Origin of the sequence: Ruegeria sp. (assembly GCF_040830605.1) — a bacterium.
Lineage (GTDB): Bacteria > Pseudomonadota > Alphaproteobacteria > Rhodobacterales > Rhodobacteraceae > Ruegeria.
Map to the genome: position 1 here is coordinate 1 of NZ_JBFOMD010000016.1, position 57,671 is coordinate 57,671.

The window sequence follows — 57,671 nt, forward strand, 5'->3', positions numbered from 1 at the left end:
GGCGCGAGCGGCCATTCGTGTCGAACTCGAACTGCTTCGTGGTGCCGCCGATGAAATTCGCAACCGAAAGCTGCGAAGTCATGGAGGAATGCATCAAGGCCGGTATGCCGGTGTTGCTGCTCTCGGCCGGTATGGCGGGGGCCACCGCGCCCTCGACCGTCGCAGGTGCCATCGTTCAGGCCACCGCCGAATGTCTGGCCGGTCTGGTCTATGTGAACGCGGTCAAACCCGGTGCGCCGGCGGTTTTCGGCACCTGGCCCTTTGGCCTGGACTTGCGCACCGGCGCGATGACCGTGGGATCCGGCGAACAGGCGCTGCTGAGCGCGGGCTGTGCCCAGATGCACAAGTTCTACGGCCTGCCCGGCGGCGCCGCTGCGGGCGCATCCGACTCGAAACTGCCCGACATGCAAGCCGGGTGGGAGCAGATGTGCTCGAACGTCATGGCAGGCCTTGCAGGGCTCAACATGGTCTACGAGGCGGCTGGCATGCACTCGTCCCTGTTGGGTTTTTGTTTCGAGAGCCTCATCCTGAGCGACGACCTGATCGGTCAGGCCTTGCGCTGCGTGCGTGGGATCGAGGTGACGGATGAAACCCTGGCGCTGGACCAGATCGCCGAGGTCTGCCTGGGCGGCACCGGGCACTACCTTGGAACAGATCAGACTCTGGGCCGGATGCAGGCCGACTACGTGTATCCGGCACTAGGCGACCGCACCTCACCCAAGGAATGGGTGGAACTGGACAAGCCCGATCTGGTCAGGAAAGCCATCGCAAAGAAAGAAGAAATCCTGTCCAAACGCGCGGCAGCCCGGTTCGATCCGGCCCTGGATGCCGCCATCCGCGCCAAGTTCAACATTCACTTGTCGTCCTAACCCATTGAAAAAGCCGGGAGCGTACTCCCGGCTTTCACGAGGCATTTGCAATGGCGGCCATGCAAGACGATGGCCGCCATTGTTTTGAGAGGCGCCGATCAGCCGTCGGTCGCGGGCATCAGACCTGCTTCTTGAGCGGCTGTGACCTCTTCCTGATCCAGCGACCCGTCCCCGTTCACATCAATGTTGGCAAAGCCTTCCGCATCGATTTCGGGAAAGACAGCCTGCACTTCGTCAATGGTCAGTACACCATCACCGTTTGCGTCTGCCGTTTGGGCCGATGCCACTGCGGGAATGGCAAGGGCAAGGGCAGCCAGAAGAGGCAGGGTTTGCGGTTTCATTGCGGTGTCTCCTGTGTGAGTTTGAATGTCTTGTCCGGACAGACCCAGAAACACCTTTCCACATACCGGCGTCACGGCAAGAAATGCGTTTTGGGGGATTCGCGCCAATGCCCGCCTGATTCGCCCTTGGATTTACGCGGTCCCCCGCGCGGCCAAACGGCTTTGAGGCCGTTCGGCAATTCTTCCCCTGCTTGAAACCCGCGTTCCGGCAGACACCCGCCGCATGTGTGAAACGACTCACTTCATGCGGTTGAAATCGCATGTCCATACACATGTAGGTGAGATTCGGCATGTTCACCCGGAAACATCGCCTGATTCACATCGGCTATCCGATGAAAAAAGGGGGGCCAAGGCCCCCCTATGAGTTTCGCCGTCCAGGCTCCGTTCATTGACCGCCCGGTGTTTTTTGCCTGCGGCCTGGACGTCGCATGGGGCGAGCGCACCCGCCCCGTGAGAGAGTGGGAAGGACTGATATTCCGCCCCACCCTGTAGCCGGCGAAACACGGGCATGTTTCGCCGTGTGAGATGAGGCGCCTTTGGGTAAGTCTCGGGCCATGCCTCATCTCGGGTTTCGTCGGGACCGGGCCACCAAGGGAGGAACCCCGGTCCCTACACACCGTTGCCGGTGCGTTTCCGGTCAGGTCACGAGCAGCCGCTCGTCGCCCCGCAGGTGTTGCACTTCATGCAGGTGCCGTTGCGCACCAGCGTGTAGTTGCCGCATTCACCGCAGGGATCGCCTTCGTACCCCTGCATCTTGGCCTTGGTGCGGGCATCCATTCCGCTGACGGTTCCGGTGGAAAGCGCGGTTGCGCCCTCTGCCACTCCGCCGGTTTCCGGCACCAGCGTCTGGATTGCGGCCACGGGGTCGGCCGCGCCGTTCAGCGCCGTGGCACCGGCGCCCTGCCCGCCATTCAGAACCACCAGTTCCTGCGGCAGGCGCTTGCGCAGATACCCGGTCGAGGAAATCTGTTTCAGCACCTCCAGCGATTTCGACGCGGCGCTGTCGCTGACATCGGTGAAATTCGACACACCCTCTTCCTCGCCGCGGCCCAGATCGTCAAAGCTGGCGCCTTCGGGCTTCACATGGGCCAGATCGGTGCGGTCGAGATAGGACACCGCCAGTTCGCGGAAGATGTAGTCGAGGATCGAGGTGGCGTTCTTGATCGAGTCGTTGCCCTGCACCATTCCTGCCGGTTCGAACTTGGTGAAGGTGAAGGCGTCTACGAATTCCTCCAGCGGCACGCCATATTGCAGGCCGACCGACACCGCGATGGCAAAGTTGTTCATCATCGCCCGGAACCCGGCGCCCTCTTTGTGCATGTCGATGAAGATCTCGCCCAGCGAGCCGTCGGAATATTCACCGGTGCGCAGATAGACCTTGTGGCCGCCCACGATCGCCTTCTGGGTATAGCCCTTGCGGCGTTCCGGCATCTTCTCGCGATGCGAGCGGACGATTTCCTTGACCACCACCTTCTCGATGACCTTCTCGGCCAGCACGGCGGCCTTTTCGGCGGGCGTGCCGCTTTCCAGCACTTCCGCCGCCTCGTCGTCGTCCTCGACCAGCGCCGCCGCCAGCGGCTGGCTCAGTTTCGAGCCGTCGCGGTAGAGCGCATTGGCCTTGATGCCGAGCGACCAGGACAGTTCATAGGCCTTCTGGCAATCCTCGATGGTGGCATCGTTGGGCATGTTGATCGTCTTCGAGATCGCGCCCGAGATAAAGCTCTGCGCCGCCGCCATCATGGTGATGTGGCTGTCGACCGACAGGAAGCGCTTGCCCTTCTTGCCGCAGGGGTTGGCGCAGTCGAAGATCGAATAGTGCTCGGGCTTCAGATGCGGTGCGCCTTCCAGGGTCATGGTGCCACAAACATGGTCGTTGGCCGCGTCGATATCGGCGCGGGTAAAGCCCAGATGCCGCAGCAGATCGAAGGTCGGGTCGGCCAACTTGGGCGCCGGGATGCCCAGCACGCCGGTGCAGAACTCCTCACCCAGCGTCCACTGGTTGAAGACAAAGCGGATGTCAAAGGCCGATTCCAGCGCCTCGTCCACCTTGCGCAGTTCGTTGGGGCCAAAACCATGACCGGTCAGCGAGGTGTGGTTGATCCCCGGCGCGTTGCCGATGGTGCCGTGGCCCACCGCGTAGGACACGATTTCCTCAATCTGGCTGGAGCTGTAACCCAGATGTTCAAGTGCTGCGGGCACCGAGCGGTTGATGATCTTGAAGTAGCCGCCGCCTGCCAGCTTCTTGAACTTGACCAGCGCGAAATCCGGCTCGATCCCGGTGGTGTCGCAATCCATCACCAGACCGATGGTGCCGGTGGGCGCGATCACGGTGGCCTGCGCATTGCGGTAACCGTTCTTTTCGCCAAGGCTCAGCGCCTCGTCCCAGGCCGACATGGCCAGATCGACCAGACGCGCATCCGGGCAGTTGGCGTGATCCAGCGGCACCGGCTTGACCGCCAGTTTCTCGTATCCGTTGGCCGCGCCATAAGCGGCGTTGCGGTGGTTGCGCATGACGCGCAGCATGTGATCGGCGTTGCGCTCATAGCCTGCAAACGGGCCCAGCTCTCCGGCAATCTCGGCCGAGGTGGCATAGGCGACGCCGGTCATGATCGCCGTCAGCGCACCGCATAGCGCCCGGCCTTCATCCGAGTCGTAGCTGTAGCCCATGTTCATCAGCAGGCCGCCGATATTGGCATAGCCCAGACCGAGCGTGCGGAAATCATAGGAAAGTTTGGCGATTTCCTTGGACGGGAACTGCGCCATCATCACCGACACTTCCAGCGTCAGGGTCCACAGACGTGCCGCATGCATATAGTCGTCGGCCTGGAACACACCATCCTTGAGGAACGTCAGCAGGTTCATCGACGCAAGGTTGCAGGCGGTGTCATCGAGGAACATGTATTCCGAGCACGGGTTCGAGCCGCGGATCGGGCCATCCTCAGGGCAGGTATGCCACTCGTTCACGGTGTCATGGTACTGAATGCCAGGATCGGCACAGGCCCAGGCGGCGTGGCCGACCTTCTCCCACAGATCGCGCGCCTTGACGGTCTTGGCGACCTCGCCGTTTGTGCGGTTGACCAGTTCCCAATCGGCGTCCTTTTCGACCGCCTTCAGGAAGGCGTTAGTCACCCGGATCGAGTTGTTGGAATTCTGGCCCGAGACCGAGCTGTAGGCTTCGCTGTCCCAATCGGTGTCGTAGGTCGGGAATTCGATGCTGTCATGGCCCTGGCGGGCGTAATCCAGCACGCGCTTGATATAGGTTTCCGGGATCGCGACCTTCTTGGCCTCGCGGATCGCCTCTTTCAGCCCCTCATTGGTCTTGGGGTCATAAGCATCGTCCTGCGCCCCGTCCCAGCTGCGGATCGCGGCGAAGATGCCGTTTAGCATCTTTTCGTGCATTTTCGAACCGGCGACGATGCTTGCCACCTTCTGCTCTTCGAGCACTTTCCACTCGATGAACTGCTCGATATCCGGATGATCGGCATCCACGATCACCATCTTCGCTGCCCGACGGGTTGTCCCGCCCGATTTGATTGCTCCGGCGGCGCGGTCGCCGATTTTCAGAAAGCCCATGAGGCCCGAGGATTTGCCGCCACCTGAGAGCGCCTCGCCCTCGGCACGCAGGTGCGAGAAGTTGGTCCCGGTGCCCGAGCCATACTTGAACAACCGCGCCTCACGCACCCACAGGTCCATGATGCCGCCTTCATTGACGAGATCATCATCGACCGACTGGATGAAGCAGGCATGCGGCTGCGGATGCTCATAGGCTGATTTCGACTTGGTCAGCTTGCCGCTTTTATAGTCCACATAGTGATGCCCCTGCGCGGGACCGTCGATGCCATAGGCCCAGTGCAGGCCGGTGTTGAACCACTGCGGAGAGTTGGGCGCGGCACGCTGGGTCGCGAGCATGTACCGCATCTCGTCGAAATAGGCGCGTGCGTCCTCTTCGGTTGAGAAATAGCCGCCTTTCCAGCCCCAATAAGCCCAGGCACCGGCCAGACGGTCGAACACCTGCTTGGACGAGGTTTCACCGGTGAACTCGACATCCGCATCAGCCGGGGCTGAGCGCCACAGGAATTCGGGAACGTCCTTTTCCTTGACCTTCTTGAGGCGCGAGGGCACGCCGGCCTTGCGGAAATATTTCTGCGCGATCACGTCGCTGGCGACCTGGCTCCAGCGGGCGGGCACTTCGATCTCGTCGAGGCGAAAGACGATGGTGCCGTCAGGGTTGCGAATCTCGGAGGTCGCGGACACGAAATCCAGATCTGCATATGCGTCCTGACCTGCCTTGGTGAATTTTCTTTCAATCTTCATGACCGCTGTCCCAGCTTCAACTCAACTCAAAATGCGGCCCTCGGGCCACAGAAGATTCCAGGCGCGTGAAAACCGCGCCGAATGCCGGATGGATTAGAGACAGAAAAGACCTGCACGCCACAAACAGCAGCGTGAAACCGTCCTTCGGCAACACGAATTCTGGTTGTGCCTTTCCGTCCCTCGGTGCGTCGCTTTTCTGGTTATTGCCTACCAGATTTAGTGGCAACGCTTCCGGCCTACACAATCTGGCGTATCTTCCCATATCAGGTCAACGCAAATTTTACCTGTTGATTGCAATCTTTTCTGTTGACCGGATTCCGTGGATCTCGGCGCGGAGTGGCGATACCGATTCCTCCACAACTTGTCCCCAATGCGCGCAGCGGAGTATTTCGGGGCGGCGGTGGAAAATTCCTGTGATTTCCAGCACCTTTACGGAATTGGTTAACATCCCGGATGTGATTTTCGGTGATCGCGGACGCGACAGAATCACTGTCGCTTCCGCCCCGCCAATGACGTACAGTCAGTCATGCACCACATCTGATTTTTGGACAACCACGGCCATGCGCATCCCCCGGATCATCCCGTTTCTTGCCCTCACCGTGTCCTGCACACCACAAGATGTTGTGCCATTGTCGCGCAGTGCGCAGTTTCCCGAAAACCCCGTAGCGCTGTTTCGGGCCTTTGAAAACTCCTGCCAGGAGCCGGGTGAAACCCTGTCTCGGCCAGCGCCAACAACGCTGGAATGCAGGCAGTTGCTGTCGCCGGACGCCACCGCTTATCTGATTCTGACCTATGACGGATATCCGCAGGACCTGCCTGAGAGTGTCACGCGGCTGACCGCGACCGAGAATCCTGCGGGTTACCGCGTCGATGCAGAAATGTTTCTGGATGTGCCGCAGAAAGACGGCAGATCGCTGAATGTTCAGTTCGAAAGCCGCCGGCTCGATCGCATGCTCGCGCGCCTCTATCGCGCTGCGGGTGGCACGCCGATTTGAAGAAAGTGGTCGGGGCGGCGAGATTCGAACTCACGACCCCCTGTACCCAAAACAGGTGCGCTACCAGACTGCGCCACGCCCCGGACCGTGCGCCTTCCTAACGATGTGATTTCGATTTGAAAAGACCTAAAGCGCGTCGGTTTCCAGTCCGATCAGCAAGGCCAGGCGGCAGGTCCTTCGGAAAAAACCTCGTGCCGCATCACCGTGCCGGGCACGATTGCGTAACGGTCGGACAAACCCGCATTGATTTCGAGCACGGCATAGACCTTGTCACCCCCGTCGATCGGGGTTTCGTCGCCGGGAATGGCACCTTCATGCACATGTGTCACCGTACCGGTGCGGTCCACAAAGATCATGTCCAGAGGAATCAGCGTGTTCTTCATCCAGAACGCCACGCGCTGAGGCGGATCGAAGACAAAGAGCATTCCGGACCGCTGTGGCAGGTGCTCGCGAAACATGAGGCCGCGGGATCGCTCCTGTTGCGTCATCGCCAACTCAATGTTGAACCGGATTTCGGCTGCATCATTGCGCAGGTCCACGACATCACCACGACACGCGGCATACGCCGCTCCGGCGCTGATCCATCCGATCAAGGCAAGAACCGCAAACCGCATCATTGTTGTGATCCGCTCAAGGGTTCAGCGCGGCTTCCCATGCCAGCACCTGTGCCGCCATGCGGCCCCGCTTGCCGTCGATCACCCGCATGGCCAGCGCCTCGCCCGGCTGCAGATCGGCCAGCCCGGACCGGCGCAGAACTTCGATGTGCAGAAACACGTCCTCATCCCGGCCAAAGACATTGGCAAAGCCAAAGCCCTTCCCCTTGTCGAACCATTTGACTCGCGCAGCCTCCAGCGGCGCCTGTGCAATCACATCCGGATCCAGATCGGCGAAGTCGGACAGTTGCATCGCGTCGCTCCGCGACGGCGGCTCGATGCTGAGCACCTCGACCGCCTGCGCACCGCGGTCGGTCCGATGGGTCATGATTTCAATGCCCGCGCCATCTGCCACCGAGCTCTGACCAAAATTCCGCAACACGTTGACGTGCAGCAGAATATCCGGCCCGCCGGTGTCAGACACAACAAATCCGTATCCCTTAGCGGGATCGAACCATTTGACGTGTCCACGAACGCGATACATGCAACTCAGATCTTCAGGCACTTCGTTCCTAACGTGGATTTGGTCCAGTGTTTAAGCACTCGATGTGTAAGGTTTCGTGTCGCAAATTCAAGCTCAAAAACCTTTGGCTTATCAACGGACTGCATTTCACGATACGCAAGATTCATGGATTCAGCCTTTGTACATACCACTCTGAGTCTTGGTCTTCACGCCTCCAGACGAAGCGATCGTGAAGGCGAAAAGCGCCATCTGCCCAGAACTCGATCTCACAGGGCACCAGCCGATACCCTCCCCAAAACGGCGGGCGGGGCGGGTTCGTTCCCAGCTTTGCCGTCACCTTGGCCACCTCGGCCATCAATGCTGCCCGACTCGACAGCGGACGCGATTGCTTTGACGCCCACGCCCCAAGTCGGCTTTTGAGAGAGCGGGACGCGAAGTAGTCGTCGGCCTTGTCGCCCTCTTCTTTCAATATGTCGCCCCGCACTCGGATTTGGCGGCGTAATGACTTCCAGTGTAACACAAAAGCGGCCTTACCGGCGGTGTCCAGTTCTCCGGCCTTTGCACTTTCGTAATTCGTATAGAAAACAAAGGCATCAGGCTCGATATCTTTCAGAAGCACCATGCGTGCATTGGGCATACCCTCTGCATCCACGGTCGACAGAGCGATCGCGTTGGGATCATTCGGTTCGGTCTGCTCGGCCTCTTTTAGCCACCGATCCGCAATCACTAACGGATCGGCGCCGGCAAAGATGCCATCGCGTTCACTCATGTCCATCCCCTAGAACGTCTGAGGTTGACCCTACGGCGAGAACCCGCAACGGGCAAGAGTGCGTGGCCTTGAAGCACTGGGATCAATGGCATAAACCACATCAACACAACGCGACGACAGGCGGAGAACCGAACATGTCAAATCAGTTGATGGCCGGCAAGCGCGGCCTCATCATGGGACTGGCCAATGACAAGTCCATCGCGTGGGGCATAGCCCGCGCCTTGTCCGAAGCCGGGGCTGAGCTTGCCTTTTCCTATCAGGGCGACGCGCTGAAAAAGCGGGTCGATCCTTTGGCCGCGCAACTGGGCAGCGAAATCGTTCTTCCCTGCGACGTTAGCGACGAGGACTCGATCGACTCGCTTTTCTCTGCGCTTGAAGAGAAATGGGGCCGTCTCGATTTAGTCGTCCATGCTATCGGTTTCTCCGACAAGAACGAGCTGCGCGGTCGCTATGTCGATACCAGCCGTGCCAATTTCAAACTGACCATGGATGTCTCGGTCTACTCCTTCACCGCCGTGATGCAGCGCGCCGAGAAGCTGATGACCGAAGGCGGCAGCGCCATCACCCTCACCTATTACGGTGCCGAGCAGGTGATGCCGCATTATAATGTCATGGGTGTCGCCAAGGCCGCGCTTGAGGCCTCGGTAAAATACCTGGCAGAGGATCTGGGCAAGGACAGCATCCGCGTCAACGCGATCTCCGCCGGTCCGATCAAGACGCTTGCCGCATCGGGCATCGGCGATTTCCGCTACATCATGAAGTGGAACGAGTACAACTCGCCCCTGCGCCGCAACGTGACCATCGACGATGTGGGCAACTCGGCGCTCTATCTGCTCAGCGACCTCAGCGGCGGCGTGACCGGTGAAAACCTGCATGTGGATTCGGGCTATCACATCGTCGGCATGAAGGCCGTCGACGCGCCTGATGTGGAAAAAGGGTAATAGCCATGACCGGCAAGGACCGCCTGCCCCACGAAAAGGGGTTTCACATCAGTTGGGACCAAATCCACCGCGATTCGCGCGCACTGGCCTGGCGGCTTGACGGGCAAGGCCCCGATGAAGGTGCCTGGCGCGCCGTGGTGGCGATCACCCGTGGCGGCATGGCGCCTGCGATGATCGTCAGCCGCGAGTTGGACATCCGCACGGTCGATACCGTCAGCGTCAAATCCTACCACCATCAGGAGCAGGGTGAAGCTGAGGTGCTCAAGTCGCCAGATGCCGATCTGATGGGCGATGGGACCGGCGTGCTGATCATCGACGATCTGGTGGACAGCGGCAAAACCCTGGAACTGGTGCGCGAGATGTACCCCAAGGCGCATTTCGCCACTGTCTATGCCAAGCCCAAGGGCCGCCCGATGGTGGACACGTTCATCACCGAGGTCAGTCAGGACACCTGGATCTTCTTCCCCTGGGACATGGCCCTGCAATATGTCGAGCCCTATCGCGGCACCGACTGACCCCACCAAACGCGCCCAAACGGGCGCGTTTTTCGTTTCCGCCTCCCCATGCCAACGCTGCTGCTTTGGTGAGCCCGAGCCGACCCAAACAAAAAAACTAGCGCGCCGCAGGCGCACAATCTCACAACAGCCATCAACACGGACCCAACAGATGAGCACCACCCGTACGGCCACCACCTTCGCCCCTCCGGTCATGGAGGCACGCCGCTGGATCGAAGGCGTCTCCTTCCCGGCGGATCGCCCGCTCATCAATGTCAGTCAGGCCGCGCCGGTCGATCCACCGCCACCGCCTTTGCGACAGGCAATGGCCGATTTCGCACTGACCGAAGACAGCGCTCATCTTTACGGCCCCGTTCTCGGCAATCCCGACCTGCGCACAGAACTCGCGCATCAGATTTCGCAGCATTACAGCGCCGAGGTGCAGGCCGGACAAGTGGCCATCACCTCGGGCTGCAATCAGGCCTTCTCGGCCGCCATCGCCGCCATCACTGGCGAAGGGGATGAGGTCATCCTGCCGACGCCCTGGTATTTCAACCATAAAATGTGGCTCGATATGGCGGGCGTTACGGCCGTGGACCTGCCCACCGGGGATGACCTGCTGCCCGATCCGCAAGCCGCTGCGGCGCTCATCACCGACAAAACCCGCGCCATCGCGCTGGTGACACCCAACAATCCCGGCGGGGTTGAATATCCGGCGGAACTGGTCCGCGCCTTCTACGATCTGGCCCGCGAACACGGTCTTTATCTGATGGTGGACGAAACCTATCGCGATTTCGACAGTCGCAGCGGCGCTCCGCATGGCCTTTTCACCCTACCCGGCTGGGACCGGACGCTGATCCACCTCTATTCCTTCTCCAAAGCCTACCGACTGACCGGCCACCGCGTCGGCGCGCTGGCGACCAACGCGGAGTTGCTGGCCGAGATCGAAAAGTTCCTCGACACCGTGGCCATTTGCCCCGGCCAGATCGGCCAATATGCCGCCCTCTGGGGGATGCAGAATCTCAACCAATGGCTGGCCGGAGAGCGCCACGAGATCCTCGACCGCCGCGCCGCCATCGCCGAGGGGATGCCCCGGTTGGAGGCCAAAGGTTGGAAGCTGCTCGGCCTTGGTGCCTATTTCGCCTATCTGGAACATCCGTTCGACCTCACCTCGGACGATCTGGCCCGGCATCTGGTCACGGATGCCGGTGTATTGCTATTGCCCGGCACCATGTTCATGCCCGAAAGCGATCCGGCAGGAAAACGGCAGGTTCGCATCGCCTTTGCCAATCTCGATCGCGCCGGCATCGGGCAACTCTTCTCACGGTTGGAACAGGTGGCCTTCTGACCTTGCCCCCCGCCTGTGCCCGTCGTAGACAGGGCCGCAATCAACGGGGCAAGGCAAAAAGCCGAGACCGAACCGCGACAAGGGGGCGACATGGCCGCAGGCGTCAAGAGCTTTTCGAAAACCTTCATGTGGATCCTGATGGGCCTTCTCATGCTGGGCCTTGCAGGCTTTGGCGCGGTCAATCTCAGCGGCACGATCCGCACCGTGGCGCAGGTGGGCGATCAGAACATTTCCGTCGACGCCTATGCCCGCGCATTGCAAAGTGAGATCCGCGCCATCGAAGCCCAGACCGGCCAGCCCCTGCAAATGGCGCAGGCGCGTGAGCTGGGTCTCGACCAGCTGGCGCTCTCCCGCCTGGTTGCGCTTGCCGCGTTGGACAACGAAGTGGCACAGATGGGCGTCTCGATTGGAGACGAGAACCTACAGAAGGAGATTGTCGAAATCCCCGCCTTTCAAGGCGTCGATGGCAATTTCGACCGTGAAGGCTACCGCTTCTCGCTGGAACAGGCGGGCCTGAGCGAGTCCGAGTTCGAGGATGACCTGCGCCGCGAATCCGCCCGTACACTGGTGCAGGGCGCGGTGATCGCGGGCGTGACCATGCCCGCGACCATGGCGGAAACGCTGACCGAGTTCGTAGGCGCCCGCCGCAGTTTCACCGCCGCGACACTCGACGACGAGGCGCTGAACACCCCGGTCCCCGCCCCCACCGATGAGCAGGTGCAGGCCTATTACGACGAAAACACCGACCGGTTCACCCTGCCCCGCACCAAACGCCTGACCTACGCGATCCTGTCGCCAACGATGCTGCTGGATCAGATCGAACTGGACGACGCTTCGGTCCTCCGTCTTTTCGAGCAGCGTGAGGCTCAGTTCAACCAGCCCGAACGCCGTCTGGTCGAGCGTCTGGTGTTTGCAGATGAAGCTGCAGCACAGGACGCCATGGCGCAGATCGAAGTGGGCGGAACCACGTTCGAGCAACTGGTCGAGCAGCGCGGTCTGGCGCTGAGTGACGTGGATCTGGGCGACATGACCGCCACCGATCTGGGCGAAGCTGCCCAAGCGGTCTTTGGTGCCGAGGTCGGCGATGTTGTCGGCCCCCTGCCCTCGGATCTTGGTCCTGCGCTCTTTCGCGTGAACGGTACGCTGGCCGAACAGATCACCGCGTTCGAACAGGTCGAGGCCGAGTTGCGCGACGAACTGGCCGCCGAACGCGCCCGCCGCCAGATTGAGGCGCAGTCCGAAGACATCAATGACCTGCTCGCGGGCGGTGCCACGCTAGAGGAACTCGCCAGCGAGACGGAAATGGAACTGGGTCAGATCGACTGGACCGATCAAAGCTCGGACGGCGTCCCTGCCTATGCCGAGTTCCGCACCGCCGCCGAAGCGGTGCGCGCCGAGGATTTCCCCGAGATCGCCTTCCTTGAGGATGGTTCGATCTTCGCAATGCGCCTGGATGAGGAACTGGAGCCGCGCCCCGAACCGCTGGACAGCGCACGCGACCGCGTGGCCGCAGCCTGGACGCAGGATGAAACCTCCAGGGCGTTGCAGGAACAGGCCAACACCTTGCTGACGCAACTGGCCACAGATGGCGATTTCACCGCGACCGGCCTGCCCTTCCGGGTGGAAAACGGTCTGACCCGCACCGCGTTCATCGACGGCACTCCGATCGATTTCATGACCCAGGTCTTCGAGATGGAGCCGGGTGAGCTGCGCGTGATCCCCGGCGACGGCTCCGCGCTGATCGTGCGTCTGGACGAGGTACTGCCGCCTGCCGAGACCGAAGAGTTGACGCAGATGCAGAACGCGCTGGCCACCCAGTTGGATCAGGCGTTGGCGCAAAACATCTTTGACATCTATGTCCGCGCCGCCCAGACCCGCGCCCGTCCGACACTGGATCAGCGCGCGCTGAACGCCGTGCAGGCCAATTTCCAGTAAGAGACCAGACATGGCCCTGACCCCCGAGTTCGACAGCTTCGCCCGCGCCTATGAGGCGGGCGAGAATCAGGTTGTCTATGCAAGGCTCGCCGCCGATCTGGACACGCCGGTCTCGCTGATGCTCAAGCTGACGGGCGCGCAGAAAGACGCGTTCATGCTGGAATCGGTGACAGGTGGCGAAGTGCGCGGGCGCTATTCGATCATCGGGATGAAACCGGACCTTATCTGGCGCTGTCATGGCGAACAGTCCGCGCTCAACCGCTCGGCCCGGTTTGATGCCGAGGCGTTCGAGCCGCAGGACGGCAACCCGATGGACAATCTGCGCGCGCTGCTGGCCGAGAGCCGCATCGCCTTGCCCGATGACCTGCCGCAGGCAGCGGCGGGGCTGTTCGGTTATCTGGGCTATGACATGGTGCGGCTGGTGGAATACCTGCCGGACGTGAATCCCGACCCGCTCGGCCTGCCCGACGCGGTGATGCTGCGCCCTTCGGTCGTGGCGGTGCTCGATGGGGTCAAGGGCGAGGTCACCGTGGTTTCGCCTGCCTGGGTCAGCGACGGACAGTCGGCCAAGGCGGCTTATGCGCAGGCGGCTGAGCGGGTGATGGACGCGGTGCGCGATCTGGAACGCGCCATGCCCGCAGAAACCCGCGATCTGGGCGAGGCATATGAAGTCGCGCCGCCGGTGTCGAACTTCACCAAGTCGGGCTACATGGAGGCGGTCGAGAAGGCCAAGGAATACATCCGCGCGGGCGACATCTTTCAGGTAGTCCCCGCACAGCGCTGGACACAGGACTTCCCGCTGCCGCCCTTCGCGCTCTACCGCAGCCTGCGGCGCACCAACCCCTCGCCCTTCATGTTCTATTTCAACTTCGGCGGCTTTCAGGTGGTGGGGGCCTCCCCGGAAATCCTCGTCCGCGTCTTCGGGGACGAGGTCACCATCCGCCCCATCGCAGGCACTCGTCCGCGTGGGGCCACGCCGGAAGAGGATCGCGCGCTCGAGGCCGATCTGCTGGCCGATAAGAAGGAATTGGCCGAGCACCTCATGCTGCTCGATCTGGGCCGCAACGACACAGGACGCGTGGCGAAGATCGGCACCGTGCGCCCGACCGAGAAATTCATCATCGAGCGCTACAGTCACGTGATGCACATCGTGTCAAACGTGGTCGGCGAACTGTCCGGGGACAAGGACGCGCTGGACGCCTTCTTCGCGGGCATGCCCGCGGGCACCGTCTCGGGCGCGCCCAAGGTCCGTGCGATGGAGATCATCGACGAGCTGGAGCCCGAAAAACGCGGCATCTATGGTGGCGGCGTCGGCTATTTCTCCGCGGGCGGCGACATGGATATGTGTATCGCGCTGCGCACAGCGGTGGTGCAGGACCAGAAGCTTTACATCCAGGCCGGTGGCGGCGTCGTCTATGACAGCGATCCCGAAGCGGAATACATGGAGACGGTCCACAAATCCAACGCCATCCGCCGCGCGGCAGCCGATGCGGCGCGGTTCACCGGCAGCGGCAACCGCTGAACGATGCGTATCATCACGCCATCGGATTTCACGACAACCCGGTGGAAGAACGGCGGCGGCATCACCCATGAAATCGCCCGTGTGGACCGCAACGGTTCCCTGCTCTGGCGGCTGAGCCTCGCCGAGGTCTCCTCGGATGGGCCGTTCTCGGCGTTTGAAGGGCTTGCCCGAATTCTGACGGTTGTCGAGGGTCCCGGCATGAACCTGCATGGCCCCGACGCCGTTATTCGCGCTCGCCCCAATGCGCCGGTGGCCTTTTCAGGAAGCTTGCCTATTCACGGTGAGCTATTGGACGGTCCCGTCAAGAACCTGAACCTGATCTACGATCCGGCGCGGATCGAGGCCTCAGTCACGCGGCTAACAGGGCCAATAAAGCTGGCGCCGAATGCAGATCTGACAGCGCTCTATGTCACCGCAGGATCCGTTAGCTTTGACGGAACGGCAGCTTCGAAAGGGGACCTGGCGTTGGGCCAACCAGGTGAACTCGACCTGCCCGCGAACTGCGCCGCACTGAACTGCACACTTCACGACCGGGGCTGAGTCCCCGCCTTCTTCTGTTCAAAAATATCCCCGCCGGAGGCATCGCGCATCGCGCGATACCCCAACCCTACTGCTCGTCGTTCTGAAGCGCAGCGGATATCGGCGCCAGCGCCACACGGCTGGCACGATCCTGCAAGCCCCAGACCAGCAGGGCCGAGATGGTCTCGGGCCGCACCCGGCCCAGCATGACCACGGCCCCCTCCTGCCCGGCCCGGAACGCGGCCTGATCCAGGAAGCGCCGCATCACCTTCGCCTCTTGCCCGGCGCCATCGAAATCCCGGAACACAACAGCCGACGGCACCCCGTTGCGCGCGGCCAGCTTTTGCACCGTGTTCAGACCGTTGTCCTGCGTGACCAACCCGCGCCCGGTGCCGCCTGCAATGGCCGAGACCTGATCCGCCAGTTTGCGGTTGCCCTGAATGCCGGTTTGCGTGCCTTCCAGAATGGCCACCGTCTCGGGCAGGGTTTCCAGCCAGACCGACAGCGATACTTCGGCGTCTTGCGCGGTCGCGGCCTCGGGCATGTCGGTCAGCGCCAGAACCTCGAACCCGGCAGCCCGGTAACGGGCCATTTTCGCCGCGGCATCCGGATCGGTCGGGCTGACGGCAAAGCTCAGTGGATAGGGAAAGTCCTGCAGGGCTTCCGCGCCAAGCGAGTTCTCGTCATCGATCAGCACGATCGACATCAGCGGTTTGTCTTCCGGGTTCTCGAATTTGGAGGCATAGGCAATGATCGGATCGACCTGTGGGAGTTGCGGGGCAGCCGGCGCCTCGTCTCTTTCGGTCAGGGGTACGACCCGCGTGCCGACGCCCGTGCCCTCTCCGCCGGATTGATCCCCGCCAATCTGCGGTAAAGCAGCCAGACGCGGACGTTGAGTGGTGATGCCACTCTCGGCCGTGGGTTGCGCCTCAGGTTTCGATCCCGGAAGCTCTGCCACTTCCGGAGGTGCAGGTTGCGATGGCTGGTCATCCACCACGACGGGCTGAATGTCGTCGGTCGGAGATTCCGGCAGCGACGCAGGCGATGGCGGGGCGACAGGCGCGACCGATTCAACCTCGACATCCGTCTCGCTTCCGGCTGCGGGCTTGCCCAGTTCAGCGGTGGCGGAGCCAACATCGGGCTGCTCGGCCGGGGCGGTGTCCGCCTCTTCGATCGCTTCAAGGGTGTCGGGGCCATTCCGGCTGCTTTCGGGGGCATGCGGCGCAGCCTCGACCAGATCGGCATCGGTGCCGGGCTCATCGATCTCGCTGCTGCCGGGCTCGGCGCCGGTGGGCGTTGCCGCCGGCACATCGCTTGCCAGTTCAGGTCCCTGAGGCAGCGGTGCTGCCAGCGACAAAAGTACCGCGACAACAATCATCACGATTGCCCCGGTGATCAGTCCTCCGAGAAATCTGCCCATAACTGCTTGCCCTCTTGCTGGTCCTCTTGGCCCGGTCTGCAACACACCGTCTCATGCGGTTTTCTTCTGCCCCGGCACTGGGTACGGATGCGCCCTTGACGCTGCCACCCAAGCCTGAGCATGTATGTCGCCAACACTATACCGTGGCTAGGGACTGTGCCGCCAGTCCCCAAATGCCAAAGGAAAGAAACGTGCCCAAATGCTGCTGCTGATCGACAACTACGACTCGTTTACCTACAACCTCGTCCACTATCTTGGCGAGCTTGGTGCCGAAATAGAAGTTCGCCGCAACGATGCCTTGGATGTGCAGGAGGCGATGGCGATGAACCCTGCTGGCATCCTGCTGAGCCCCGGCCCCTGTGATCCGGATCAGGCCGGCATCTGTCTGGCGCTGACCGAAGCGGCGGCGGAAACCCGCACACCGCTGCTGGGCGTGTGTCTGGGCCATCAGACAATCGGTCAGGCGTTCGGCGGCAAGGTGGTGCGCTGCCATGAGATCGTGCACGGCAAGATGGGCACCATGCAGCACACGGGCAAAGGCGTGTTCGCCGGGCTGCCTTCGCCATTCGAGGCGACCCGCTATCACTCGCTGGTGGTCGAGCGCGACAGCCTGCCGGACTGCCTTGAAATCACGGCGGAACTCGACGATGGCACCATCATGGGTTTGCAGCACAAGGAACTGCCGATTCACGGGGTTCAGTTCCACCCGGAATCGATTGCCTCCGAGCACGGCCACGCCCTGCTCAAGAATTTCCTGAACGAGATGAAAGTCCCCGCATGAGCGACGCGCTGAAACCGCTGATCGGAGCCGCGGCCGACCGGCCCCTGACCCGAGCCGAGGCCGAGGCCGCCTTTACCATCCTGTTCGAGGGCGAAGCCACTCCCAGCCAGATCGGCGGCCTGCTGATGGCGCTGCGCACGCGCGGCGAGACGGTGGACGAATACGCCGCCGCCGCCGCCGTGATGCGCGCCAAGTGCCACGCGGTGACAGCACCTGAGGGCGCGATGGACATCGTGGGCACCGGCGGTGACGGCAAGAATACGCTGAACATCTCGACCGCGACCGCCTTTGTCACCGCTGGCGCGGGCGTGGTGGTGGCCAAACACGGCAACCGCAACCTCAGCTCGAAGTCCGGCACCGCCGATCTGCAATCGCAGATGGGCGTGAACGTGATGGTTGGCCCGGAAGTGGTGGAACGCGCGCTGGTCGAGGCCGGGATCGGTTTCATGATGGCGCCGATGCACCACCCGGCCACGGCGCATGTGATGCCGACGCGCGCTGAACTGGGCACGCGCACCATCTTCAACATCCTGGGTCCGCTGACCAATCCGGCGGGCGTCAAGCGCCAGCTCACCGGCGCCTTCAGCCGTGACCTTATCCGCCCCATGGCCGAAACGCTGGGCGTTCTGGGCTCGGATTGCGCCTGGCTTGTACATGGCTCGGACGGCACCGATGAGTTGACCATCACCGGCATCAGCTGGGTCGCCGCCCTTGAGGACGGCGCCGTCAAAGAGGTCGAGCTGCACCCCGAGGACGCGGGCCTGCCCGTACATCCGTTCGAGGACATCATCGGCGGTACGCCTGAGGAAAACGCCACCGCCTTCCGCGCGCTGCTCGACGGCGCGCCCTCGGCCTATCGCAACGCGGTGCTGCTGAACTCCGCCGCTGCATTGGCCGTGGCAGGGGCCGCAAACGATCTGCGCGAAGGCGTCGCCATGGCCGCCGAAAGCATCGACAGCGGCAAGGCCAAGGACAAGATCGCCGCTCTGGCCCGTATCACACAGGACGCCGCATGACCGATACTATTCTCGACAAGATCAAGGCCTATAAGCTGGAAGAAGTTGCGGCTGACAAGGCACTGAAAACACTTGGAGAACTTGAGGTAGAGGCTCGCGATGCCAGCCCCGTGCGTGGTTTCGCCGAAGCGCTGTCCGAGGCGACGCGCGACGGCTATGGCCTGATTGCCGAGATCAAGAAGGCCAGCCCCTCCAAGGGCCTGATCCGTCCCGAGTTCGACCCGCCCGCGCTGGCGCAGGCTTATGCCGCCGGTGGCGCCACTTGTCTGTCGGTGCTGACCGATACGCCCAGCTTTCAGGGTGCCAAGGACTACCTGACCGCTGCCCGCGCCGCCTGCAACCTGCCCGCACTGCGCAAGGATTTCATGTACGATCCCTATCAGGTGGTCGAGGCCCGCGCGCTGGGGGCCGACTGTATCCTGATCATCATGGCCTCGGTCGAGGACGCGCACGCCGCCGAGCTGGAACAGACCGCGTTCGACTGGGGCATGGATGTGCTGATCGAAGTGCATGACGAGGCCGAGCTGGACCGCGCCGCGGCGCTGAAAAGCCCGCTGATCGGCATCAACAACCGCAACCTCAAGACCTTCGAGACCACGCTGGACACCACAAGGCGACTCTCGAAACTGGTCCCGGCGGACCGCACTATCGTCTGCGAAAGCGGCTTGAACACGGCTCAAGACCTGGCTGACATCGCCCGTTACGGCGCCCGCTGCTTCCTGATCGGCGAAAGCCTGATGCGCCAGGACGACGTGGCCGCCGCCACCCGCGCCCTACTGTCCAGCCCGCTGGTTCCGGGGGCGATGTGATGGCGCTGTCGCATTTCGACACCAAGGGCGACGCCCATATGGTCGATGTCTCGGACAAGGCGGTGACCGACCGGCTTGCCGTTGCCGAAGGTCACATCAGGATGGCGCGAGAAACCTTTGATATCATTGGTGAAGGCCGCGCCAAGAAGGGCGACGTCCTGGGCGTCGCACGGCTGGCCGGGATCATGGGCGCAAAACGCACACCCGACCTGATCCCGCTCTGCCATCCGCTACCGGTGACCAAGGTCGCGGTCGAGCTGACGCTGGACCCGGACCTGCCGGGCGTCCGCATCGAGGCCACCGTCAAGACCACTGGCCAGACCGGCGTCGAGATGGAGGCGCTGACGGCGGTCTCGACCGCCGCGCTCACCGTCTATGACATGGCCAAGGCAGTGGACAAGGCGATGGAGATCGGTGGTATTCGTGTGTTGATGAAAGATGGCGGCAAATCAGGGCGTTACGAAGCAGAATGATCACCGTCGAAGAGGCTCGCGCACTACTGTTCGATCTGGTCTCACCGCTTGAGGCCGAAGAGGTGCCTCTGGCCGATGCGGCGGGCCGGGTACTGGCCCGCGATGTGGCGGCGACGCGCGATCAGCCGCCCTTTGCCGCCTCTTCGATGGACGGTTACGCCGTCAAGTCGGCCGAGGTCGAGTTGCACGCCATGTTCAAGGTGATCGGCGAAGCGGCAGCGGGCCATGCCTTCGGGGGCCTTGTCGGCGCCGGTCAGGCCGTACGCATCTTCACTGGCGCCCCGGTGCCGGAAGGCGCGGATTTCGTTGTCATTCAAGAGGATGTGGACCGCAAGGGCGACCTGATTACCATCACGGACGCCCCCGGGACCAAGGACAACATCCGCCGCGCGGGGGTCGATTTTACCAAGGGCACTACGATCTCCGCCCCGTGCCTGTTGCGCGCCGAGGATGTGGCGTTGCTGGCCGCGATGAACATCCCGCAGGTGCCGGTGGCCCGCAAGCCAGTGGTGGCGCTGATCTCGACCGGGGACGAACTGGTGATGCCGGGGGATGAGCCGGGACCGGACCAGATCATCGCCTCGAACACCTTCGGCCTCAAGGCGCTGCTCGAAGGGCTTGGGGCACATGTGCGGGTGCTGCCGATTGCGCGCGATACCGTCGCCTCGCTGGAGACCGCCTTCGGGCTGGCCCACGGCGCGGATCTGGTGGTGACCATCGGCGGCGCGTCGGTCGGAGATCACGACTTGGTCGGAGATGTGGCCCAGGGGCTGGGAATGGAGCGCGCCTTTTACAAGGTCCGCATGCGCCCCGGAAAACCGCTGATGGCCGGACGACTCGGCGATGCCGCCATGGTGGGCCTGCCGGGCAATCCGGTCTCGGCCATGGTCTGCGGCTACCTGTTCCTGGCGCCGATGATCCGCCGGATGCTGGGGCTTGACGATATCGTGCCGCCCCTGCGCCGCGCCCGCCTGACCGCGCCGCTGGCCGCCAATGGTCCGCGCGAGCACTACATGCGCGCCACGCTGGATGAAAACGGCATCGCCGCCTGCGAAGATCAGGACAGCTCGCTTCTGAGCGTTCTGGCACTCGCCGATGCGCTGCTGATGCGGCCACCGGATGATCCGGCGCGGGATGTAGGCGATGAGGTCACCTACCTGCCGCTATAGCTCAACCTCAAATCCGTTGACACAAAACGGGAACATGCGTAGAACAAAAGCAAACGCATGAAGCGCGAGGTACGAGCGATGCTGACAAAGAAGCAGTTGGATTTGCTGGAATTCATCCACAAACGCCTGCAGGCGGACGGGGTGCCGCCGAGTTTCGACGAAATGAAGGTGGCACTGGACCTGCGGTCGAAATCGGGCATCCACCGACTGATCACGGCACTGGAAGAGCGCGGCTTCATCCGCCGCCTCGCCCATCGCGCCCGCGCCATCGAGATCGTGAAGCTGCCCGAAAGCCTTGGTGGAGAGCCCACCGCGGGCTTCAAACCGCGCGTGATCGACGGCGACCGGCCCACCGGCCCCCGCCCGGCCAACACCGAGCCGGTAGCGGTACATGCGCTGGAGCTGCCGGTGATGGGCCGCATCGCCGCCGGTGTCCCGATCGAGGCGATCAGCCACGTGTCGCATCAGGTTGCCGTGCCGGGCTCGATGGTGTCAGGCTCGGGCGAGCATTACGCGCTTGAGGTCAAGGGCGACTCGATGATCGATGCCGGGATCAACGACGGCGACGTGGTTGTGATCCGCGAAACCTCCGCAGCCGACAATGGCGATATCGTGGTGGCCCTAGTCGAGGATCAGGAGGCAACGCTGAAACGCTTCTTCCGCCGTGGCAATGCCATCGCGCTTGAGGCGGCAAACCCCGCCTATGAAACCCGCGTATTCCCCGAGGACAAGGTCAAGGTGCAGGGCCGCCTTGTCGGACTGATCCGCACCTACTGAGCCTGCGCCGCGCGACCGTCCTTGGCCCGCGCCGGGCTCCAGAGACGGTCGCCGGACAGTTCGGTTGCGGTGACCACGTCCTTGCTTCCCAACGCAACGCTGCCCGTCAGGCGCAGCCGGTCTGGATCGTAGACCTCACAACCGCCCGTGAGAGTCAGCGGCACCTGTGAGATCACGATCTGGGTCTTGTCGCACTCCGTCAGCCCCTGTGCGGCCCGCTTGCCGGTGACGTGGATCAGCTCTCCGCTCGCCAGATCATATCTGCGCAGCTTGCCCTCATCCTGCGGCCAGCGCGCGGCGGCGCCGGGCTGATCGGTGCCGTCACCGTCATTCTCCAGCCAAACCGAAGCGATGAAACCGCTGCCCCTCGCCTTGCTCAGCGCCCGGCCTTCGTCAGTCATCACGCCGACTAGGGCCCCGGTATCAGCAACCAGAACCTGGGGACGCTCACCCTGTCCCCAAAGCGATAGCGCGACGACCACGGGCACCGCTCCGGTCCAGCGACTGCGGCCCTGCCACAGGATGACCCACAGCGCCCCCAGCGCCAGAACCGGCAGAACATAAGCCGGGGGGCTGGCCACGAAACCCCGGGCGCCGTCCATCTCTGCAACCCAATGCGCCACGGCGAGAATCCAGCGCAGGCCAAGGCCCATGATCTGCAATCCGATCCACTCCAGGCCGACCGGCGCCAGCAGCGCGGCCAAAACCGCCGCCGGGATCACCACCGTGCCCATCACCGGCACCGACAGCAGATTGGCCAGCAGCCCGTAATGCGCCACCGCGTTGAAATGCGCTGCTCCCACCGGTGCCGTGGCCAGCCCGGCCACCGCCGAGGACAGCGCTAATCCGACCGCCGGGCGCAGCCATTTGGGACCAAGTCCAATCTCCGTATCGCGCAAGCCCCCGAACACGGCGACCAGCGCTGTGGTAGCGGCGAATGACATCTGAAAGCCCGGGCTAAGCAGGGCCTCGGGTCGCAAGCCGAGCACGATCAGCGCCGCCACCGCGACCGCGCGCAAGGATATGGCACGGCGGTCCACCAGAATGGCGCAGAGCATCACCGCTACCATGACAAAGGCGCGCTCGGTGGCCACGCTGCCGCCCGACAGCGCCAGATAACCGGCCGAGGTCACCAGCGCGCCCACAGCGGCGATCTTGCGCGCCGGCAGGCGCAGCGCCAGCGTCGGGATCAGAGACAGGCCAATGCGCAGCGCGGCAAAGACGAACCCGGCCAGAAGCCCCATATGCAGCCCGGAAATGGCCAGCAGATGCGCCAGATTGCTGGCCCGCAGCGCCTCGAGCGCCTGTTGCCCGACCGCGCTACGGTCGCCGGTGGTCACTGCGGCGCCGAAGCCTCCGACATCGCCAGGCAGCACAGCCTGAACCCGGGCCGAGGCCGCCATGCGTACCGACGAAACCCGCAGCCCCGCAACGCCCTCCTCGGGCGGAGCGACGGTCAGAACCGGAACACGTGTGTAACCGACCGCACCCAGCCGCTGAAACCAGGCGTGACGGCGGAAATCGAAGCCGCCGGGCTCGACCGGGCCTTGCGGCGGCGACAGGTGGCCGGTGGTCATCACCCGCTGCCCGGGCGCCAGAAGGGCGTCGCCCCCATGCAGCGATATGCGGATGCGTGCAGGCCGCCGCGGCCCGGGAACGCCCCTAAGGCGCACCCGGTCCAGCGTGACCCGCAGCGCATCCGAGGCAGAGCGGTCCAGCGCCACGACCCGCCCCTCAATCGGGCCATAGTAGCGCCAGTTCAATACCGGCTCTGCCACCCGGTGCGCACGCGCACCGGCCATCGCGAATCCGGCTGACGCCAGTAGCAGCGCCCACAAGAGCGGCGACCAGGCGGCGGGCATGAACCGGCCCAGCCACAGCCCTGCGGCGACGACACAGGCCAGACCCGGATAGACCCAGACCTGCGGCTCCCATGTCAGCGTGAAATAGAGGCCGATCCCCAGTGCCAGAAACACCGGCGACCAGGGAAACAGATACCCGCGCTGACGCAGCAGCGCGGCCTCGGCCCTTGCCAGAACGCGCATGGTTGCTCCTGTCCGTCCGGCTCGCTAGACAGGCGCCAAGCTAAATCCGTCTCGGTTACCAAAAGGTAAATGCCCCACATGTCCGATCAGGTCGTCACCCGTTTCGCCCCCTCGCCCACCGGTTACCTGCATATCGGCGGCGCCCGCACGGCGCTGTTCAACTGGCTCTACGCGCGCGGGCGTGGCGGCAAGTTCCTGCTGCGGATCGAGGATACCGACCGCGAGCGCTCGACCCCCGAGGCGACGGCGGCAATCCTGCAGGGCATGGCGTGGCTGGGGCTGGATCACGACGGCGATGTGATCAGCCAGTTCGAGGGCGCCGCCCGCCATGCCGAAGTGGCGCATCAACTGCTGACCGAAGGCAAGGCCTATAAGTGTTTCTCGACCCAAGAAGAAATTGCCGCCTTCCGCGAAGAGGCGCGCGCGGAGGGCAAATCCACCCTGTTCCGCAGTCCCTGGCGCGATGCCGATCCCGCGACCCACCCCGACGCACCCTTTGCCATCCGCATCAGGGCGCCGCAGGACGGGGCGACGGTGATCCGCGACCAAGTGCAGGGCGACGTCACCATCCGCAACGACCAGCTCGACGACATGATCCTGCTGCGTTCGGACGGCACGCCGGTCTATATGCTGGCGGTGGTGGTGGACGACCACGACATGGGCGTGACCCATGTGATCCGGGGGGACGACCACCTCAACAACGCCGCGCGCCAGATGATGATCTATGAAGCCATGGGCTGGGACGTGCCGGTCTGGGCGCATATCCCGCTGATCCACGGCCCCGACGGCAAGAAGCTCTCCAAGCGCCACGGCGCGCTTGGCGCACAGGAATATCAGGCCATGGGATACCCGGCGGCAGGCATGCGCAACTATCTGGCGCGGCTGGGCTGGAGCCATGGCGACGACGAGTTCTTTACCGACGAACAGGCGCGCGAGTGGTTCGATCTGGACGGAATCGGCAAGAGCCCGGCCCGCTTCGATCTGAAAAAGCTGGAAAATCTCTCTGGCCAGCACAATGCGGTCGCAGATGACGCTGCGTTGCGGCATGAAATCGAGGCGTATCTGGCCGCCGCCGATCTGCCCGCTCTCACCGCCACACAATCGAGTGATCTGGAACGTGCGATGTATTGCCTCAAGGATCGCGCGCGCACCTTCCCGGAACTACTTGAAAAAGCGCACTTTGTCCTGACGTCCCGCCCGATTGAGCCGGATGAGAAGGCAGCAAAGGCGCTCGCTTCGGTATCCGACGGTATACTGAGCGAATTGACGCCGCACGTGCAAAATGCTAGCTGGACGCGAGACGGACTGGAGGAGGCCCTGAATGCGTTCGCTGAGGCGCGCGGGCTTAAGTTCGGCAAATTGGCGGGTCCGCTCAGGGCCGTGCTTGCAGGCCGGGCAGTGACACCTTCGGTGTTCGACATGATGCTCGTGCTGGGGCGGGATGAAACCCTGGCGCGACTTTCTGATGCAGTGGACTAAGCCCCGCGTTTATATTCGGGCAACGCTGCTCCGCAAAAACCCGGCCTGCGCGTGCGCGTGCAGCCTTTGCCCGCACGGGAGATTTCCGGATCTGACCCGTGCCTGAAAATGGAAGGGACAACCATGACAGAAAGCCAAAAAACAGCCAACCTGACTGTGAATGGCGAAAGCTACGAGCTGCCGGTCTTTTCGCCGACGGCGGGGCCGGATGTCATCGATATCCGCAGGCTTTATGGCACGGCGGGCGTGTTCACCTATGACCCGGGCTTTACCTCGACGGCCAGCTGCGACAGCACCATCACCTATATCGACGGTGAAAGGGGCGAGCTGCTGCACCGGGGCTATCCCATCGATCAGCTGGCCGAGAAATCGCACTTCCTCGAGGTGTGTTTCCTGCTGCTTTACGGGTATTTGCCGCAAGCGGATGAGCTGGAACAGTTCGAAACCACCATCACCCGCCACACCATGATCCATGAGCAGATGCACTATTTCTTCCGTGGGTTCCGCCGCGACGCGCATCCGATGGCCACCATGGTGGGTGTCGTGGGCGCGATGTCGGCCTTCTACCATGACTCGACGGATGTCGGGGACGAGCGCCAGCGCGAAATTGCGACCCATCGCTTGATCGCCAAGATGCCGACCATTGCGGCGATGGCCTACAAGTATTCGATCGGCCAGCCCTTCATGTATCCGCGCAACGATCTCGATTACGCGTCGAACTTCCTCTACATGTGCTTTGCCGTGCCGGCCGAGGAATACGAGGTCAACCCGATCCTCAGCCGTGCGATGGACCGCATCTTGACGCTGCATGCGGATCACGAACAGAACGCCTCGACCTCGACCGTGCGTCTGGCGTCCTCCTCGGGGGCCAACCCGTTCGCCTGCATCGCCGCCGGCATTGCCTGCCTTTGGGGCCCCGCCCATGGCGGCGCCAACCAGGCCTGCCTGGAAATGCTGGAAGAGATCGGGTCGGTCGATCGCATTCCCGAGTTCATCGAACGGGCCAAGGACAAGAACGATCCGTTCCGCCTGATGGGTTTCGGCCACCGCGTGTACAAGAATTTCGACCCGCGCGCGAAGGTGATGAAGCAGTCTGCGGATGAGGTGCTGGAGCTTCTGGGCATCGACAACAACCCCAAGCTGCAAGTCGCCAAAGCGCTGGAGAAGCAGGCGCTGGAAGACCCGTATTTCATCGAGAAGAAGCTGTTCCCGAACGTGGACTTCTACTCGGGCATCATTCTCGAAGCGATGGGTTTCCCGACCTCGATGTTCACCCCGATCTTCGCGCTGTCGCGCACAGTTGGCTGGGTCAGCCAGTGGAAAGAGATGATCGCCGATCCGCAGAACAAGATCGGCCGTCCGCGTCAGCTGTATCTGGGCGAGACCAGCCGCGATTATACGGATATCGAAGGCCGCTGACCTTCATCGTCTCACAAACCCTCCAGGCGATCCGCCCGGAGGGTTTTTCTTTGCCCGACGCCACAAATAACGCTTCGCGCTCTTATGTGCGTTCACGGATCAGGCGTGCCAACCCGAAACTCCTGATAGACATATCCGTTCCCGTAATCCCTCGTGTGGGTGCAGAACAGCTCCGGCGCGCATGTCTTGTCTTGAAACAGGCGCACACCGTCACCCAGCAGGATTGGCGCACGCTTCAGGCGGATCACGTCGATCAGCCCAAGGGACAGAAGCGCACTGGCAAACGCCCCACCCCCGCACAGATAGATTGGCCCGTCCGAGGTCTCATTCAGATCCGCGATGACTTGCTCCACCGGATCGCTCACAATGTCGATCTGAGCATCGGCTGGACATTCCAGGGATTTCGAAAACACGTATGTTTTCATGTGGGTATATGGATTCTGGCCAGGTTCCAGCCCGAACCGATAGCCGAATTCATAAGTCACCCGCCCCATGATGGCGGTCGCGTAGGTCGACAAGCGCTGCCGATAGTCATCGACGACCTGCCCGTCATGCGCAAAGCGTGAGATGTCCTCTGCGGGACCCGAGATGAAACCGTCCACCGAAACGGCGACGTCATAGGTGATGGGATGCATTTTGTGCTCCGAAATAAGAAACCGATTGGCCCATGAGGGCATGGTATGGCGGGTTCTTATTTGATCACTGTCAGAGCACTCCTGTTTGCGCGAATGGTACGCCCGGACACCCCGACACACAAGCGGCCGCGTATCGGCCAGACAAACCGCCCGCAGTCTGCCCGATAACCGGGTTCATAGCTGCAGGCTCAGTTGATCCCCTGCCTGCGGCGGAACCTGGAACAGGTCGGTGCGCAGCGGATCACCTTCCTCTGCCAGCCCCAGCCGCTTGATCGCAGCCTTGAACCGTTGCGCGACCATTTCGGCATAGCGCCCCTCGCCCCGCATCCTGTGCCCCCAGCGCGGGTCATAGTCCCGCCCGCCATGCATCTCGCGCAGCCGGGCCATGACTTTCTCTGCCCGCCCGGGTTCATGTTCGGCCAGCCAGCCCTGCCACAGCTGGGATACTTCGCGGGGCAGACGCAGCATGATCCAACTGGCGGTGTCAGCCCCGGCATCGCGCCCAGCCCGCAGCAGGTCCTCAAGCTCGTGATCCGTCAGCCCCGGAACCAGAGGTGACGTCATGACCCTTACCGGGACCCCTGCCCGGCTGAGCCGTTCGATCATCTGCAACCGCCGTTTGGGCGATGGCGCCCGCGGTTCCATCCGGCGTGAAAGCCCCGCATCCAGTGTCGTAAGCGAGATACCGACACGGGTCAGACCGCGCGCGGCCATGGGGCCCAGAATGTCCAGATCCCGCTCGATCAGGGCCCCTTTGGTGACGATGGCCACCGGATGGTTGAACTCGGCCAGTACCTCAAGACAGCCGCGGGTGATCGCACGCTGCTTCTCGATCGGTTGATAGGGATCGGTGTTTGTGCCAATGGCGATCACCGCCGTCTTGTAGCGCCGCGCGCTCAACTCCTTGCGCAGAATGTCGGCGGCATTCGGGCGCGCAACCAGCCGGGTTTCGAAATCCAGCCCCGGAGAAAGACCCAGATAGGCATGGGTGGGCCGCGCAAAACAGTAAACGCACCCATGCTCACACCCCCGATAAGGATTGATAGACCGATCAAACGGCAAATCCGGCGAACGATTGTAGGTGATCAGACTGCGCGCCAGTTCTTCTCTGATCTCGGTGCGGACAGGTGGCAGATCCTCGTCCACCTCCCAACCGTCATCGACGGCCACGGTCCCGAATTTCTCGAACCGGCCGGCCGGATTCGCGGCGGTTCCGCGCCCTCGGGTTTTTTGTCTGAGGCTCTCTGTGTTCGCTGATTGTTCCACATCGGCAATCTAGAACAATAGGAGAACATCCACAAGTTCCACAAATGCCCTACTTACGGCCTCAACTGATGCTCAGATTTTCCTTCTGTTAGCCTATGATGCATGAATTGCAGGAAGATGCTGCGGATTATTCATGGGCGTTTCGTCAAAATCCGGGCTATAGGTCGGTTGCAGAACCGCCTATGTCGCAATCAACGCAGTCGAACTGCGACGAAATGGCAAAAACGGAAAAAATGCCACTTGGGGGCGCTGCCCCACACAGCTCAGGGAATCGGCTCATGTCGGATGAAGAAGACATCGTCCTGTCGGAACTGAACGACGAGGAACTTGTCGAGCAGATGTTTGACGACCTCTACGACGGTCTCAAGGAAGAGATCGAGGAAGGGGTCAACATCCTGCTGGAGCGGGGCTGGGCCCCCTACGACATCCTTACCAAGGCGCTGGTGGGCGGCATGACTATCGTCGGCGCCGACTTCCGCGACGGCATCCTGTTCGTACCCGAGGTGCTGCTCGCCGCCAACGCGATGAAGGGTGGCATGGCCATCCTCAAGCCGCTGCTGGCCGAAACCGGCGCGCCGCGCGTGGGCAAGATGGTGATCGGCACCGTCAAGGGCGACATCCACGACATCGGCAAGAACCTGGTGTCGATGATGATGGAAGGCGCCGGTTTCGACGTGGTCGATCTGGGCATCAACAACCCGGTCGAAAACTATCTCGAAGCGCTGGAAAACGAACAGCCCGACATCCTGGGCATGTCGGCTCTGCTGACCACCACCATGCCTTACATGAAAGTCGTGATCGACACGATGGTCGAACAAGGCATACGCGACGACTACATCGTGCTTGTGGGCGGCGCACCGCTGAACGAAGAGTTCGGCAAGGCCATTGGCGCCGACGCCTATTGCCGCGATGCGGCCGTGGCCGTGGAAACCGCCAAGGATTTCGTCTCGCGCAAGCACAACCAACTGGCCGGATAACGGATTCGTCTCCAGACACTAAATGGCAGGCCGCCCCTAAACGGGCGGTCTTTTCCGTTGTGATTGCAGGTTCGGTGAAACCGGATTGCGGGTTTGCGGCTCAACTGATTCTGGTCGCTACCCAGTGTGGAACACTCGTGTCGGTTGCCTGATATCCTGTGTCGGATCGGGGCTTGCTTCGCTCCGGTTCGCGCTATCTTCTGGTATCGGCCTGCACAGGATAAAAACCCAAGGGACCGCTCGAATGACGCGCCACAACCTGCCAGATGATCACGTACTGACGACCGAGGGCGTCGCGGCGCAAAACGGCGCAGGACGCATCCTGCTGATCGCGTGCGGGGCATTGGCCAGAGAGATTCTGGACATCAAGACCCGCAATGGCTGGGACCATATCGCACTCACCTGCCTACCCGCGATACTGCATGTGCATCCCGAGCGGATCACCAGTGCTGTCGAAGAGGCGGTCGCAAAACACCGCGACGCCTACGATCGGATCTTTGTCGTCTACGCCGATTGTGGCACCGGCGGGCTGCTGCGGCAAGCGTGTGACCGGTTGGGTGTCGAGATGGTCGAAGGCCCGCATTGCTACTCATTTTTTGAAGGAAATGAGGCGTTTGCAGGGCGTGATGAAAGTGAAACCACCGCCTTCTACCTGACCGATTTTCTCGCGCGGCAATTCGATGCGTTCGTGTGGAAGCCACTGGGCCTCGACCGCCATCCGGAACTGCGGGACATGTATTTCGGAAACTACACCAAGCTTGTCTATCAGGCCCAGACCGACGATCCCGATCTCACCGCGCGCGCCAAAGACTGCGCCGACCGCATGGGCCTCGCCTTCGAACGCCGCTTCACCGGCTATGGTGACCTCGAGACGACAATGGCCGCCTGGGCCAAATAAACTTCTTCTGTTCAAAAATATCCGGGGAGCCGTCATCGGTTGCGCCATCGGTCCGAGTGACCGATGACGGCGGGGCTGGCCCCTCGCTTCCTCCGTTCAAGCATTCTCGGATGCGACCTCACGAATCCGTTCGATCATCGACCGCAACCCGTTGGATCGCTGCGCCGACAGGTGATCGTTGAGCCCCAGACGCGCCATTTCCGCCCGCGCGTCGACTTTGGGAACGTCTGAAACCGGCAGGTCGTTGTAAAGCGCCCGCAGCACCGCGATCAGACCGCGCACGATCATCGCATCACTGTCGCCGTCAAAGCGAAAGATGCCGCCCTGGATCATCGGATGCAGCCAGACCTGACTGGCGCAGCCATGCACCTTGGTTGCAGGTACCTTCAGCGCGTCGTCCAGCGGCGCCATTGCCTTGCCCTGGTCGATGACATGGCGATACCGGTCCTCCCAGTCCTCAAGGAACTCGAAATCCTCGACGATTTCTTCAAAGGCGGGGCTGGCCATGCGGCATTCCTTCGGCATTGGGTCTCTTACGTGGTGACCTAAGCCTCCCCTGCCCGGCTGTCCAGTCCCAGCCATGGCTTTTCAAGCCACGCAGGATGCGCTAACCCGTTGACAGGAAAAACCGAAGAATTGGCAGGCACCATGCAAAAACCTCTGACGCTTCTCCTGGTCGCGGCGCTGACCCTGTCCGCCTGCAACGCCTGGCGCAATTCCCGCGTGAACCCGTCGAACTGGTTCGGCAACAGCAGATCGGTGCCTGCCGACACTGCAACCGCCGGTGAGGTCAATCCGCTTCTGCCTGCCACCCGAGGCCGCGATGCGGCGCCGGTGGACCGCAGCATTCCGATCACCGCCATCACCGAACTGAAGGTCGAGCCGACGCCGACCGGCGCCATCATCTATGCCACTGGCGTTGCCAATCGCCAGGGCGCCTACGCTGCCCGGCTGCGCCCCGAACTGACCGAGGAAAACGCCGAGAACGGCGTGCTCGCCTTCAGCTTCCGCGTTCTCTACCCGCGCGATCCGACGCCTCAGGGGCCGGAGCAGACCCGCCGGATCACCGAGGCGATCAGCGTCACCAATCAGGATCTGGAAGGCATCCGCCTGATCCGGGTCACGGGACAGCAGAACGCTCGCGAAGCGCGCAGACGCTAAAAACCGCGATCAGAGCGGCACGACCTGCACCGCCTGCCCTTTGGCAGACAGGGCGATCTTGCCATCGCACAGGCGCAATGCGTCTTCGCCAAACACCTCATAGCGCCAGCCGGACAAGGCCGCCACGGACCGCTCCCCAGCAGCGATCTGATCCAGTTCGGAACTGGTGGCGATCAGCTTGGCCGCCACGCCTGCGCTTTCGGTCTTGGATTTCAGCAGCACCCGCAGAAGATCGGCCAGCGCCGGGTTCACCTGCAGCTTGTCACGGCTGTTGTCCAGACGTGGCATCCGGTCCGGCGGGCAATTCACCCCGCGCTTGACGGCAGCCAGAATGCCCTCGGCGATCACACCCTTGCGCGCCTCACGCAAGAGCAGCCGCGAACCGCCCAGATCGGCGGGCGTCTTGGGCTTGGTCGAGGCCATCTCGATCAGCGCGTCATCCTTGAACACCCGGTTGCGGGGGACGTTGTTTTCCTGCGCATAGGCCTCGCGAAACTGCGCCAGCTCGCGCACCACGGCCAGGAACTTGGCCGAACTGGTCCGGGTCTTGATCCGCCGCCATGCTTCCTCGGGGCGAATGTCATAAGTGGCCGGGTCGGTGAGGATCTGCAATTCCTCGGCCACCCAGTGCTGGCGACCGGATTTCGCAAGCTCAGCCGCGAGATGTTCGTATATCCGCCGCAGATGCGTGACATCGGCCAGCGCATAGGTCTTCTGTGCCTCGCTCAGCGGGCGCCGCGACCAGTCGGTAAAGCGTGAGGTCTTGTCGAGCCCCTGTTTGCAAATCTTGCGCACCAGGGTTTCATACCCGACCTGCTCACCAAAGCCGCACACCATCGCCGCAACCTGCGTGTCAAACAGCGGGATCGGGAATACGCCGGATTCAACCCAGAAGATTTCGAGATCCTGCCGGGCCGCGTGGAACACCTTGACCACGTTTTCGTTGCGGAAGAGATCCAGCATAGGTTCCAGCGACAGGCCCTCGGCCAGCGGATCGACCAGAACGGCGGTCTCATCCCCCTCACCGGGATAGGCCAGTTGGATCAGGCACAGGCGAGAGTAATAGGTTCTCTCACGCAAAAACTCGGTATCGACGGTGACGTAAGGATGGGCGGCGGCGGTCTGGCAGAATTCGGCCAGCTCCTGCGTGGTGGTCAAAGTTTTCATTCGCGATTTGATTTCTTGCTTTTATTCTTGGTGCGGCCCAATCGATCTGCCCCAATGGATCTACCGTCGTGCCGGGTTATGCTTGTGACCATAGGCCGAACCCGAGGCGGGTGTAAATCACCCGCTGCCGCCTTATGGCAACAAGACCGGCCGCCGATCACCGGCAGCAAAGCGGCCCAGAACCGCCGGATAGAGCTGATGTTCCCATTCCAGAACCCGCGCCGCCAGCGTTTCCGGCGTATCTCCGGACGCGACGGGAACCCGTGCCTGACCCAGAATTGGCCCGTCATCCAGCGCCGCCGTGACCTCGTGCACGGTGCAGCCATGCTCTGCGTCTCCGGCTTCAAGCGCGCGGGCATGGGTATTGAGCCCCTTGTATTTGGGCAGCAGCGAAGGGTGGATGTTCAGCATCCGCCCCTTAAACTGCGACACGAAACCCGCGGTCAGAACCCGCATGAACCCGGCAAGGCAGACGATATCCGCCTCCGCCGCAAGCAGAGGCTTGACCAGTTCCGCCTCAAATGCCGCCCGGTCGCCCGCAAAGGGGCGATGGTCCACCACAGCCGTCGCAATGCCCCGCGCGGCGGCCTTTTTCAGCCCACCCGCCTCGGCGTCGTTCGACATCACCAGACAGGGCCGCGCCGGATGATCTCCGATCATGCTGTCGACCAGCGAGACCATGTTGGACCCGCCACCCGAGATCAGAATGGCGACGCGCTGGTGGCTCACAGCAGCGCGCCCGTGTAGGCGACGCCTGCCTGTGCGGTGACCTCACCGATGCGGGCCACGCTCTCACCTTCGGCGGCCAGAAGGTCGGCCAAGGCGTCGGCCCGGTCCGCAGCGCAGACCACGATCATGCCAATGCCGCAGTTGAAGGTCTTGAGCATTTCGCCTTCGGCAATCCCACCCGTCTCGGCCATCCAGCCGAAGACCGGCGGCAGGGCCCATGCGTTCAGGTCAATCTCGGCTCCCAACCCCTCGGGCAGCACGCGCGGCAGGTTCTCTGTCAAACCACCACCAGTGATATGGGCCAGCGCGTGCACGCCGCCCGCCCGGATCGCCGCCAGCGCCGGTTTGACATAAAGCCGCGTGGGCGTCAGCAGCGCCTCCCCCAGCGCGCCGTCGCCAAAGGGGTTGGCCGCGTCCCAGCCCAGCCCGGAATGCTCGACCAGCTTGCGCACCAGCGAATAGCCGTTGGAATGCACCCCGTCCGAGGCCAACCCCAACAGCACGTCGCCTTCCTGCACACCCGCAGGCAGGGCCGTACCCCGCTCCATCGCGCCGACAGCAAAGCCCGCCAGATCGAAGTCACCCTCGGGGTACATGCCCGGCATCTCGGCGGTCTCGCCCCCAATCAGCGCGCAGCCCGAGCGCACGCAGCCCTCGGCAATGCCTTCGATGATCCGCGCGGCGGTCTCGGTCTCAAGCTTGCCGGTGGCGAAATAGTCGAGGAAGAACAGCGGCTCGGCCCCCTGACAGATCAAATCGTTGACACACATCGCCACCAGATCGATGCCCACACCGTCCACCACACCGGTGTCGATGGCGATCCGCAGCTTGGTGCCCACCCCGTCGGTGGCCCCCACAAGAATGGGATCGTTGTAACCGGCGGCCTTGAGGTCGAACAGCGCGCCGAACCCGCCCAGCCCGCTCATCACGCCCGAGCGGTCGGTCCGCTTGGCCGCAGGCTTGATCCGGTCGACCAGAGCGTTGCCCGCATCGATATCCACGCCCGCATCGGCATAGGTCATGCCGTTCTTGCCCGCTGTCATGGTTCATCCCTCATGGTTGCTTTCGCGCGGGTTAGTCGATTGTGCCCGCGCATGCAACGGTCAGGCTTGACGCGGGCGGTCACCGTGATACCCAAGGCGCTCAGGCGGGCCTGTAGCTCAATTGGTTAGAGCAGAGCGCTCATAACGCTTTGGTTGGGGGTTCGAGTCCCTCCGGGCCTACCATGATCCTTTTCTTTCAGTGAGTTATGGGCGGTTAGCCATGTCATTGTGGCGAACCACAAAAATTTCCCTTTGAAGTCGGGCACTTGACCTTCATGCCGCAGGTCATTCCAAACGAAAAACCCAATAACGAGCTTGCCGAAAGAGCTTATAATTTCCTCCAGCATTATCAGACTTCCCCGCCCAAATGTCTGTTCAAACATTCGGCAGTGACTACAGAAGTAGCGAAATGTACCTATCAACTATTGACCAAGTATCCTGAAGCAACTTCGCTCGGTCTTCATTGCTTTGATAAAGGACTTCTCCGTGTCGGACTCTAGTTGACGCCTCGCGAATTGAGTTAATGTCGACTTCGCCTTCGCCAAAACCGCATATGTCGCTAAGTTTTTGCCATTGAGATTTCTTATCAGCTTCAACAATCCCATGCATTGCCGCGCAGTGATGCCTCAATGCTTCAATTGCGCGAAAACAGTAGAATGCTGTGTCGTCCGTATGTCGCATCGCAGAGTTCAAATCGTTGAAGCATCTTACAATGTGAATACCTTTCTCCCCGACCTTCAAAGGGCGCAAGTTGTTCAGGTCTGAAATTACGTCTCGCTCCTTTCTAGGTTCATTAATACAAGGCATGTCGATGCCGAACACATAGTCAACGCCCTTCGAAGTGTTAACTACACGCGTAATCTCGATGTCGTATGCGTGCCCAATTAAGTAACCGACGGTCGCTATCTCCGATTGCACGGTGTTAAGTACTACATTGCGGAGGTCATGAACTTCCCAATCTGCTTCCGAGTATACCCGCACCATTATTTGGTTGTTAATAATCGAAACTTCGACCGCGCCATCGCAACCTGTAGCTGGATGAGAAAATCTGAGATTGAAAGAGACGCTTATCTGGGCGCGTTCGGGCAGGACTGTACCAATGAATTGGTATGGCTCCATGGTTATTCGAAACCCCTAGTTTTGTGTTTTCTTACGGGCAAGAAGGTTAGCCATCCTATCGAGATTTGTAAGCGCATTTGCCACGAGTTTAGCCAAACTATCTAGTTGATTTCACACACGTTGCACCCTCCCTCCGGGCCTACCAGCCTCACCGCCCGATCACGATATCCGCGCGCAAGCCGCCCAGCTTTTCGCTTTCACCCAGCCGCAACGCGCCGCCATGGGCGCGGGCGATATCGGCGACGATGGCCAGACCCAGCCCCACCCCTGTGCCTTGATTCTGGTTGCGCGCCGGGTCGAGACGAGAGAAGGGTTTCGCGGCCTCGGTGCGCTGTTCGGGCGGGATGCCGGGGCCGTCATCCTCCACCCGGATGCGCAGCGATTTCGGGGTCATCATCAGGCTGACCTCGGCCCGGTTGCCATAGCGCACCGCGTTACCGATCAGATTGCCGACGGCCCGGCGAATGGCGGTCGGGCGCAGCATGGCGCTGCCCTGGCCTTCGCACTCGGTCAGTTCGACGGCGCGCCCGGCGCGTTTTGCATCCTCGACGATCTGGCTCAGCAGCGCCGCAGGATCGACTGCCTCGGGTGTCCCTTCCGACGCGCCCCGCGAGAAATCGAGGAAAGCATCGAGCAGGCTTTGCATCTCGTCCACGTCCTTGAGCAGCGGCGCTGCCTCCTCCTCGGGCATCATCGCCAGCCCCAGCTTCAGCCGGGTGAGCGGTGTGCGCAGATCGTGGCTGACGCCCGAAAGCATCAGGGTGCGCTGCTCGATCTGCCGCTCGATTCGGGCGCGCATGTCCAGAAAGGCGTGCCCTGCCGTGCGCACCTCAACCGCCCCCCGGGGCGCATAGGGCACCACCCTGCCCCGGCCAAAGGCCTGCGCCGCCTCGGCCATCTTGGTGATCGGCCGCAATTGATTGCGCATGTAGAGGAACGAGATGGTGGTCATCAGCACCGCAAAGAACACCATGGTCACGATCAGCTGGTGCGGAGCGGCGGGCGACAGGCGGCGGCGGTCAAAGGACAGCTCCAGCAGGCCCAGACGAGTCTCCAGATAAACCAACGTCTGGCGGCTGCTGGGCAGGAGGACCGCCTGCGCATCCGGCAGCAGAAAGTGCATGTTGCGCTGCACGACCGCGCCCGTGAAATCGTACCACCGGCGCCGGTCGGCGCTGTATTCGGGATCAGGGGTCACAAAGCGTGCCTGCATCTGCAGGGCTTCCAGGGTCGGGCCTGCCTTGGTCAGTGCCTCTTGCTGATTGTCGGCCATTACCGCCTGATCCACGATCATGTCGATCTCACGCGACACGGTCAGGGTCATCTGCGCCGTGACGTCTTCGAGATGGCGCTGCAGGAAGGCAACTGCGACAACCAGCAGCACCACCACCATGGGCAGCGCCAGTATAAGCGCCGCACGGGCATAAAGGCTGCGCGGCATATAGGGTTTGAGCCACCGGAAGGACATGCGCTAAGCCTAGCGGGCCGCCAGAACGAGAGGAAGAGCCGATGATGCAGCCGCCAGACGATTTCAACCCGGCTATGGGTGTGCCGGTCGACCTGGCTCCGGGGCTGCGGCGGGTGCTCGCACCAAACCCCTCGCCCATGACCTATCGCGGCACCAACACCTACCTGCTGGGTACCCGCGATCTGGCGGTGGTCGATCCCGGCCCGCTGAGCGAGCCGCATTTGGAGGCGATTCTGGCCGCGCTTACCCCCGGTCAGCGCATCAGCCATATCGTCGTGACCCACACGCATCTGGATCATTCGCCCCTCGCCGCCCCGCTGGCCGCCCGCACCGGCGCCCCGGTTCTGGCCTTTGGCGGCCCCGAGGCCGGGCGCAGCGCGGTGATGCAGCAGTTGGCCGCCGGCGGACTGGCGGGCGGCGGCGAAGGCATCGACTCGGCGTTCCGCCCCGATATCGAGGTGGGTGACGGAGATCTGATCGAAGGCGATGGCTGGACGCTGGAGGTGATCCACACGCCCGGGCATCTGGGCAATCACATCGCGCTAGGGTGGGAGGGAGCCTGTTTCACCGCCGATCACGTGATGGGCTGGGCCAGCTCTCTCGTCTCGCCCCCCGATGGCGACCTGACCGACTTCATGGCCGCCTGCCACCGGTTGCACGCCCGAGACTGGCGGGTATTTCACCCCGGCCACGGCGCACCGGTGAATAACCCCGCCGGGCGCCTCGATTGGCTGATCGCGCACCGGCAAGGCCGCGAGGCCGCCATCCTGGAGGCGTTGACCGACACCCCCGCCACGGCGCGGCATTTGGCCGAGCGCGTCTACACCGACACGCCCGCCGCCCTGCTGCCCGCCGCCGAGCGCAACGTCTTTGCTCATCTGGTTGATCTGACAGGGAAATCCCGCGTGGAGCCGACTGGTGAGCTCTCCTACACAGCCAAATTCCGCAGGCTCGCCTGAGGCACAGAAAATCCGATTTCCCCTCTGGACGAGCCGAATCCGGATTGCTATACGGCGCGCACCGTTCCGGCGTAGCTCAGCGGTAGAGCAGTTGACTGTTAATCAATTGGTCGTAGGTTCGATCCCTACCGCCGGAGCCAATCCTCTCAAGCCCCAGAATTGAGCCACGCGCGCCTATATGCATTTGCATAGCTGCGTCCAGAATTCTCGATCCACAACTCAAAAAAACCGCCCTACCCTCTGGACGCCGAAAAACCGGGTTGCTATACGGCGCGAACCGTTCCGGCGTAGCTCAGCGGTAGAGCAGTTGACTGTTAATCAATTGGTCGTAGGTTCGATCCCTACCGCCGGAGCCAAAAGATACGAAAGGGGTTCGACCAGACCGGTCGGACCCCTTTTGCTTTGCCCGTTCACACAGCGGCGTGTTCCTGCCTGCGCCGCCCTACGCCTCAGCGAAAGCTGGCCCAAACCCGGATAATGCAAAGGTTTTTCGGACATTCCCCCTTTCGGCTGTCAGAATTTTTGCCATGTGGGACGCATCCATTCAAAAGGAGACCAGACATGTCCCGAGTGATTGTTATTGCCGTCATCATCGCCGCGATCGGCGCTGGTGCCTATTACGTTCTGAAGCAACCCCCGGCCACCACCGGCGAGCAGCTGGAAAGCGCTGCCGAGCAGGCAAGTGAAGCTGTAGAAACCGCGACCGAGGAAGTGGCCGAGGGTGCAAGCTCGGTGGCTGAACAGGCCGAAGACGCTGTCGAGGCAGTGACCGAACAGGCCACGGAAGCTGCGGAAACCGCGACTCAGGCCGTGACCGAGGCGGTTGAAGGCGCCACCGAAGAAGCAACCGAAGCCGCCGAAGCGCTGACCGAACAGGCAACCGAGGCGGCAGAATCCGCAACCCAGCAGGTGACCGAAACCGCCGAGGCTGCGACGGAAGGCGCCACCGAAGCGGTGGAATCCGCAACCGAGCAGGCCTCGGACGCGGCCAGTTCGCTGACTGAACAGGCAGGCGAGCAGATTGCCGCGCTTGGAAATCCGGGTGCCGCGCTGATGAAGGCCTGGGAAGACAGCGGTATCCTGACCGCCGACGGTTTCGACTACCAGACCATGGTCACGGCCGTGCAGTCCAGCCCGCTGGCCGAAGACATCAAGACACAGGCGGTCAAGCTTTTGACCGATATCCGGGATTCGCCTGACAGCTTTGCCGACAAGGTGCAGGAGCTCAGCAAACTGCTGACGCAATAAGCGCAACGGCCGGCTCGCCGGCCACCTAAAAAACCTGCGGCGGAGCGTTTGATCCGCCCCGCCGCACAGACGTTTTCCGTGACGTCATTGGAGACGCGAATTGACGGCGGGCTGGCTGCCATGTTTGCCTTGGATCACGTTGAACCGAACGGACTTGTCCCTTGATCCAGACCGATGCCCGACCGGGCGCCAGTACATTCCGACAAGACCCCGTTACAGCCGCCTCCCCGGACCTGATATGCATGTGCCAGAGTTTGGCGCCGACCCGGGTTGATCCGATTCGATCAATCAATCTCGTTGACATCGGCCAGGCCCGCAGCCCGGTTGAATTTGGTGCAACAGGCCCCCTACCCGTTTGTCCAGCCGAAAGGACCTCAGGATGACAGATCTGCCCGAAACCATGTTCGCGGTGACCCAGACCCACGACGGGTATTCCGGCACCGCGACCGGCCCGGTTATCGAGGACGCCTCGGACTGGCTGGCCGAGGCAGAACTGCCGCTGCCGCAGGCCGGACCCGGTCAGGTTCTGATCCGTATGCGCATGGCCTCGGTCAACCCGTCTGATCTGCATTTCATCAAGGGCGAATACGGTCAGCCCCGGGTCAAGGGCGCGCCCGCCGGTTTTGAGGGCTGTGGCGAAGTGGTGGCTGCGGGTCAGGGCGCCGAGGGGTTGATGGGCCAGCGCGTGGCATTCGTCGCAGCAGGCTCGGGCGCCTGGGCGGAATACGTGGTGACGCAGGCGCAAATGTGTATTCCCCTGCGCCCCGACATTTCGGACGAGGATGGTGCGGCGCAGATCGTCAACCCGCTGACCGCCATGGCGATGGTGGATATCGCCCGCTCGGATGGCGACGCCTTTGTCCTCTCGGCGGCCACGAGCCAGCTGGGCAAGCTGATGTGCAGCCTGGGCCGGGATCTGGGGCTGAAACCCATCGCGCTGGTCCGCCGCGCCGAGGCGGTCGAACCCTTGAAAGAGCTGGGCGCGGAGGCGGTGCTGGTCACCACCGATGCTGACGTCATTGATCAGTTCGCGGCCCTCAGCAAGGACCTGAAACCGCGCGTGTTCCTCGACGCGGTATCGGACCAGCTCTCGGAACAGATCTTTGCCGCGATGCCCAACAAGGCGCGCTGGGTGAGCTACGGCAAGCTCAGCGCCGAACCGCCAAGACTGACGCAGATGGGCCAGTTTATCTTCATGGGCAAGCGGATCGAGGGGTTCTGGTTGACCCAATGGATGATGTCCACGCCGCCCGCCGATCAGATGCGCGTGGTGGCCGAAGTGCAGGCCCGCTTTGCCGACGGGCGCTGGAAGACCGATGTCTCGACGCATCTGCCGCTGCGCGAAGTTGTGTCCGGATTGGCCGATGCAACGAAAAAGACTGACGGAAAGATAATGATCACGCCATAGTGGTATCATGCCCGGTGAAGTGAGGAGCACCGGGAACGAAACGAGGCGCGGGACAACCGGCGCGGGGAGGACAATTTGGACAACGTGCAGCTGCTGATCAGCGGGCTGGCCAATGGCTGTGTCTACGGCCTGATCGCGCTCGGCTTCGTGCTGATCTATAAGGCGACCGAGGCGGTGAATTTCGCGCAAGGCGATTTCATGATGCTGGGTGCCTTTGTCACCATCGGGCTGACCAATACCGAATATATGGGCCTGCCGTTCTGGCTGGCCCTGCCGATCTCGCTGGGGATCATGGGGGCGCTGGGCTATGCGCTCGACCGGCTGGTGATCCGGCGCATGTTCGGGGAAAGCCAGACCGCGGTGGTGATCCTGACCATCGCGCTGGGCTTCGTGATCCGCTTTGTCGCCGGGTTGATCTGGGGGCATGAGCCTCAGACCCTGCAGAACCCGCTGGCGGGCAAGGAGGTGCGGTTCGGCGGCCTGGTGCTGGGGATGGAGGACGTGGCGGTGATCATCGTCACCATCCTGCTCACCTGGGCGCTCTACGTTTTTTTCAGCCGGACCAAGCTGGGGCTGGCGATGCAGGGCGCATCGCAGAACCAACTGGCCGCCTACTACATGGGCGTGCCGGTCAAGCGGGTGCAGGGCCTGATCTGGGCGCTGGCGGGCGTGGTCGCGGGCGTCGCGGGCATCCTCTTCGCCGCCAAGGGCTCGGTCGATCCCAACACCGGCCTTTTGGGCATCAAGGCCTTTGCGGCGGCGGTCATCGGCGGCTTCGGCAGCCTGCCCGGCGCGCTGGCCGGCGGTCTGATCGTTGGCGTGATCGAACCCTTCGCCAGCCGCTACATCGCCGCCGGGTACAGCCAGATCGCGCCTTACGCGCTGCTGCTGGCGGTGCTGATCTTCCGCCCGCACGGGCTGTTCTCCCAAGTGCGCGTCAAGAAGGTCTAAGCCGATGCGGATCGTGTTCAAAACCGACTACATGCAGGACATCCGCCCTTGGAAGGACGGCTATCAATTAGGCCTCTACCTGATCCTGCTGGCCGTGGTCATCGTGGCACCGTGGTGGCTCGACGACTTCTATCTGGGCGAGCTGACCAACGTGCTGATCTGGGCCATCGCCGGGCTGGGCCTGATGATCCTGACCGGCCATACCGGGCAGGCCAGCCTCGGCCACGCCGCGTTTCTGGCCTTTGGCTGCTACGCTAACGTGATCCTGATCGAGGCCGGCGTTCCCTTCCTGATCGCCTTCCCGTTGGCGGGCATCCTGACCGGCATAATCGGCGCCCTCATCGCCATCCCTGCCCTGCGCCTGCACGGCATCTATCTGGCGATCTTCACGCTGGCCCTGTCGATCCTGATGGATGACATCATCGTGCTGACCGAACCGATCACCGGCGGCGTTGCCGGAAAATACATCGGCGGGGTCGAGATCTTTGGCTTTCTCGTCGACCGCTGGGGCACGCCGCGCGCCTTCTACTGGCTGGTGCTCGCCGTCACCGTGCTGGTGACGCTCGGCTATATCAACCTGCTGCGGGCACCGCTGGGCCGCAGCTTCATCGCCGTGCGCGACAGCGAAGTGTCGGCGCAGGCCATGGGTGTCGACATCGCGCGAACCAAGACCATCTCCTTCGGCCTCTCCTGCGCCGTCACCGGCTGGGCGGGCGCGCTGATGGGGCTCTATGCGGGGGCGTTCAACAATGAAACCTTCAGCGTGGTGATCTCGATCCAGCTTCTCATGATGATCGTGATCGGCGGGCTGGGCTCGATCCACGGCGCGTTCTTCGGCGCCATCGTTATCGGATTTCTGCCGCAGTTCCTGTCGATCTCCAAGGAATATGTGGGCGCCGTCATCGGCGGCAATACGGTCGCCATTCCGGGGCTGGAATTCGGCGTGTTCGGCCTGATCCTGATCGCCTTCATCCTGTTCGAACCGATGGGCATCTATGGCCGCTGGCTGAAGATCCGCACCTGGTTCGAACTGTTCCCCTTCTACCGCAAGGACATGTTCAGACGGCAAAAATCCTACCTCAAGACGGAGCGTCTGAGATGAGCCTGCTTGAGCTGAACAACGTGACCCTGAAATTCGGTGGCCTGACAGCGGTGGACCGGCTGTCCTTCTCGGTTGAGGAAGGTGAGGTGTTTGCCATCGTCGGCCCCAACGGCGCCGGAAAATCCACCGTCTTCAACCTGATTTCACGCTTCTACGACCCCTATGAGGGCACGATCCGCTTCGATGGTCATGATCTGTTGCAGGTCAAACCCTCGGGCGTCGCGGCCTATGGCGTGGCGCGGACCTTTCAGAATATCGAGCTGTTCGAACATGCCACCGTGTTGCAGAACCTGCTGGTCGGACGACACCGGCACCGCAAGACCAACGTGATCTCCGAGCTGTTCTTTACCCCCTCGGCCAGACGGCAGGAGGTGGAGAACCGCGAAAAGGTCGAAGAGGTGATCGATTTCCTCGACCTGCAAGCCTGTCGCGACAAGATGATCGCGGGGCTGCCCTACGGCGTCCGCAAGGTGGTCGAGGTCGCACGTGCGCTGGCCACCGATCCCAAGCTGTTGCTGCTGGATGAACCGGCGTCCGGCCTCTCGGTCGAAGAGACCACCGACATGCGCTGGTGGATCGACGATATCCGGCGGCAGATGGGAATCACGGTGCTGATGGTCGAACATGACATGGGGCTGGTCTCGGGCGTCTCGGACCGGGTGCTGGCCATGGCGGATGGCGCAAAGCTGGCATTGGGCACACCGGCAGAGGTGCAGGCGCATCCGGCGGTGATCGAGGCCTACTTGGGGAAAGCCTCATGACCGGGCCGATCCTGAAAATCCGCAATATAGAGAGTTTTTACGGTCCGATCATGGCCATTCGCGGTGTGTCACTGGATGTGCACCCGGGCCGCATCGTCTCGATCCTCGGCGCCAATGGCGCGGGCAAGACCACGCTGATGAAAACCGTCTCGGGGGTGATGGACCCGGAAAAGGGCACCATCACTTTCGATGGCGAGGATATTCAGGGCTCGGAACCCCACAAGGTGGTGCAGAAGGGCATCGTGCATGTCCCCGAGGGGCGCGAGGTGTTTCCCCTGCTCACCGTCGACGAGAATTTGAGCCTCGGCGCCTATACCTCGCCCGACAAGGCGCAGGTCGAGCGGGACCGGGAACTGGTGTTTTCCTACTTTCCCATCCTTGCCGAACGCCGCGATCAGGAAGCAGGGACACTCTCCGGCGGGCAGCAACAGATGCTGGCCATCGGGCGTGGGCTGATGGCGAACCCGCAGATCATGTTGCTGGACGAACCCTCGCTGGGGCTCTCCCCGATCCTGGTGCAGGAAATCTTTGCTATCCTGAAACGGCTCAACACCGAGCAGAACATGACCATGATGCTGGTCGAGCAGAACGCCCGCGCCGCGCTGGAACTGGCGCATGATGGTTATGTGATGGAAGTGGGCCGGATCGTGATGGACGGCACGGCGGACGAGTTGATGAAGTCTGAGGACATCCAGAACTTCTATTTAGGCGTTCAGGAAGAAGGCGCGCGGGAAAACCGCCGCTGGAAGCGCAAGAAGACATGGCGATAAGTGAGGAGGTGAGCCAGGTGGATGCAAGCACCCTGCCCGCACAGACCGTGATCAACGGCGTCACCTTCAACGCCACACCGGGCCAGCGCCCGGTGCTGGTGGATGGCACCGCCACCATCCCCGGCCTGTTCCAGAAACGCTGCGCCGATCTGGGCAGCCGCACCGCGCATCGGGAAAAGGATTTCGGCATCTGGAAATCCTACTCGTGGTCGGACTACTGGAACCACGCCAAGTGGATCGGCCTCGCCCTGCGCAAGCTGGGCCTGCAACGGGGCGAAGTGGTGTCCATCCTCAGCGAGGACCGCAAGGAATGGGCCTGGTTCGACATGGGCATCCAATGCGTGGGCGGCATCGCCTCGGGCGTCTACACCACAGACTCGGCCAGCCAGTTGTCCTACCTGATCAATGACAGCGACAGCCGCTTTCTGATTGTCGAGGATGAGGAGCAACTGGACAAATACCTGCAGATCGAGGGCGAGGTGCCGAGCCTGCTGAACGTCATCATCCTCGAAGACGAAGGCCTGCACGATCTCGACCATCACCGCTGCCTGATGATCGAGGAGCTGTACGACATCGGGCGGCAGGCAGAGCGCGACGAGCCCGGCGCCTTCGATACCGAGATCACCAAGGCGAGCCCGTCTGACACCGCCCTTCTGATCTACACCTCGGGCACCACCGGCATGCCCAAGGGCGCGATGCTGAGCAATGAGAACATCATGGCCGGTATCGAGGCGGGCGCGCACCGCCTTTCCTCATATGAAACCGACGAACAACTCTGTTTCCTTCCGCTCTGCCACATCCTTGAGCGCGACGTGTCGATCTATTTCCCGCTCGCCTCGAAAAGCACGGTGAACTTCGCCGAAAGCCCCGAGACGGTGTTTGCCAACCTGCAAGAGGTCTCGCCCGCCACCTTCACTGCCGTGCCGCGTGTGTGGGAGAAGATCTATTCCCAAGTCCTGATCATGGCGCAGGAGGCGACACCTCTGGGACGTGTCGCGTTTGGCATGGCGCTGAAAACGGGGATGAAGCGCGCCTCATATCTTGTTGAAAAAAAACCTGTTCCCGGCGGCCTGAATGCGCAGTTCTGGTTCTGGGACCGGCTGGTTCTGCGCAACCTGCGGCGGATGCTGGGCATGGATCGGCTGCGGCGCGGCGGCACCGGCGCGGCCCCGATCTCACCCGAATTGCTGAAATGGTACTGGGCCATCGGTGTGCCCTTGGTCGAAGGCTACGGCATGACCGAAACCGCTGGCATCGCAACCATCAACACGCCTGATGAAAATCGGGTTGGTACAATTGGGAAAGCCGTGCCCGGAATAGATGTACGAATTGGACAGGACGGAGAAATTCAGGTCAAGGGCCTCAACGTCTTTCAGGGCTACTGGCGCAACAACGAGAAAACCGCCGAGACCTTCACCGGCGACGGCTGGCTGCGCACAGGCGATGTGGGGCGGATGGATGAGGATGGCTATGTCACCATCACCGGCCGCCTCAAGGACATCATCATCACCGCGGGCGGCAAGAACATCACCCCGGCCGAGATCGAAAGCCGTCTGAAATTCAGCCACTATATCTCGGACGCGGTCATCATCGGCGACCGGCGCAAGTATCTGACAGCATTGATAATGATTGATCAGGAGAACGTCGAGAAATACGCTCAGGACCACAAGGTGCCGTTCTCGAATTTCGCCTCGCTCTGCGCCGCGCCCGAGGTGCGCGCGTTGATCGCGGATGAGGTCAAGGCGGTGAACACCGAATTTGCCCGGGTCGAGCAGATCAAGGATTTCCGCCTGATCGACGTCCTGCTGACCGCCGAGGACGACGAACTGACCGCCACCATGAAGCTAAAACGCGGTCTGGTGGAAAAGAAACACGCAAATCTGATCGAGGACATGTACACATAAGTCAGGGATGACCCGAAGGGAGGAGAAATATGAGGATTATGATCAAGCGGTTGGCCGCGGCCACGGCGCTGACGGCGGCGGCCACATGGGCCGGCGCAGAGACACAAGGTGTCACCGATGATGAGATCGTCATCGGCTCGGTAAACGACCTCAGCGGCATCTTTGCCGCCGTTGGCGTACCGGCCGTCAAAGGCGCAAATGTGGTGTTCGACCGGGTCAACGCGGCGGGGGGCGTGCATGGGCGCAAGATCCGTTACGTGGTCGAGGATAACGGATACCAGATGCCGCGCGCGATGCAGGGCTACAACAAGCTGCTCAACCGCGACAAGGTCTTTGCCATGCTGCAAAGCCTGGGCACGCCGATGAATCTCGCGGGCTTCAAGCTGCTCGATCCCAAGGGCATCCCGAACGTGGCCCCCCTGTCAGCGGCGCGGCAGATGCTGCAGGAGCCGATGAAGAACAAGTTCACCTCGTTCTCCAGCTACTACGACCAGAGCCGCGTGGGCGTGGGCTATCTGGCCGGTGAACATGGCGCGCAAGAGGTCTGCACGATGTACCTGCCGACCGATTTCGGCAAGGAGATCCTGGAAGGCTCGCGCGCCGGGGCCGAAGAGGCCGGCATCACCTTCGCCGCCGAGACCACGCACAAGCCGGACGAGACCGATTTCGTGGGCTCTCTGTCCAAGCTCAAAGAGGCGGGCTGTGACATCGTCACCATTGCGCTGGGTGTGCGGCAGGCCATCACCGTGGTCGGCACCGCCAAGAAGATGGGGTTGACGGACATGAAATTCATGGGCACCTCAGCCAGCTTCCTGACTGTTGTGGCCAGGGTTCCGGGCGGGGTGACCGAAGGATTTTATGCCGCAGCCTCATGGCAAGACCTTTGGGCCCGCGCCGAGGAGCCAGCTCCCAAGGCGTTCATCGAGGAATACAAGGCCGCCACCGGCGAGGATGCGGTGGGCTTTGCCATGCTGGGCTATGCGGCTGCCGAGATGATGGTCAAGGCGCTCGAGGTTGCCGGACCGGACCTGACCCACGAAAGCTTCATCGCCGCTATGGAGACGCTGGATTACATGGATGATCTGGTCGGCAATCACATCGATTATGGTCCCGACGACCATCAGGGCGCGAACTCGATTTATGTGAACGTGGTCGAGAACGGCAACTGGAAGAAGATCTACGAAGAGTGAAATACAGAAGGCGTCCGGGTAGACCCCGGGCGCCCCTCTCATCTGCTGAAGACAGTTTCAGATATCATCCCTCGGGATGCGCAGCACCTGACCGGGAAAGATCAGGTTCGGATCGTTCACAATGTGCTGGTTTGCCTCAAAGATCGGCTGGAAGTTCGAATTGCCATATTGCGCCTGGGCAATCTGGATCAGCGTATCGCCCGGCTGTACCACATAAGGCCGCCACCCGCCGTAGCCCGGTAAAATGAGCGGACCAAACAGAACCGGGATCACGACAGACGGACCGTTTGGATTGCCGGTATCGTCGGCAAGGGTAAGAAACAGGCGGTTGAGCTTGAAGGTGTTCGTGTCGGGGATCTCGATGGAGCCCTGAAACTGCCGGAGCCCAAGCGAGCCCACTGTGGCAAAGGACGAATACTCGTCATGCCCTTCTGATACGCGAATGCTGAGTGTCCCCTCGAACGCCGTGGCATTCCCGGCAATCAGGATGTTCGAGTCCACCAGATCGAATGGCTGAGGTTGTTGGATATCAAGTGTGTTGGTCATATCAATCACTCCTGCTGAGTTAATTCAGGTGCGTTTTTCGTTCTGAAAGTGCAGGCGTTATACAGCAAAACTGCCGCAATCGGTATGGCGCAGCGCAATCGTCACGCCGCCGGAGGCAGGCAAGCCGTCATGCCGCCACCCGTCTGCAGGCCTAGCGGCAGAAATATAAATTCTATTTCAGCAGGTTATGGCGGAGAGACAGGGATTCGAACCCTGGAGACGGTTTCCCGCCTACACACTTTCCAGGCGTGCGCCTTCGACCACTCGGCCACCTCTCCGTGCCGGGGATATTTGGACGATCGCCGCGGGATTTGCAAGGGGCGATTGTGCCCAATCAGTCGTCGAGATGTAGATAGACACGGCGGTTCTGCCTGCCCTTTTTCTCGACCTTTCCCAGGCGGATACGCCCGATCTCGGCGGTGCGGGCCACATGGGTGCCCCCGCAGGGCTGCAGGTCGATCTGCGTCTCACCTTCGCCGATTCTGACCAGCCGCACCCGGCCAGACCCGCGCGGGGGTGAGACCGACATGGTCTTGACCAGCCCGGGATTTGCGTCGAGTTCCTCATCGGTGATCCAGTCCTCGGTCACCGGCAGATCGCGGTCGATCAGCTCCTGCAACTGCGTCTGCAATGCCTCCTTGTCCTGCGGCGCCTCGGGTATGTTGAAGTCGAGCCTGCCCTTTTCGGTCCCGATGGAACCGCCGGTGACCTCCAACGGGATCACCACCGAGAGCAGATGTAGTGCCGTATGCACGCGCATGTGCCTGTACCGTCGGTCCCAATCCAGTTCCTGCGTAATCCAGGTGCCCGCCGACGGTGCGGCGTCACCCTCCGCCGGCACCAGAACGATCGTACCTTCGTCGCCTTTGATGGCTGTTGCCACAGTCATCTCACCATCATCCCACAACAGCCGCCCGCCATCGCCGGGCTGACCGCCGCCGGTCGGATAGAACAGAGAGCGGTTCAGGATCACGCCGCCGTCGGATGTATGGCCCGTGACGGTGCCGGGTGCACTGCGCAGATAGGCGTCGTCGCGAAAGAGCATCTCAGTGGTCATCGCCACCCCCTATATCCATATCGGCCTCGGTCATTTCGACAGGACTGCTGCTGGGCGCCGCCGCGGGCTTGGGCGCATCGGGTTTGGTTTCCGGTGCCCTGGCCGCCTTGGGGTCGAGAGTCTCGGGATTGCGCAGCCAGACGTCACGCTGGGCGAACGGGATCTCGATCCCCTCTTCGACAAAGCGCCGGTTGATCTCGTGGTTCATGTCGGATTTGACCGACAGCACCCAGTTCACGTCCCGCAGGATGGCGCGGATCTCGAAATCGAGCGAGTCCGCGCCAAAGCCCTGAAACACCACACTGGGTGCCGGGTTGGCCAGCACCATCGGATGGGCATTGGCGATCTCGCCCAGAATGGTCTCGATCCGGCGGGTATCGGTGCCATAGGCCACGCCGACGGGCACGATCACCCGGCCCACCGTGTTGCCACGGGTGTAGTTGGTCACCGTGCCGCTGATCAGGTCCGAGTTCGGGATGATGACATCGGTCCGGTCAAAGGTCTCGATCCGGGTCGAGCGCACCGAGATATCGCGGACATATCCCATCTGCCCGTTCACATCGATCCAATCGCCCTTCGAGATCGGGCGCTCGACCAGCAGGATAATGCCCGAGACGAAGTTGGACACGATGGTTTGCAGGCCAAAACCGATCCCGACCGAAAGTGCACCGGCGACGATGGCCAGCGACGACAGGTCGAACCCGGCGCCGATGATGGCAATGAGCGCCGCAAGAAAGATGCCCACATAGCCGGTGCCCGCCACGATGGCATTCTGCCCGCCCGGGTCGATCCGGGTCTTGGGCAGCAGCGAATTGCGCAGCCCCCCCTGCAACAGCCGGGTCAATGCATAACCGATGGCGAAGATTGCGACGAATGTCAGGAAATTGGTGGGTGAGATCGTCACCCCGCCGATGTCGAAGCCCAAGAGCAACTGCGACCAGAGCTCGGTCAGATCGGTCGCGCGCGCGCCCCAGTAAAGCGCCAGGATCGGCAGGGCCAGAATCGCCAGAGCAAAGCCGACGATGACCGAAAAGAGCGAGTCCCTCCCTGCCTCGCCCTGCCCGCTGAGCAAGCCATAGACGCTGGCCAGGAAGCGCTGCAGGATAACCAGCGTCGCGATCAGGGCCAGGGTTTTGACGGCCGGAAACACGATGCCTTCGGCAGCGTTCGTATAGCCAAAAGCAGCCAGGACTGGCGAGGCGATACCCAGCAGGAACAACCCGCGACGAAACACCTCGATCAGTTTGCTGAACCCGCCGCCGCGCGCAGGTTCATCCCCGTCCGCCGTTTCTTCCCCATTATCGCGCGTGCGGATTTGTTGCAGGCGCAGCAGCAGCAGCGCAGTGGCCACGATAACCGGAAAACCGGTCACGGCCCGGGTCGCGTCCGAGATGTTCTCGATCCGCTCGAATAGCCTTACCAGATCCTGCAATACCAGCATCACCGCCAGCAGATCGATATGGATCCGCAGCTCGGTGATCTGCCCCGGGGCCAGGCCCCGGAACCGGCCCGACGCACCCATCAGGAAAATCTGACGCCCGATCCAGTTGTAATAAAGGATGATCGCCGCCCAATACGGCACCTGCTCCAAAACCAAAGTTCCGCGCACGCCCAGAACACCGCTGAGCGACACGGCCACCGTCAGTGCATAGACACCCAGCCACGGGAACAGGATACGGGACAGGGACACCAGAAAGGACCACACCCCGGTCCCGCGCCCGCCCAGGGCCCGCATATAGGCGCCCGCCCGTTCCGACCACCGTTTACCGCGCGCCAGCAGCAGTGCCGCAATCAAAACCAGCACCAGAATGGCCGGGGCGCGGTTGTATATCCGCTCGCGCGTCACATCCGACCGCAGATTGGTGATCGTTTCGTTCACCAGCGAACGCCCGGCGTTCCGGATGTCGGTTAGCGCATCGGGCCAGTGACGCAGATCAACGGGCGACGGCCCGCGTTGCAGCAACTCCTTCGCCTGCCGGTCACGCAGGATGCGGTCGATCTCGCTGATCAGACCGTTGGCGCGGCTGAACGCCTCTTCACCGATGATCCGAGGCACGCGCAGCTTGTCGAGCTGCTCGTTCAGATGGGTACGCAGCGCGGCGATATCCGGCGATTCCTCGGTGCCATCCTCAGGCTTGGGGCCAAGGGCCTGCAATTGCCCCTCAAGAGTCTTGATCCGGTCGGTATTCTCGTTGCGGACGTTGTTGAAGATCTCGCGGTATCCGTCGATCTCGGATCGCAGCTTTTCCAGCGCCGCGTTCGAGGCCCGATTGGCATCCACCACCTCTTCCGCGCGCGTGGCGGTCTTGAGCCATTGCTGATAATGCTCACGCTGTTCCTCGGCCGTCTGGGCCAGGGCAGAGACCCCCAGCCCCAGCAGGATGACGGTCAGCAACGCGCCTAAGATACGGCCCAGCCGCGGCATCAGACGTCCTCGAACACGCCCGGGATACTGCGGGGCGCTTTGGTCATCCAGTCCGGCACTGGCAGTTCCTTTTCCCGTAGGAAGTCGGGATTGAACAGTTTCGACTGGTACCGCGTGCCGTAGTCACACAGGACGGTGACGATGGTGTGGCCCGGGCCAAGATCCTTGGCCAGCCGCACCGCACCGGCCATGTTGATCGCGGTCGAGCCGCCCATGACCAGCCCTTCCTCGCGCAGCAGGTCGAAGATGTATGGCACCGCCTCATTGTCGGTGACCTGATACGAGAAGTCGGGGGTGAACCCTTCGAGGTTCTTGGTGATGCGCACCTGTCCGATGCCCTCGGCGATCGAGCCGCCCTCCATCGCCAGTTCGCCGGTGGTGTAATAGCTGTAAAGCGCCGCGCCCATCGGATCGGCCAGCGCGATCTTGACGCCTTTGGGCTGCAACGCATCGGCCACCCCCGCCAGCGTTCCGCCCGAGCCCACGGCGCTGACGAAACCATCCACCTTGCCGCCGGTCTGCTCCCAGATTTCCGGGCCGGTCGTTTCCACATGCGCCTGCCGGTTGGCGATGTTATCGAACTGGTTGGCCCAGATCGCGCCGTTGGGTTCGGTTCGCGCTAGTTGCTCGGCCAGACGGCGCGAATAGTGGACAAAGTTGTTGGGGTTGCGGTAGGGCGCGGCAGGCACCTGCACCAGTTGCGCGCCCGCCAGCCGCAGCATGTCCTTTTTCTCTTCCGACTGGGTTTCGGGGATCACGATTACCGTCTTGAACCCCATCGAGGCCCCGACCAGCGCCAGCCCGATGCCGGTGTTTCCCGCCGTCCCTTCGACGATGGTGCCGCCGGGCTTCAGGTCACCACGTGCAATGGCATCGCGGATGATGTAAAGCGCGGCGCGGTCCTTGACCGATTGTCCGGGGTTCATGAACTCAGCCTTGCCGAGGATCTCGCAGCCGGTTTCTTCACTGATGCGGCGCAGCCGGATCAGAGGTGTTTTGCCAACGGCGTCCGCCAGATCTCGTGCAATGCGCATGGTGCCCCTCGCGTGTTCGAATTACCTGCCCCGGTGTACAGGTGCCTCAAGCCGACCTCAAGCTGAGATGACGCCCGGTCCGTCACGCCTCGGCACGCAAACGATCGCGGTGCCGGGCCAGCCAATTGGCAATGGTCAATAGCTGGATGTTCTTGATTTCATGGCGATCCACCATCTGCATCAGCGCATCGAAGGATATGATGCGGCTGCGGATATCCTCGCCTTCATGCTCGACCCCGCCCGTTTCGGTGGTCTCGGTCAGATCAGCGAGACCGAGATAGAGATGCAGGAACTCGGATGACGACCCTGACGAGGAATAGGCGCCGCCGACATATTCGGCGCCGTGCAAAGACACATGCGCCTCTTCCCGTGCCTCGCGATAGGCGGCCTCTAGCGGGGTCTCGCCCGGATCGACCATGCCGGCAACCGCTTCCCACATCCAGGGGGCGGGATCGCCAATCATGTAAACCGGCGGGCGAAACTGCTCGATCAGTACCACCCGGTCGCGAACCGGATCGTAAGGCAGTACCACCGAGGCCTGCCCGTTCATCAGGGCACTCCGGTTCAGAACCGGCCCCATCGAACCGTCATGCTGCCGGTGTTTAAGCGTCATTTCTTCGTGGCCGAAATGCCCGATATAGGCGTATCTGTGGTCGTTCACGATGACATCGCGCTTCACGTCACGCTCGGGATCCCTGGGCCGGCGGCTGGCAGCAACCCGCGCCGCCGCGCGCACACGGATGGCACCAAAACTGCGGGCGATCTCGGCCGCCGTCATCCGACCGTAGTGCCCCATGACCTCCCTTGCCGCATGCAGGGTCAGTTCACCCCAGGCTCTGGCCCAGTTCGAAAACACCCACAGCTCGCCCGTCTGCCACAAATTCGGCTCCGGAATAAAAACCTGCGCCTCGGCTTTACTACCATCGGGAAGCTCCAGCAGGCGGGGCTCCAGATCAAAATCGAACCCGCCCTCGTAGAATTCCATCCGGGCGATATCGTCTAGTCCAAGGCCCCGCACGAGAACGCCCTCGGCCCGCTCACCGGGTGCATGTACGATCATCGGGAATATCTGATCGCTGACCTCGTGAACCGCGTGATCGGCCAGCGTTGCCGGGGTCAGATCGATGTCCGAGGCCGGGCGGCCCAACACCACCTCAAGCAGCGGCACATGACGCAGCGTGCCGTAGAAAAACAGATCGGACACGGGACACTACTTCCTTTGTCGAAAGCACCTTACCGCCAGCGATGCCAGGCGGACTCGGTCAGCAGCCCCGCTATGACCCCACCGATCAGCAATGTCCAGATTGTATTGGGAAATATCAGAACCGCGCCGTATTCAACCCCGATCTGAAAGATTGCCAGCAACGCTTCGAACGGGCCGTCATAGCGATGACGCATCGCCAACCGGACCATTTCGTAACAGCCCTGCACGAACAGCGCCCAGAACACCAGTGCCGCCATGCCGGTGAGCCCATTGTTGATGGCCCAGGTGGTGCCCCGGCCTGCGCGTTTGCCGATCACCACCCAACCGCAGACGATCCCCAAGGCCACGTTGACCCAGGTGAAATATCCGAAATCCGTGCCTTCCGGCATCCTTGGCATCACCTGTCCCGACACGATAAAGGCAAGCAGCGCAAGGCACAGGGCGGCGACGAGACGGGAAGCTGTTGGCATTCAATTGGTTCCGGCGTTAGCTGGGTTTTGCGACTGTGATCTGTGTCACATCGCAGGTGCCGGTGTCAAAGGCCGCGCCACATGCGGTGAGGTAGAAATTCCACATCCGTCGGAATCTTGCATCAAATCCCATTCCCGCGATCTCATCCCATTTCGCGTTGAACGTCTCGTGCCAGCGGCGCAGGGTCAGATCGTAGCTCTTGCCGAACTCCTTCGAGCGGATGAGGTCCAGACCGGCCCGTTCGATCTGCTGCCGCAGGATTCGGGGCGCCGGGAGCATACCGCCGGGAAAGATGTATTTCTGGATGAAATCGACGCCGTTCTGGTAAATCTCCCAGCGCCGGTCGGCGACGGTGATGATCTGCAAGGTTGCCCGGGCACCGGGCTTCAGCCGGTCCCGCACAGTGTCGAAATAGACCGGCCAGTATTTTTCCCCAACCGCCTCGAACATCTCGATCGAGGCAATGCCGTCATAGCTGCCACGTTCATCCCGGTAATCCTGAAGTCGCAGATCGACTTGACTTGAAAGTCCAGCCTTTTCAATACGCTGTTGTGCAAACCTCAACTGCTCCTGACTGATCGTCAGCCCGGTAATGCGCAAGCCCCGCTCCTTGGCCGCGTATTCGGCGAACCCGCCCCAACCACAGCCGATTTCCAGAATGTGGTCCCCGGGTTTCGCGCCCATCTCATCGACGAGATTGGCGTATTTGGCGGTCTGCGCCTTTTCCAGGCTTTCCTGTCCGGTTTCGAAAATCGCGCTGGAATAGGTCATCGTATCGTCGAGCCAGAGCGCATAGAATTCGTTGCCCAGATCGTAGTGATACGAGATATTCTTTTTCGCCTGTGCCTTGTGATTGCGCTGCAGCCAGAACCGGAACCTCTCATAGGCGCGCGCCAGAAACTGGCCCGGAAAGTCGTCGTAAACGGTCTCGCTGCCCAAATGCACGAGGTCCATGAAGGCGCGAAGATCGGGTGTGCTCCATTCTTCTTCGAGATAGGCGTCGGAAAATCCGAGTTCACCTTCTCGAACCAATCGGGCAAAAACGTCACGATCGTGTATGTCTACGCGAGCCACCGGGCCCGGCGCCTTGCCTTCGGCCCTGAACACCCGGCCATCCGGCAGGCCGATGTCCAGCCGCCCGGCCTCCATCCTGCCAAGCATCTTGAAAACTTGCGCAAAATATCGCGGCAGGTTCGTCTGCCCTTCGGTCTTCGTCAGGATCATCCGCTCTCCCCATTGCGGTGTGATTTACAAGCTAGGGTTAGAACCCGTTTCAGGCAAGTTTTGTGTCCGGCTCCTCAAAAATCCCGGCATTTATAAGCCGATAGGGCAATTTCGCGCCCCTCAGCCAAGCTTACAATTGGGTCAGGATAAGGCGTGTTTGGCGACATGTTCCAGCTCTGTGGAATGGCCTGGAAATAGCTTGCTGCGGTATCGGTCGGATTGGCCTGTCCTTCGGCAATCCAGCGTGTGGTGTAGCGACCGTCAGGATCGAACTTGGCCTGCTGAGTCTCGGGGTTGAACACGCGAAAATAGGGCGCGGCATCCGGGCCCGAGCCTGCCACCCACTGCCAGCCCATCGCATTGGCCGCTGGATCCCAGTCGGTCAGGCAATCGGCGAACCAGTCCATCCCGATCTTCCAGTGGGTCATCAGGTGCTTGGTCAGATAGCTCGCCACGATCATGCGGACACGGTTGTGCATCCGGCCGGTGACATACATCTGCCGCATCCCGGCATCGACAAAAGGGATGCCGGTAATACCCCGCTTCCACGCCAGTACGTGCGGATGTTCGGGATCGGTGCGCCAGGGAAAGCTGTCCCAGTCCGGTTTCCAGTTTCCCGTCAGCAAATGTGGCGTGTGATACATTAGGTGATAGGCAAACTCGCGCCAGACCAGTTCCTTGAGGAAGATTTCGGCGCCACCCTGCCCCTCTTCCCGTGCGCGCAGCCCCGCGTGCCAGACCTGACGCGGCCCGATCTCGCCCAGCGACAGATATTCGGACAGGTTCGAGGTGCCATCCAGATCAGGGCGGTCCCGCAGCTCTTTGTAGTTGTGAATGCCCTCGGTTACGAAATGCGCCAGCCGGTCCTGCGCCGCCTGTTCCCCCGCCGAGACATGCGCCGCAACGATGGCCGCGCCCTGCCGCATCTCGGCCCCCAATGACCAGTCGGAAAGAGCGTCTGATTTGGGCCATCTGGAAGGAGCCCGCAGATGCGTCGGGGCGGGCTGCGGCTCGGGCACCTCACGATCCCGCACCGCGCGCCACATCGGGGAATAGACGCGGAAATAACCGCCGGTTTTTGTGGACACGGTCCACGGCTCGAACAGAAGATGCCCGGCAAAGGATCGGGCGTCCACGCCTATCTCTTTGAGCGTGGTTTTGATCTCTGCGTCCCGCCGGATCGCCTGCGGATCATAGGTCCGCGTCCACCAGACGGCGCTGGCGCCAGTCTCGGCGATGAGAGTAAGCAGGTTTTCCAACGCGTTGCCACGGCGTAGGATCAACCGGCTGCCCCGGGCCCGGAGCGTGGCCGAGAATGCCTCAAGCCCCTGCCCCAGACGCCACTTCGGCGCTGCACCCAAACGCTCAGACGATACGTCATGGATAAAGACGGGAACAATGGGCCGCCCCGTGCGCGCCGCCTCGGAAAGGCCAATATGATCCGACAGGCGCAGATCCCGCCGAAACCAGAAAATGATGGGAGCTTCACTCATGCTCACCCGCGCCCCGTTCTTTTTCTCCTCTTACGCGGAGCGGACGGGGCCGGATCACAAAACCCGGTCCAATGCATCCAGCAACTGATCGATTTCGGCCCTGGACGTGTAATGGGTAAAGCTCAGCCGCAGCACACCCCGTGCCGGATCGACGCCCATCGCCTGCAGCGCCCGTACTGCGTAGAAATCACCGCCCCCTGCCATGATGCCATGCTTTGCCAGTTCCGCGGCCACCGGCTCGGCAGCCCCTTCCAGCGACAGAGCAACCGTGGGCGCGCGCTTTGCCGCATCCGAAGGTCCGATCAAACGCACGGCATTGCGGTCCTTCACCGCATCCAGCAGCGGTTGCAGCAACTCGACCTCATGCGCGCGCATCAGGTCATGCACAAAGGCCCCGCGCGCGACCGCGCCCGAAGCCGGGCCACCGTGATGATCGCAAAGCTGATCGACATAATCCGCCATACCCGCACAAGCCGCGATCTGGGCGTGATCCGGGCCTGCGGGCGTGAACCGCTTGTACAGCACGTCCGAATTGAAGAAATGCGCCTGGTTCGGCAGCAACTCGCCAAGTGCGCGGCGGATCACCATGCAACCCTGATGCGGCCCATAGGTCTTGTAGGACGAGAACAGGTAGATATCCGGCCCCAACTCGCCGACATTGGGAAAGCCATGCGGCGCATAGGACACGCCATCGACGCAGACAAAGGCCCCCGCGGCATGGGCGATGGCGGTGATCTCGGTCACCGGGTTGATCTCACCCACCACGTTCGAACAATGCGGAAAACAAACCAGCCGCACACGCTCGTCCAGCAGATCCTCCAGTGCCTGCGGGTCGAGATGGCCGCTCTCGGGGTCCAGCTTCCATTCGCGGATCTCGATGCCATCCTCGGCCAGACGGCGCCAGGGGCCG

At 62.2% G+C, this 57,671-nt stretch carries 51 protein-coding genes and 5 tRNA genes (1 of these 56 running past the window's edge); 31 read left to right on the forward strand and 25 right to left on the reverse strand.

What is annotated here, in order from left to right:
- The coding region (locus AB3N21_RS19900; RefSeq protein WP_367936849.1) for a trimethylamine methyltransferase family protein at positions 1-869 on the forward strand (869 nt) is incomplete at its 5' end.
- Between the two features lie 98 nt (positions 870-967).
- Here AB3N21_RS19900 and AB3N21_RS19905 read toward each other — a convergent pair.
- Together AB3N21_RS19905 and AB3N21_RS19910 are read right to left on the reverse strand one after the other, a co-directional pair.
- Complete coding sequence (locus AB3N21_RS19905; RefSeq protein ID WP_171176667.1) at positions 968-1,210, reverse strand: hypothetical protein; 243 nt, start codon at positions 1,208-1,210, stop codon at positions 968-970.
- Between the two features lie 642 nt (positions 1,211-1,852).
- The gene (locus tag AB3N21_RS19910; RefSeq protein WP_367936850.1) at positions 1,853-5,524 is read right to left on the reverse strand and encodes a vitamin B12-dependent ribonucleotide reductase; all 3,672 of its coding nucleotides are present in this window, start codon (positions 5,522-5,524) and stop codon (positions 1,853-1,855) included.
- A gap of 65 nt (positions 5,525-5,589) precedes the next feature.
- On the opposite strand from AB3N21_RS19910, the gene AB3N21_RS19915 reads away from it, so the two are divergent.
- On the forward strand, positions 5,590-6,519 hold the full coding sequence (locus AB3N21_RS19915) for a hypothetical protein (RefSeq protein ID WP_367936851.1): 930 nt from the start codon (positions 5,590-5,592) through the stop codon (positions 6,517-6,519).
- A gap of 6 nt (positions 6,520-6,525) precedes the next feature.
- Here AB3N21_RS19915 and AB3N21_RS19920 read toward each other — a convergent pair.
- The 4 genes from AB3N21_RS19920 to pdxH form a co-directional block, all read right to left on the reverse strand.
- Positions 6,526-6,602, reverse strand: a tRNA-Pro gene (locus AB3N21_RS19920).
- 69 nt (positions 6,603-6,671) lie between these two features.
- On the reverse strand, positions 6,672-7,136 hold the full coding sequence (locus tag AB3N21_RS19925) for a DUF192 domain-containing protein (protein WP_367936852.1): 465 nt from the start codon (positions 7,134-7,136) through the stop codon (positions 6,672-6,674).
- A 13-nt stretch (positions 7,137-7,149) separates the two neighbouring features.
- Positions 7,150-7,677 (reverse strand): cold shock domain-containing protein, encoded by a 528-nt coding sequence (locus AB3N21_RS19930; protein ID WP_171176672.1) that lies wholly within the window; start codon positions 7,675-7,677, stop codon positions 7,150-7,152.
- 121 nt (positions 7,678-7,798) lie between these two features.
- Positions 7,799-8,404: a pyridoxamine 5'-phosphate oxidase gene (gene pdxH / locus AB3N21_RS19935; protein WP_171176674.1), complete on the reverse strand. Its 606-nt coding sequence runs from the start codon at positions 8,402-8,404 to the stop codon at positions 7,799-7,801.
- A gap of 134 nt (positions 8,405-8,538) precedes the next feature.
- Here pdxH and fabI point away from each other — a divergent pair, with 134 nt between their 5' ends.
- The 6 genes from fabI to AB3N21_RS19965 all read left to right on the forward strand — a co-directional run bounded on the left by fabI (position 8,539) and on the right by AB3N21_RS19965 (position 15,184).
- Positions 8,539-9,345, forward strand: a complete 807-nt coding sequence (gene fabI, locus AB3N21_RS19940) for an enoyl-ACP reductase FabI (RefSeq protein ID WP_367936853.1) — start codon at positions 8,539-8,541, stop codon at positions 9,343-9,345.
- Between the two features lie 5 nt (positions 9,346-9,350).
- The gene (gpt, locus tag AB3N21_RS19945; RefSeq protein ID WP_171176677.1) at positions 9,351-9,860 is read left to right on the forward strand and encodes a xanthine phosphoribosyltransferase; all 510 of its coding nucleotides are present in this window, start codon (positions 9,351-9,353) and stop codon (positions 9,858-9,860) included.
- A 151-nt stretch (positions 9,861-10,011) separates the two neighbouring features.
- Entirely contained in the window at positions 10,012-11,187 is a 1,176-nt protein-coding gene (locus AB3N21_RS19950; protein ID WP_367936854.1) for an aminotransferase, read from the forward strand.
- A gap of 90 nt (positions 11,188-11,277) precedes the next feature.
- Positions 11,278-13,122, forward strand: a complete 1,845-nt coding sequence (locus tag AB3N21_RS19955; RefSeq protein WP_367936855.1) for a peptidyl-prolyl cis-trans isomerase — start codon at positions 11,278-11,280, stop codon at positions 13,120-13,122.
- A 10-nt stretch (positions 13,123-13,132) separates the two neighbouring features.
- Positions 13,133-14,644 (forward strand): anthranilate synthase component I, encoded by a 1,512-nt coding sequence (trpE, locus tag AB3N21_RS19960; protein ID WP_367936856.1) that lies wholly within the window; start codon positions 13,133-13,135, stop codon positions 14,642-14,644.
- A 3-nt stretch (positions 14,645-14,647) separates the two neighbouring features.
- A complete protein-coding gene (locus AB3N21_RS19965; RefSeq protein ID WP_367936857.1) occupies positions 14,648-15,184 on the forward strand; it encodes a HutD family protein in 537 nt (178 codons plus the stop codon).
- Positions 15,185-15,251: 67 nt separating this feature from the next.
- Here the strand turns inward: AB3N21_RS19965 and AB3N21_RS19970 are convergent, their stop codons facing one another.
- A complete protein-coding gene (locus tag AB3N21_RS19970) occupies positions 15,252-16,583 on the reverse strand; it encodes a divergent polysaccharide deacetylase family protein (protein WP_367936858.1) in 1,332 nt (443 codons plus the stop codon).
- 199 nt (positions 16,584-16,782) lie between these two features.
- Between AB3N21_RS19970 and AB3N21_RS19975 the strand changes: the two genes are divergently transcribed.
- The 6 genes from AB3N21_RS19975 (at position 16,783) to lexA (ending at position 21,608) form a co-directional block, all read left to right on the forward strand.
- Positions 16,783-17,364: an aminodeoxychorismate/anthranilate synthase component II gene (locus AB3N21_RS19975; RefSeq protein ID WP_367936859.1), complete on the forward strand. Its 582-nt coding sequence runs from the start codon at positions 16,783-16,785 to the stop codon at positions 17,362-17,364.
- Positions 17,361-18,380: an anthranilate phosphoribosyltransferase gene (trpD, locus tag AB3N21_RS19980; protein ID WP_367936860.1), complete on the forward strand. Its 1,020-nt coding sequence runs from the start codon at positions 17,361-17,363 to the stop codon at positions 18,378-18,380. Before AB3N21_RS19975 ends, trpD begins: the two co-directional genes overlap by 4 nt.
- Positions 18,377-19,189, forward strand: a complete 813-nt coding sequence (gene trpC / locus AB3N21_RS19985) for an indole-3-glycerol phosphate synthase TrpC (protein ID WP_367936861.1) — start codon at positions 18,377-18,379, stop codon at positions 19,187-19,189. Before trpD ends, trpC begins: the two co-directional genes overlap by 4 nt.
- Positions 19,189-19,662 carry a cyclic pyranopterin monophosphate synthase MoaC gene (gene moaC, locus AB3N21_RS19990; protein WP_367936862.1) on the forward strand — a complete coding sequence of 158 codons (474 nt, stop codon included), beginning with the start codon at positions 19,189-19,191 and terminating at the stop codon, positions 19,660-19,662. The genes trpC and moaC overlap by 1 nt, the downstream gene beginning before the upstream one ends.
- Entirely contained in the window at positions 19,659-20,831 is a 1,173-nt protein-coding gene (gene glp / locus AB3N21_RS19995; RefSeq protein WP_367936863.1) for a gephyrin-like molybdotransferase Glp, read from the forward strand. The genes moaC and glp overlap by 4 nt, the downstream gene beginning before the upstream one ends.
- 78 nt (positions 20,832-20,909) lie before the next feature.
- Positions 20,910-21,608, forward strand: a complete 699-nt coding sequence (lexA, locus tag AB3N21_RS20000) for a transcriptional repressor LexA (RefSeq protein ID WP_367936864.1) — start codon at positions 20,910-20,912, stop codon at positions 21,606-21,608.
- On the opposite strand, the gene AB3N21_RS20005 is transcribed toward lexA, so the two are convergent.
- Positions 21,602-23,653 carry a ComEC/Rec2 family competence protein gene (locus AB3N21_RS20005; RefSeq protein ID WP_367936865.1) on the reverse strand — a complete coding sequence of 684 codons (2,052 nt, stop codon included), beginning with the start codon at positions 23,651-23,653 and terminating at the stop codon, positions 21,602-21,604. The genes lexA and AB3N21_RS20005 overlap by 7 nt on opposite strands.
- Positions 23,654-23,731: 78 nt before the next feature.
- On the opposite strand from AB3N21_RS20005, the gene gltX reads away from it, so the two are divergent.
- Both gltX and AB3N21_RS20015 read left to right on the forward strand, forming a co-directional pair.
- Positions 23,732-25,132: a glutamate--tRNA ligase gene (gene gltX / locus AB3N21_RS20010; protein ID WP_367936866.1), complete on the forward strand. Its 1,401-nt coding sequence runs from the start codon at positions 23,732-23,734 to the stop codon at positions 25,130-25,132.
- Between the two features lie 123 nt (positions 25,133-25,255).
- Positions 25,256-26,551 carry a citrate synthase gene (locus tag AB3N21_RS20015; RefSeq protein ID WP_367936867.1) on the forward strand — a complete coding sequence of 432 codons (1,296 nt, stop codon included), beginning with the start codon at positions 25,256-25,258 and terminating at the stop codon, positions 26,549-26,551.
- Positions 26,552-26,643: 92 nt separating this feature from the next.
- Here AB3N21_RS20015 and AB3N21_RS20020 read toward each other — a convergent pair whose 3' ends face one another.
- Both AB3N21_RS20020 and AB3N21_RS20025 read right to left on the reverse strand, forming a co-directional pair.
- Positions 26,644-27,186, reverse strand: coding sequence for a dihydrofolate reductase family protein (locus tag AB3N21_RS20020; protein WP_367936868.1), 543 nt, complete (start codon positions 27,184-27,186; stop codon positions 26,644-26,646).
- A gap of 174 nt (positions 27,187-27,360) precedes the next feature.
- Positions 27,361-28,452 (reverse strand): PA0069 family radical SAM protein, encoded by a 1,092-nt coding sequence (locus tag AB3N21_RS20025; protein ID WP_367936869.1) that lies wholly within the window; start codon positions 28,450-28,452, stop codon positions 27,361-27,363.
- Positions 28,453-28,730: 278 nt separating this feature from the next.
- Between AB3N21_RS20025 and AB3N21_RS20030 the strand changes: the two genes are divergently transcribed.
- Entirely contained in the window at positions 28,731-29,429 is a 699-nt protein-coding gene (locus AB3N21_RS20030) for a B12-binding domain-containing protein (RefSeq protein WP_171176705.1), read from the forward strand.
- Positions 29,430-29,673: 244 nt separating this feature from the next.
- Complete coding sequence (locus AB3N21_RS20035) at positions 29,674-30,327, forward strand: DUF1638 domain-containing protein (RefSeq protein ID WP_367936870.1); 654 nt, start codon at positions 29,674-29,676, stop codon at positions 30,325-30,327.
- 96 nt (positions 30,328-30,423) lie between these two features.
- Here the strand turns inward: AB3N21_RS20035 and AB3N21_RS20040 are convergent, their stop codons facing one another.
- Positions 30,424-30,834, reverse strand: a complete 411-nt coding sequence (locus tag AB3N21_RS20040; protein WP_367936953.1) for a SufE family protein — start codon at positions 30,832-30,834, stop codon at positions 30,424-30,426.
- A 141-nt stretch (positions 30,835-30,975) separates the two neighbouring features.
- Here AB3N21_RS20040 and AB3N21_RS20045 point away from each other — a divergent pair, with 141 nt between their 5' ends.
- Positions 30,976-31,488 carry a hypothetical protein gene (locus AB3N21_RS20045; protein WP_367936871.1) on the forward strand — a complete coding sequence of 171 codons (513 nt, stop codon included), beginning with the start codon at positions 30,976-30,978 and terminating at the stop codon, positions 31,486-31,488.
- A gap of 9 nt (positions 31,489-31,497) precedes the next feature.
- Here the strand turns inward: AB3N21_RS20045 and rnd are convergent, their stop codons facing one another.
- The 3 genes from rnd to purM form a co-directional block, all read right to left on the reverse strand.
- Positions 31,498-32,655: a ribonuclease D gene (rnd, locus tag AB3N21_RS20050; RefSeq protein WP_367936872.1), complete on the reverse strand. Its 1,158-nt coding sequence runs from the start codon at positions 32,653-32,655 to the stop codon at positions 31,498-31,500.
- A gap of 132 nt (positions 32,656-32,787) precedes the next feature.
- On the reverse strand, positions 32,788-33,384 hold the full coding sequence (gene purN, locus AB3N21_RS20055) for a phosphoribosylglycinamide formyltransferase (protein WP_367936873.1): 597 nt from the start codon (positions 33,382-33,384) through the stop codon (positions 32,788-32,790).
- Complete coding sequence (purM, locus tag AB3N21_RS20060; protein WP_367936874.1) at positions 33,381-34,427, reverse strand: phosphoribosylformylglycinamidine cyclo-ligase; 1,047 nt, start codon at positions 34,425-34,427, stop codon at positions 33,381-33,383. Before purM ends, purN begins: the two co-directional genes overlap by 4 nt.
- A gap of 106 nt (positions 34,428-34,533) precedes the next feature.
- On the opposite strand from purM, the gene AB3N21_RS20065 reads away from it, so the two are divergent.
- Positions 34,534-34,610: transfer RNA gene (locus AB3N21_RS20065), tRNA-Ile, on the forward strand.
- A gap of 1,084 nt (positions 34,611-35,694) precedes the next feature.
- On the opposite strand, the gene AB3N21_RS20070 is transcribed toward AB3N21_RS20065, so the two are convergent.
- Entirely contained in the window at positions 35,695-37,014 is a 1,320-nt protein-coding gene (locus tag AB3N21_RS20070; protein WP_367936875.1) for an ATP-binding protein, read from the reverse strand.
- A gap of 44 nt (positions 37,015-37,058) precedes the next feature.
- Between AB3N21_RS20070 and AB3N21_RS20075 the strand changes: the two genes are divergently transcribed.
- From AB3N21_RS20075 to AB3N21_RS20125, 11 genes are all read left to right on the forward strand, one after another.
- Positions 37,059-37,973: an MBL fold metallo-hydrolase gene (locus AB3N21_RS20075; protein ID WP_367936954.1), complete on the forward strand. Its 915-nt coding sequence runs from the start codon at positions 37,059-37,061 to the stop codon at positions 37,971-37,973.
- A gap of 65 nt (positions 37,974-38,038) precedes the next feature.
- A tRNA-Asn gene (locus tag AB3N21_RS20080) sits at positions 38,039-38,113 on the forward strand.
- 141 nt (positions 38,114-38,254) lie between these two features.
- A tRNA-Asn gene (locus AB3N21_RS20085) sits at positions 38,255-38,329 on the forward strand.
- 205 nt (positions 38,330-38,534) lie between these two features.
- Positions 38,535-39,221 carry a hypothetical protein gene (locus AB3N21_RS20090; RefSeq protein WP_367936876.1) on the forward strand — a complete coding sequence of 229 codons (687 nt, stop codon included), beginning with the start codon at positions 38,535-38,537 and terminating at the stop codon, positions 39,219-39,221.
- A gap of 379 nt (positions 39,222-39,600) precedes the next feature.
- Entirely contained in the window at positions 39,601-40,629 is a 1,029-nt protein-coding gene (locus tag AB3N21_RS20095; RefSeq protein ID WP_367936877.1) for a zinc-binding dehydrogenase, read from the forward strand.
- A 75-nt stretch (positions 40,630-40,704) separates the two neighbouring features.
- Positions 40,705-41,580, forward strand: coding sequence for a branched-chain amino acid ABC transporter permease (locus AB3N21_RS20100; RefSeq protein ID WP_367936878.1), 876 nt, complete (start codon positions 40,705-40,707; stop codon positions 41,578-41,580).
- A gap of 4 nt (positions 41,581-41,584) precedes the next feature.
- Positions 41,585-42,682, forward strand: coding sequence for a branched-chain amino acid ABC transporter permease (locus AB3N21_RS20105; protein ID WP_367936879.1), 1,098 nt, complete (start codon positions 41,585-41,587; stop codon positions 42,680-42,682).
- On the forward strand, positions 42,679-43,443 hold the full coding sequence (locus AB3N21_RS20110) for an ABC transporter ATP-binding protein (RefSeq protein WP_367936880.1): 765 nt from the start codon (positions 42,679-42,681) through the stop codon (positions 43,441-43,443). Before AB3N21_RS20105 ends, AB3N21_RS20110 begins: the two co-directional genes overlap by 4 nt.
- Complete coding sequence (locus AB3N21_RS20115; protein ID WP_367936881.1) at positions 43,440-44,213, forward strand: ABC transporter ATP-binding protein; 774 nt, start codon at positions 43,440-43,442, stop codon at positions 44,211-44,213. The genes AB3N21_RS20110 and AB3N21_RS20115 overlap by 4 nt, the downstream gene beginning before the upstream one ends.
- A 17-nt stretch (positions 44,214-44,230) precedes the next feature.
- A complete protein-coding gene (locus AB3N21_RS20120; RefSeq protein ID WP_367936882.1) occupies positions 44,231-46,117 on the forward strand; it encodes a long-chain fatty acid--CoA ligase in 1,887 nt (628 codons plus the stop codon).
- 29 nt (positions 46,118-46,146) lie between these two features.
- On the forward strand, positions 46,147-47,307 hold the full coding sequence (locus AB3N21_RS20125) for an ABC transporter substrate-binding protein (protein ID WP_367936883.1): 1,161 nt from the start codon (positions 46,147-46,149) through the stop codon (positions 47,305-47,307).
- Between the two features lie 57 nt (positions 47,308-47,364).
- Here the strand turns inward: AB3N21_RS20125 and AB3N21_RS20130 are convergent, their stop codons facing one another.
- The 10 genes from AB3N21_RS20130 to AB3N21_RS20175 all read right to left on the reverse strand — a co-directional run.
- Positions 47,365-47,853: a LysM peptidoglycan-binding domain-containing protein gene (locus AB3N21_RS20130; protein ID WP_367936884.1), complete on the reverse strand. Its 489-nt coding sequence runs from the start codon at positions 47,851-47,853 to the stop codon at positions 47,365-47,367.
- Between the two features lie 188 nt (positions 47,854-48,041).
- Positions 48,042-48,131 (reverse strand) — tRNA-Ser (locus AB3N21_RS20135).
- Between the two features lie 56 nt (positions 48,132-48,187).
- A complete protein-coding gene (locus AB3N21_RS20140) occupies positions 48,188-48,910 on the reverse strand; it encodes an alanyl-tRNA editing protein (protein WP_367936885.1) in 723 nt (240 codons plus the stop codon).
- Positions 48,900-51,335, reverse strand: a complete 2,436-nt coding sequence (locus AB3N21_RS20145) for a DUF3772 domain-containing protein (RefSeq protein WP_367936886.1) — start codon at positions 51,333-51,335, stop codon at positions 48,900-48,902. The genes AB3N21_RS20140 and AB3N21_RS20145 overlap by 11 nt, the downstream gene beginning before the upstream one ends.
- The gene (locus AB3N21_RS20150) at positions 51,335-52,369 is read right to left on the reverse strand and encodes a cysteine synthase A (RefSeq protein WP_367936887.1); all 1,035 of its coding nucleotides are present in this window, start codon (positions 52,367-52,369) and stop codon (positions 51,335-51,337) included. The genes AB3N21_RS20145 and AB3N21_RS20150 overlap by 1 nt, the downstream gene beginning before the upstream one ends.
- Before the next feature lie 82 nt (positions 52,370-52,451).
- Complete coding sequence (locus tag AB3N21_RS20155) at positions 52,452-53,573, reverse strand: NUDIX domain-containing protein (RefSeq protein ID WP_367936888.1); 1,122 nt, start codon at positions 53,571-53,573, stop codon at positions 52,452-52,454.
- Positions 53,574-53,602: 29 nt separating this feature from the next.
- Positions 53,603-54,043, reverse strand: coding sequence for a TrgA family protein (locus AB3N21_RS20160; protein ID WP_171181113.1), 441 nt, complete (start codon positions 54,041-54,043; stop codon positions 53,603-53,605).
- 16 nt (positions 54,044-54,059) lie between these two features.
- Positions 54,060-55,268 carry a class I SAM-dependent methyltransferase gene (locus AB3N21_RS20165; protein ID WP_367936889.1) on the reverse strand — a complete coding sequence of 403 codons (1,209 nt, stop codon included), beginning with the start codon at positions 55,266-55,268 and terminating at the stop codon, positions 54,060-54,062.
- Between the two features lie 74 nt (positions 55,269-55,342).
- Positions 55,343-56,761: a deoxyribodipyrimidine photo-lyase gene (locus AB3N21_RS20170; protein WP_367936890.1), complete on the reverse strand. Its 1,419-nt coding sequence runs from the start codon at positions 56,759-56,761 to the stop codon at positions 55,343-55,345.
- Positions 56,762-56,815: 54 nt separating this feature from the next.
- On the reverse strand, positions 56,816-57,671 hold the 3' portion of the coding sequence (locus AB3N21_RS20175) for an aminotransferase class V-fold PLP-dependent enzyme (RefSeq protein WP_367936955.1). Its footprint extends 368 nt past the window's final position; the window shows 856 of its 1,224 coding nt (coding positions 369-1,224); its start codon lies off the right edge, out of view; it ends in the stop codon at positions 56,816-56,818.

Coding starts and splice junctions, on each gene's coding strand:
- AB3N21_RS19905 (WP_171176667.1), bottom strand. CDS start 1,210: ATGAAACCGCAAACCCTGCCTCTTCTGGCTGCCCTTGCCCTTGCCATT.
- AB3N21_RS19910 (WP_367936850.1), bottom strand. CDS start 5,524: ATGAAGATTGAAAGAAAATTCACCAAGGCAGGTCAGGACGCATATGCA.
- AB3N21_RS19925 (WP_367936852.1), bottom strand. CDS start 7,136: ATGATGCGGTTTGCGGTTCTTGCCTTGATCGGATGGATCAGCGCCGGA.
- pdxH (WP_171176674.1), bottom strand. CDS start 8,404: ATGAGTGAACGCGATGGCATCTTTGCCGGCGCCGATCCGTTAGTGATT.
- fabI (WP_367936853.1), top strand. CDS start 8,539: ATGTCAAATCAGTTGATGGCCGGCAAGCGCGGCCTCATCATGGGACTG.
- gpt (WP_171176677.1), top strand. CDS start 9,351: ATGACCGGCAAGGACCGCCTGCCCCACGAAAAGGGGTTTCACATCAGT.
- AB3N21_RS19950 (WP_367936854.1), top strand. CDS start 10,012: ATGAGCACCACCCGTACGGCCACCACCTTCGCCCCTCCGGTCATGGAG.
- AB3N21_RS19955 (WP_367936855.1), top strand. CDS start 11,278: ATGGCCGCAGGCGTCAAGAGCTTTTCGAAAACCTTCATGTGGATCCTG.
- trpE (WP_367936856.1), top strand. CDS start 13,133: ATGGCCCTGACCCCCGAGTTCGACAGCTTCGCCCGCGCCTATGAGGCG.
- AB3N21_RS19965 (WP_367936857.1), top strand. CDS start 14,648: ATGCGTATCATCACGCCATCGGATTTCACGACAACCCGGTGGAAGAAC.
- AB3N21_RS19970 (WP_367936858.1), bottom strand. CDS start 16,583: ATGGGCAGATTTCTCGGAGGACTGATCACCGGGGCAATCGTGATGATT.
- AB3N21_RS19975 (WP_367936859.1), top strand. CDS start 16,783: ATGCTGCTGCTGATCGACAACTACGACTCGTTTACCTACAACCTCGTC.
- trpD (WP_367936860.1), top strand. CDS start 17,361: ATGAGCGACGCGCTGAAACCGCTGATCGGAGCCGCGGCCGACCGGCCC.
- trpC (WP_367936861.1), top strand. CDS start 18,377: ATGACCGATACTATTCTCGACAAGATCAAGGCCTATAAGCTGGAAGAA.
- moaC (WP_367936862.1), top strand. CDS start 19,189: ATGGCGCTGTCGCATTTCGACACCAAGGGCGACGCCCATATGGTCGAT.
- glp (WP_367936863.1), top strand. CDS start 19,659: ATGATCACCGTCGAAGAGGCTCGCGCACTACTGTTCGATCTGGTCTCA.
- lexA (WP_367936864.1), top strand. CDS start 20,910: ATGCTGACAAAGAAGCAGTTGGATTTGCTGGAATTCATCCACAAACGC.
- AB3N21_RS20005 (WP_367936865.1), bottom strand. CDS start 23,653: ATGCGCGTTCTGGCAAGGGCCGAGGCCGCGCTGCTGCGTCAGCGCGGG.
- gltX (WP_367936866.1), top strand. CDS start 23,732: ATGTCCGATCAGGTCGTCACCCGTTTCGCCCCCTCGCCCACCGGTTAC.
- AB3N21_RS20015 (WP_367936867.1), top strand. CDS start 25,256: ATGACAGAAAGCCAAAAAACAGCCAACCTGACTGTGAATGGCGAAAGC.
- AB3N21_RS20020 (WP_367936868.1), bottom strand. CDS start 27,186: ATGCATCCCATCACCTATGACGTCGCCGTTTCGGTGGACGGTTTCATC.
- AB3N21_RS20030 (WP_171176705.1), top strand. CDS start 28,731: ATGTCGGATGAAGAAGACATCGTCCTGTCGGAACTGAACGACGAGGAA.
- AB3N21_RS20035 (WP_367936870.1), top strand. CDS start 29,674: ATGACGCGCCACAACCTGCCAGATGATCACGTACTGACGACCGAGGGC.
- AB3N21_RS20040 (WP_367936953.1), bottom strand. CDS start 30,834: ATGGCCAGCCCCGCCTTTGAAGAAATCGTCGAGGATTTCGAGTTCCTT.
- AB3N21_RS20045 (WP_367936871.1), top strand. CDS start 30,976: ATGCAAAAACCTCTGACGCTTCTCCTGGTCGCGGCGCTGACCCTGTCC.
- rnd (WP_367936872.1), bottom strand. CDS start 32,655: ATGAAAACTTTGACCACCACGCAGGAGCTGGCCGAATTCTGCCAGACC.
- purM (WP_367936874.1), bottom strand. CDS start 34,427: ATGACAGCGGGCAAGAACGGCATGACCTATGCCGATGCGGGCGTGGAT.
- AB3N21_RS20070 (WP_367936875.1), bottom strand. CDS start 37,014: ATGTCCTTCCGGTGGCTCAAACCCTATATGCCGCGCAGCCTTTATGCC.
- AB3N21_RS20075 (WP_367936954.1), top strand. CDS start 37,059: ATGCAGCCGCCAGACGATTTCAACCCGGCTATGGGTGTGCCGGTCGAC.
- AB3N21_RS20090 (WP_367936876.1), top strand. CDS start 38,535: ATGTCCCGAGTGATTGTTATTGCCGTCATCATCGCCGCGATCGGCGCT.
- AB3N21_RS20095 (WP_367936877.1), top strand. CDS start 39,601: ATGACAGATCTGCCCGAAACCATGTTCGCGGTGACCCAGACCCACGAC.
- AB3N21_RS20105 (WP_367936879.1), top strand. CDS start 41,585: ATGCGGATCGTGTTCAAAACCGACTACATGCAGGACATCCGCCCTTGG.
- AB3N21_RS20110 (WP_367936880.1), top strand. CDS start 42,679: ATGAGCCTGCTTGAGCTGAACAACGTGACCCTGAAATTCGGTGGCCTG.
- AB3N21_RS20115 (WP_367936881.1), top strand. CDS start 43,440: ATGACCGGGCCGATCCTGAAAATCCGCAATATAGAGAGTTTTTACGGT.
- AB3N21_RS20125 (WP_367936883.1), top strand. CDS start 46,147: ATGAGGATTATGATCAAGCGGTTGGCCGCGGCCACGGCGCTGACGGCG.
- AB3N21_RS20130 (WP_367936884.1), bottom strand. CDS start 47,853: ATGACCAACACACTTGATATCCAACAACCTCAGCCATTCGATCTGGTG.
- AB3N21_RS20140 (WP_367936885.1), bottom strand. CDS start 48,910: ATGACCACTGAGATGCTCTTTCGCGACGACGCCTATCTGCGCAGTGCA.
- AB3N21_RS20145 (WP_367936886.1), bottom strand. CDS start 51,335: ATGCCGCGGCTGGGCCGTATCTTAGGCGCGTTGCTGACCGTCATCCTG.
- AB3N21_RS20150 (WP_367936887.1), bottom strand. CDS start 52,369: ATGCGCATTGCACGAGATCTGGCGGACGCCGTTGGCAAAACACCTCTG.
- AB3N21_RS20160 (WP_171181113.1), bottom strand. CDS start 54,043: ATGCCAACAGCTTCCCGTCTCGTCGCCGCCCTGTGCCTTGCGCTGCTT.
- AB3N21_RS20165 (WP_367936889.1), bottom strand. CDS start 55,268: ATGATCCTGACGAAGACCGAAGGGCAGACGAACCTGCCGCGATATTTT.
- AB3N21_RS20170 (WP_367936890.1), bottom strand. CDS start 56,761: ATGAGTGAAGCTCCCATCATTTTCTGGTTTCGGCGGGATCTGCGCCTG.